The organism is Allobosea sp. CS1GBMeth4 (genome assembly GCF_900185715.1).
Lineage (GTDB): Bacteria > Pseudomonadota > Alphaproteobacteria > Rhizobiales > Beijerinckiaceae > Allobosea.
Map to the genome: position 1 here is coordinate 110,232 of NZ_FYAS01000013.1, position 53,684 is coordinate 163,915.

Annotated in this window: 57 protein-coding genes (2 of these 57 cut by a window edge); 33 read left to right on the forward strand and 24 right to left on the reverse strand. The window is 69.1% G+C overall.

Annotated elements, in window-relative coordinates; genetic code table 11:
• Both CS1GBM4_RS06965 and CS1GBM4_RS06970 read left to right on the forward strand, forming a co-directional pair.
• Positions 1 to 1,216, forward strand: the 3' portion of a protein-coding gene (locus CS1GBM4_RS06965) for an ABC transporter permease subunit (RefSeq protein WP_186417974.1). The gene continues 344 nt to the left of window position 1, outside the view; only the last 1,216 of its 1,560 coding nucleotides appear in the window; the start codon falls outside the window, past its left edge; it ends in the stop codon at positions 1,214 to 1,216.
• Positions 1,209 to 1,907, forward strand: coding sequence for an ATP-binding cassette domain-containing protein (locus tag CS1GBM4_RS06970; RefSeq protein WP_186417975.1), 699 nt, complete (start codon positions 1,209 to 1,211; stop codon positions 1,905 to 1,907). The genes CS1GBM4_RS06965 and CS1GBM4_RS06970 overlap by 8 nt, the downstream gene beginning before the upstream one ends.
• Before the next feature lie 13 nt (positions 1,908 to 1,920).
• Here CS1GBM4_RS06970 and CS1GBM4_RS06975 read toward each other — a convergent pair whose 3' ends face one another.
• Positions 1,921 to 3,102 carry a lytic murein transglycosylase gene (locus CS1GBM4_RS06975; protein ID WP_186417976.1) on the reverse strand — a complete coding sequence of 394 codons (1,182 nt, stop codon included), beginning with the start codon at positions 3,100 to 3,102 and terminating at the stop codon, positions 1,921 to 1,923.
• Positions 3,103 to 3,236: 134 nt separating this feature from the next.
• Here CS1GBM4_RS06975 and CS1GBM4_RS06980 point away from each other — a divergent pair, with 134 nt between their 5' ends.
• Genes CS1GBM4_RS06980 through CS1GBM4_RS06995 form a run of 4 tightly spaced genes read left to right on the forward strand, consistent with a single transcriptional unit; the run spans position 3,237 to position 4,993 of the window.
• Positions 3,237 to 3,497, forward strand: coding sequence for a SemiSWEET transporter (locus CS1GBM4_RS06980; protein ID WP_186417977.1), 261 nt, complete (start codon positions 3,237 to 3,239; stop codon positions 3,495 to 3,497).
• A 40-nt stretch (positions 3,498 to 3,537) separates the two neighbouring features.
• Positions 3,538 to 3,894 (forward strand): DMT family protein, encoded by a 357-nt coding sequence (locus CS1GBM4_RS06985; RefSeq protein ID WP_186417978.1) that lies wholly within the window; start codon positions 3,538 to 3,540, stop codon positions 3,892 to 3,894.
• 3 nt (positions 3,895 to 3,897) lie between these two features.
• Positions 3,898 to 4,659 (forward strand): class I SAM-dependent methyltransferase, encoded by a 762-nt coding sequence (locus tag CS1GBM4_RS06990; protein ID WP_186417979.1) that lies wholly within the window; start codon positions 3,898 to 3,900, stop codon positions 4,657 to 4,659.
• A 31-nt stretch (positions 4,660 to 4,690) separates the two neighbouring features.
• The gene (locus CS1GBM4_RS06995) at positions 4,691 to 4,993 is read left to right on the forward strand and encodes a hypothetical protein (protein ID WP_186417980.1); all 303 of its coding nucleotides are present in this window, start codon (positions 4,691 to 4,693) and stop codon (positions 4,991 to 4,993) included.
• 3 nt (positions 4,994 to 4,996) lie between these two features.
• Here the strand turns inward: CS1GBM4_RS06995 and CS1GBM4_RS07000 are convergent, their stop codons facing one another.
• From CS1GBM4_RS07000 to CS1GBM4_RS07010, 3 genes are all read right to left on the reverse strand, one after another.
• Complete coding sequence (locus tag CS1GBM4_RS07000) at positions 4,997 to 6,112, reverse strand: PQQ-dependent sugar dehydrogenase (RefSeq protein ID WP_186417981.1); 1,116 nt, start codon at positions 6,110 to 6,112, stop codon at positions 4,997 to 4,999.
• 219 nt (positions 6,113 to 6,331) lie between these two features.
• Positions 6,332 to 7,636, reverse strand: a complete 1,305-nt coding sequence (locus CS1GBM4_RS07005) for an SAF domain-containing protein (protein ID WP_186417982.1) — start codon at positions 7,634 to 7,636, stop codon at positions 6,332 to 6,334.
• A gap of 132 nt (positions 7,637 to 7,768) precedes the next feature.
• Positions 7,769 to 8,743: a tripartite tricarboxylate transporter substrate binding protein gene (locus tag CS1GBM4_RS07010; protein ID WP_186417983.1), complete on the reverse strand. Its 975-nt coding sequence runs from the start codon at positions 8,741 to 8,743 to the stop codon at positions 7,769 to 7,771.
• A 199-nt stretch (positions 8,744 to 8,942) separates the two neighbouring features.
• Between CS1GBM4_RS07010 and CS1GBM4_RS07015 the strand changes: the two genes are divergently transcribed.
• The 5 genes from CS1GBM4_RS07015 (at position 8,943) to CS1GBM4_RS07035 (ending at position 12,451) form a co-directional block, all read left to right on the forward strand.
• Positions 8,943 to 9,923 carry a hypothetical protein gene (locus CS1GBM4_RS07015; RefSeq protein ID WP_186417984.1) on the forward strand — a complete coding sequence of 327 codons (981 nt, stop codon included), beginning with the start codon at positions 8,943 to 8,945 and terminating at the stop codon, positions 9,921 to 9,923.
• Positions 9,924 to 10,175: 252 nt separating this feature from the next.
• Entirely contained in the window at positions 10,176 to 10,400 is a 225-nt protein-coding gene (locus CS1GBM4_RS07020) for a hypothetical protein (RefSeq protein WP_186417985.1), read from the forward strand.
• A 4-nt stretch (positions 10,401 to 10,404) separates the two neighbouring features.
• Positions 10,405 to 10,638, forward strand: a complete 234-nt coding sequence (locus tag CS1GBM4_RS07025; protein WP_186417986.1) for a hypothetical protein — start codon at positions 10,405 to 10,407, stop codon at positions 10,636 to 10,638.
• Positions 10,639 to 10,771: 133 nt separating this feature from the next.
• Positions 10,772 to 11,974, forward strand: a complete 1,203-nt coding sequence (locus CS1GBM4_RS07030) for a pyridoxal phosphate-dependent aminotransferase (protein WP_186417987.1) — start codon at positions 10,772 to 10,774, stop codon at positions 11,972 to 11,974.
• A 54-nt stretch (positions 11,975 to 12,028) separates the two neighbouring features.
• Positions 12,029 to 12,451 carry a rhodanese-like domain-containing protein gene (locus tag CS1GBM4_RS07035; RefSeq protein WP_186417988.1) on the forward strand — a complete coding sequence of 141 codons (423 nt, stop codon included), beginning with the start codon at positions 12,029 to 12,031 and terminating at the stop codon, positions 12,449 to 12,451.
• A gap of 100 nt (positions 12,452 to 12,551) precedes the next feature.
• Here the strand turns inward: CS1GBM4_RS07035 and trmD are convergent, their stop codons facing one another.
• From trmD to ffh, 5 genes are all read right to left on the reverse strand, one after another.
• Positions 12,552 to 13,280 carry a tRNA (guanosine(37)-N1)-methyltransferase TrmD gene (gene trmD, locus CS1GBM4_RS07040; RefSeq protein ID WP_186418053.1) on the reverse strand — a complete coding sequence of 243 codons (729 nt, stop codon included), beginning with the start codon at positions 13,278 to 13,280 and terminating at the stop codon, positions 12,552 to 12,554.
• A gap of 168 nt (positions 13,281 to 13,448) precedes the next feature.
• Positions 13,449 to 14,126 (reverse strand): HAD-IA family hydrolase, encoded by a 678-nt coding sequence (locus CS1GBM4_RS07045; RefSeq protein ID WP_210201548.1) that lies wholly within the window; start codon positions 14,124 to 14,126, stop codon positions 13,449 to 13,451.
• A complete protein-coding gene (gene rimM / locus CS1GBM4_RS07050) occupies positions 14,110 to 14,631 on the reverse strand; it encodes a ribosome maturation factor RimM (protein ID WP_186417989.1) in 522 nt (173 codons plus the stop codon). Before rimM ends, CS1GBM4_RS07045 begins: the two co-directional genes overlap by 17 nt.
• A gap of 171 nt (positions 14,632 to 14,802) precedes the next feature.
• Positions 14,803 to 15,165: a 30S ribosomal protein S16 gene (gene rpsP / locus CS1GBM4_RS07055; RefSeq protein ID WP_186417990.1), complete on the reverse strand. Its 363-nt coding sequence runs from the start codon at positions 15,163 to 15,165 to the stop codon at positions 14,803 to 14,805.
• A gap of 173 nt (positions 15,166 to 15,338) precedes the next feature.
• Positions 15,339 to 16,934: a signal recognition particle protein gene (gene ffh, locus CS1GBM4_RS07060; protein ID WP_186417991.1), complete on the reverse strand. Its 1,596-nt coding sequence runs from the start codon at positions 16,932 to 16,934 to the stop codon at positions 15,339 to 15,341.
• 326 nt (positions 16,935 to 17,260) lie between these two features.
• Here ffh and CS1GBM4_RS07065 point away from each other — a divergent pair, with 326 nt between their 5' ends.
• The 7 genes from CS1GBM4_RS07065 to CS1GBM4_RS07095 all read left to right on the forward strand — a co-directional run bounded on the left by CS1GBM4_RS07065 (position 17,261) and on the right by CS1GBM4_RS07095 (position 21,357).
• Positions 17,261 to 17,674 (forward strand): hypothetical protein, encoded by a 414-nt coding sequence (locus CS1GBM4_RS07065; RefSeq protein WP_186417992.1) that lies wholly within the window; start codon positions 17,261 to 17,263, stop codon positions 17,672 to 17,674.
• 106 nt (positions 17,675 to 17,780) lie between these two features.
• Positions 17,781 to 18,365: a CAP domain-containing protein gene (locus CS1GBM4_RS07070; RefSeq protein ID WP_186417993.1), complete on the forward strand. Its 585-nt coding sequence runs from the start codon at positions 17,781 to 17,783 to the stop codon at positions 18,363 to 18,365.
• A gap of 53 nt (positions 18,366 to 18,418) precedes the next feature.
• Complete coding sequence (locus CS1GBM4_RS07075; RefSeq protein ID WP_186417994.1) at positions 18,419 to 18,622, forward strand: type II toxin-antitoxin system PrlF family antitoxin; 204 nt, start codon at positions 18,419 to 18,421, stop codon at positions 18,620 to 18,622.
• A gap of 105 nt (positions 18,623 to 18,727) precedes the next feature.
• On the forward strand, positions 18,728 to 18,952 hold the full coding sequence (locus tag CS1GBM4_RS07080; protein ID WP_244607105.1) for a type II toxin-antitoxin system PemK/MazF family toxin: 225 nt from the start codon (positions 18,728 to 18,730) through the stop codon (positions 18,950 to 18,952).
• 58 nt (positions 18,953 to 19,010) lie between these two features.
• Positions 19,011 to 19,637 (forward strand): LysE family translocator, encoded by a 627-nt coding sequence (locus CS1GBM4_RS07085; RefSeq protein WP_186417995.1) that lies wholly within the window; start codon positions 19,011 to 19,013, stop codon positions 19,635 to 19,637.
• Positions 19,638 to 19,645: 8 nt separating this feature from the next.
• Positions 19,646 to 20,245, forward strand: coding sequence for a class I SAM-dependent methyltransferase (locus CS1GBM4_RS07090; RefSeq protein WP_186417996.1), 600 nt, complete (start codon positions 19,646 to 19,648; stop codon positions 20,243 to 20,245).
• A 53-nt stretch (positions 20,246 to 20,298) separates the two neighbouring features.
• Complete coding sequence (locus CS1GBM4_RS07095) at positions 20,299 to 21,357, forward strand: MBL fold metallo-hydrolase (RefSeq protein ID WP_186417997.1); 1,059 nt, start codon at positions 20,299 to 20,301, stop codon at positions 21,355 to 21,357.
• A gap of 12 nt (positions 21,358 to 21,369) precedes the next feature.
• Here CS1GBM4_RS07095 and CS1GBM4_RS07100 read toward each other — a convergent pair whose 3' ends face one another.
• On the reverse strand, positions 21,370 to 22,248 hold the full coding sequence (locus tag CS1GBM4_RS07100; protein ID WP_186417998.1) for a GyrI-like domain-containing protein: 879 nt from the start codon (positions 22,246 to 22,248) through the stop codon (positions 21,370 to 21,372).
• Positions 22,249 to 22,389: 141 nt separating this feature from the next.
• On the opposite strand from CS1GBM4_RS07100, the gene dapF reads away from it, so the two are divergent.
• The 3 genes from dapF to CS1GBM4_RS07115 all read left to right on the forward strand — a co-directional run bounded on the left by dapF (position 22,390) and on the right by CS1GBM4_RS07115 (position 25,196).
• Positions 22,390 to 23,274 (forward strand): diaminopimelate epimerase, encoded by an 885-nt coding sequence (gene dapF / locus CS1GBM4_RS07105; RefSeq protein ID WP_186417999.1) that lies wholly within the window; start codon positions 22,390 to 22,392, stop codon positions 23,272 to 23,274.
• A gap of 1 nt (position 23,275) precedes the next feature.
• Positions 23,276 to 24,553 carry a tRNA (N(6)-L-threonylcarbamoyladenosine(37)-C(2))-methylthiotransferase MtaB gene (gene mtaB / locus CS1GBM4_RS07110; protein WP_186418000.1) on the forward strand — a complete coding sequence of 426 codons (1,278 nt, stop codon included), beginning with the start codon at positions 23,276 to 23,278 and terminating at the stop codon, positions 24,551 to 24,553.
• Positions 24,554 to 24,626: 73 nt separating this feature from the next.
• The gene (locus CS1GBM4_RS07115; protein ID WP_186418001.1) at positions 24,627 to 25,196 is read left to right on the forward strand and encodes a hypothetical protein; all 570 of its coding nucleotides are present in this window, start codon (positions 24,627 to 24,629) and stop codon (positions 25,194 to 25,196) included.
• 9 nt (positions 25,197 to 25,205) lie between these two features.
• On the opposite strand, the gene CS1GBM4_RS07120 is transcribed toward CS1GBM4_RS07115, so the two are convergent.
• The 4 genes from CS1GBM4_RS07120 to CS1GBM4_RS07135 form a co-directional block, all read right to left on the reverse strand.
• A complete protein-coding gene (locus CS1GBM4_RS07120) occupies positions 25,206 to 26,921 on the reverse strand; it encodes an AMP-binding protein (RefSeq protein ID WP_244607097.1) in 1,716 nt (571 codons plus the stop codon).
• Positions 26,922 to 27,135: 214 nt separating this feature from the next.
• Entirely contained in the window at positions 27,136 to 29,214 is a 2,079-nt protein-coding gene (locus CS1GBM4_RS07125) for an elongation factor G (RefSeq protein WP_186418003.1), read from the reverse strand.
• Between the two features lie 252 nt (positions 29,215 to 29,466).
• On the reverse strand, positions 29,467 to 30,255 hold the full coding sequence (locus CS1GBM4_RS07130; protein ID WP_186418004.1) for an SDR family oxidoreductase: 789 nt from the start codon (positions 30,253 to 30,255) through the stop codon (positions 29,467 to 29,469).
• Between the two features lie 64 nt (positions 30,256 to 30,319).
• On the reverse strand, positions 30,320 to 31,063 hold the full coding sequence (locus tag CS1GBM4_RS07135) for a sulfite exporter TauE/SafE family protein (protein WP_186418005.1): 744 nt from the start codon (positions 31,061 to 31,063) through the stop codon (positions 30,320 to 30,322).
• 175 nt (positions 31,064 to 31,238) lie between these two features.
• Here CS1GBM4_RS07135 and rplS point away from each other — a divergent pair, with 175 nt between their 5' ends.
• The gene (gene rplS / locus CS1GBM4_RS07140) at positions 31,239 to 31,625 is read left to right on the forward strand and encodes a 50S ribosomal protein L19 (protein WP_186418006.1); all 387 of its coding nucleotides are present in this window, start codon (positions 31,239 to 31,241) and stop codon (positions 31,623 to 31,625) included.
• 56 nt (positions 31,626 to 31,681) lie between these two features.
• Here rplS and CS1GBM4_RS07145 read toward each other — a convergent pair whose 3' ends face one another.
• Positions 31,682 to 32,893 carry an aminotransferase class V-fold PLP-dependent enzyme gene (locus CS1GBM4_RS07145; protein ID WP_244607098.1) on the reverse strand — a complete coding sequence of 404 codons (1,212 nt, stop codon included), beginning with the start codon at positions 32,891 to 32,893 and terminating at the stop codon, positions 31,682 to 31,684.
• Positions 32,894 to 33,002: 109 nt separating this feature from the next.
• Between CS1GBM4_RS07145 and kynA the strand changes: the two genes are divergently transcribed.
• Entirely contained in the window at positions 33,003 to 33,851 is an 849-nt protein-coding gene (kynA, locus tag CS1GBM4_RS07150) for a tryptophan 2,3-dioxygenase (RefSeq protein WP_210201549.1), read from the forward strand.
• A gap of 53 nt (positions 33,852 to 33,904) precedes the next feature.
• On the opposite strand, the gene CS1GBM4_RS07155 is transcribed toward kynA, so the two are convergent.
• On the reverse strand, positions 33,905 to 34,303 hold the full coding sequence (locus CS1GBM4_RS07155; protein WP_186418008.1) for a hypothetical protein: 399 nt from the start codon (positions 34,301 to 34,303) through the stop codon (positions 33,905 to 33,907).
• Positions 34,304 to 34,454: 151 nt separating this feature from the next.
• On the opposite strand from CS1GBM4_RS07155, the gene CS1GBM4_RS07160 reads away from it, so the two are divergent.
• The 5 genes from CS1GBM4_RS07160 (at position 34,455) to leuD (ending at position 37,522) form a co-directional block, all read left to right on the forward strand.
• Entirely contained in the window at positions 34,455 to 34,631 is a 177-nt protein-coding gene (locus tag CS1GBM4_RS07160) for a hypothetical protein (protein ID WP_186418062.1), read from the forward strand.
• Between the two features lie 94 nt (positions 34,632 to 34,725).
• Complete coding sequence (gene leuC, locus CS1GBM4_RS07165) at positions 34,726 to 36,144, forward strand: 3-isopropylmalate dehydratase large subunit (protein WP_186418009.1); 1,419 nt, start codon at positions 34,726 to 34,728, stop codon at positions 36,142 to 36,144.
• Positions 36,145 to 36,170: 26 nt separating this feature from the next.
• Positions 36,171 to 36,416 carry a hypothetical protein gene (locus CS1GBM4_RS07170; RefSeq protein WP_186418010.1) on the forward strand — a complete coding sequence of 82 codons (246 nt, stop codon included), beginning with the start codon at positions 36,171 to 36,173 and terminating at the stop codon, positions 36,414 to 36,416.
• Positions 36,416 to 36,874 (forward strand): metallopeptidase family protein, encoded by a 459-nt coding sequence (locus tag CS1GBM4_RS07175; RefSeq protein ID WP_186418011.1) that lies wholly within the window; start codon positions 36,416 to 36,418, stop codon positions 36,872 to 36,874. The genes CS1GBM4_RS07170 and CS1GBM4_RS07175 overlap by 1 nt, the downstream gene beginning before the upstream one ends.
• Before the next feature lie 45 nt (positions 36,875 to 36,919).
• Positions 36,920 to 37,522 (forward strand): 3-isopropylmalate dehydratase small subunit, encoded by a 603-nt coding sequence (gene leuD, locus CS1GBM4_RS07180; RefSeq protein ID WP_186418012.1) that lies wholly within the window; start codon positions 36,920 to 36,922, stop codon positions 37,520 to 37,522.
• 149 nt (positions 37,523 to 37,671) lie between these two features.
• Here leuD and CS1GBM4_RS07185 read toward each other — a convergent pair whose 3' ends face one another.
• From CS1GBM4_RS07185 to CS1GBM4_RS07210, 6 genes are all read right to left on the reverse strand, one after another.
• Entirely contained in the window at positions 37,672 to 38,916 is a 1,245-nt protein-coding gene (locus CS1GBM4_RS07185; protein ID WP_244607099.1) for a DUF1501 domain-containing protein, read from the reverse strand.
• A gap of 2 nt (positions 38,917 to 38,918) precedes the next feature.
• A complete protein-coding gene (locus CS1GBM4_RS07190) occupies positions 38,919 to 40,367 on the reverse strand; it encodes a DUF1800 family protein (protein WP_186418013.1) in 1,449 nt (482 codons plus the stop codon).
• Positions 40,368 to 40,438: 71 nt separating this feature from the next.
• Positions 40,439 to 41,623 (reverse strand): MalY/PatB family protein, encoded by a 1,185-nt coding sequence (locus tag CS1GBM4_RS07195; RefSeq protein WP_186418014.1) that lies wholly within the window; start codon positions 41,621 to 41,623, stop codon positions 40,439 to 40,441.
• A gap of 116 nt (positions 41,624 to 41,739) precedes the next feature.
• A complete protein-coding gene (locus CS1GBM4_RS07200; RefSeq protein WP_186418015.1) occupies positions 41,740 to 42,831 on the reverse strand; it encodes an AAA family ATPase in 1,092 nt (363 codons plus the stop codon).
• Between the two features lie 66 nt (positions 42,832 to 42,897).
• Complete coding sequence (locus CS1GBM4_RS07205) at positions 42,898 to 44,574, reverse strand: methyl-accepting chemotaxis protein (RefSeq protein ID WP_186418016.1); 1,677 nt, start codon at positions 44,572 to 44,574, stop codon at positions 42,898 to 42,900.
• Between the two features lie 128 nt (positions 44,575 to 44,702).
• Positions 44,703 to 45,284 carry a GNAT family N-acetyltransferase gene (locus tag CS1GBM4_RS07210; protein ID WP_244607100.1) on the reverse strand — a complete coding sequence of 194 codons (582 nt, stop codon included), beginning with the start codon at positions 45,282 to 45,284 and terminating at the stop codon, positions 44,703 to 44,705.
• Between the two features lie 95 nt (positions 45,285 to 45,379).
• Here CS1GBM4_RS07210 and CS1GBM4_RS07215 point away from each other — a divergent pair, with 95 nt between their 5' ends.
• On the forward strand, positions 45,380 to 46,000 hold the full coding sequence (locus CS1GBM4_RS07215) for a LysE family translocator (protein WP_186418017.1): 621 nt from the start codon (positions 45,380 to 45,382) through the stop codon (positions 45,998 to 46,000).
• A 17-nt stretch (positions 46,001 to 46,017) separates the two neighbouring features.
• On the opposite strand, the gene CS1GBM4_RS07220 is transcribed toward CS1GBM4_RS07215, so the two are convergent.
• Positions 46,018 to 46,713 (reverse strand): SDR family oxidoreductase, encoded by a 696-nt coding sequence (locus tag CS1GBM4_RS07220; RefSeq protein WP_186418018.1) that lies wholly within the window; start codon positions 46,711 to 46,713, stop codon positions 46,018 to 46,020.
• A gap of 34 nt (positions 46,714 to 46,747) precedes the next feature.
• A complete protein-coding gene (locus CS1GBM4_RS07225; RefSeq protein ID WP_186418019.1) occupies positions 46,748 to 50,347 on the reverse strand; it encodes a hydantoinase B/oxoprolinase family protein in 3,600 nt (1,199 codons plus the stop codon).
• A gap of 233 nt (positions 50,348 to 50,580) precedes the next feature.
• Here CS1GBM4_RS07225 and CS1GBM4_RS07230 point away from each other — a divergent pair, with 233 nt between their 5' ends.
• The 4 genes from CS1GBM4_RS07230 to CS1GBM4_RS07245 all read left to right on the forward strand — a co-directional run.
• A complete protein-coding gene (locus CS1GBM4_RS07230; protein WP_186418020.1) occupies positions 50,581 to 51,129 on the forward strand; it encodes a TRAP transporter small permease in 549 nt (182 codons plus the stop codon).
• A complete protein-coding gene (locus CS1GBM4_RS07235; protein ID WP_186418021.1) occupies positions 51,129 to 52,433 on the forward strand; it encodes a TRAP transporter large permease subunit in 1,305 nt (434 codons plus the stop codon). Before CS1GBM4_RS07230 ends, CS1GBM4_RS07235 begins: the two co-directional genes overlap by 1 nt.
• Positions 52,434 to 52,467: 34 nt before the next feature.
• Complete coding sequence (locus CS1GBM4_RS07240) at positions 52,468 to 53,454, forward strand: TRAP transporter substrate-binding protein (protein WP_186418022.1); 987 nt, start codon at positions 52,468 to 52,470, stop codon at positions 53,452 to 53,454.
• A gap of 202 nt (positions 53,455 to 53,656) precedes the next feature.
• Positions 53,657 to 53,684, forward strand: the beginning of a protein-coding gene (locus CS1GBM4_RS07245) for a winged helix DNA-binding protein (RefSeq protein WP_186418023.1). It continues 491 nt past the right edge of the window; the window shows 28 of its 519 coding nt (coding positions 1–28); it begins with the start codon at positions 53,657 to 53,659; the stop codon falls past the right edge of the window.

The following is a 53,684-nucleotide window of genomic DNA, read 5'->3' on the forward strand; positions in this document are numbered from 1 at the left end:
TCTGCTCGGCACATTGTCGGGCAGCCTCGGCCTCCAGGCGCCCTCGATCTACGGTCTGCACGGCATCGTCCTCGCCCACCTCGTCATGAACGCGCCGCTGGTGGCGCGCGCCCTGCTCCATGCCTTCGAGCGCGAGCCCGGTGAACGCCTGCGCCTCGCGGCGGCGCTCGGTTTCTCGGCGGTGGACTGCTTCCGGCATCTCGACTGGCCGCTGATCCGGCGCGAAGCGCCCGCTCTCGCTGTGCTGGTCTTCCTGCTCTGCTTCACCAGCTTCGCCATCGTGCTCGCCCTCGGCGGCGGGCCGGCCAATGCCACGCTCGAGGTCGCGATCTACGAGGCCGTCCGCTTCGAGGCCGATTTCACCCGCGCCGCCGCGCTGGCAGCCCTGCAACTCGCGCTCTGCCTCGGCCTGGCGGCCGGGCTGGCGGCGCTGACCCCGCCGATCCGCGACGAGGCGGCCGCGGACCGCCAGGCGTCCCGGCCCGACGCCGGCGCGCTGCGGGGTCCTGACGGCTTCGTCCTCCTGCTGTCGATCGCCCTGATCGCCCCGCCGCTGCTGAGCGTCGCGAGCGGGCTTGCAGCGCTGCCGCTGCTCGCCTCGGCGGAGGTTGCCAGGGCTGCCGCGACGAGCGCCGTGATCGCCGCCGGCGCCGGCCTCGCCGCCTGCCTGCTCGCCCTGCTGCTCGCCAGCGCCGCGCGCAGCAGCCCGCGGGGCACGCGCCTGCCGGACCTCGCCGCCTTCGCCATGCTCGGCCTGCCGCCCTTCGCCTTCGTCGCCGGCCTCTATGCCCTGCTGCGCGGGCTGGCGGATCCGGCCCTGCTCGGCCTCGGCCTGGTGCCGCTGGTCAACGCCCTGATGGCGCTGCCCTTTGCCTATCGCCTGCTGTGGCCGGTTTTAGCCACCGGCGCCGCGCGCTACGGCCGGCTCGCCGACAGTCTCGGCCTGCAGGGCTGGAACCGGCTCGTCCTGGTCGAATGGCCGGCGCTGCGCGGCGCGCTCGGTGCCGCCTTCGCCTTCGCCGCCGCGCTCTCGCTCGGCGATTTCGGCGTTGTCGCCCTGTTTGGCGGCGGCGACCTTACGACCCTGCCCTATCTGCTGGCGAACCGCCTCGGCGCCTACCGGACCGACGAAGCCGGCGCGCTCGCTCTGCTGCTCGTCCTGTCGGCCGGCTGCCTCGCCTGGCTGGCGCAACGCTGGAGCCGGCGCCATGCTTGAGATCGAGCGCCTCGCGCTGCACTATCCGGACTTCACGGCGCAATACGACCTTACGGTCCCGGCCGGGGCGCTCTGCGCCGTGATCGGCCCCTCCGGCGGCGGCAAGACCACGCTGCTGCACGCCATTGCCGGCTTCGAGCGACCGAGTGCCGGCCGCCTGCGCTTCGCCGGCCAGGATCTGCTGCCGCTGCCGCCGGCGGCGCGTCCGGCCTCGATCCTGTTCCAGGATCACAATCTCTTCCCGCACCTGACGGCGGCGCAGAACGTCGCGCTCGGCCTCAAGCCGTCATTGCGGCTCGATGCGGGCGAGAGAGATCGGGTGGCAGCGGCGCTGGCAGAGGTCGGCCTCGCCGATCTCGCGGCGCGCTTTCCGGCGGAGCTCTCCGGCGGCCAGCGCCAGCGCGTCGCAATCGCCCGCGCCCTGTTGCGCGGCAAGCCGCTGATGCTGCTCGACGAGCCCTTCGGAGCGCTCGATCCCGGGCTGCGGCGGGACATGATCGGCCGCGTCGACGCACTGCGGCGCGCTCATGGCCTGACAGTGCTGATGACGCTGCACACGCCGGAGGACGCGGCCGACACAGCCGACCTCTTCGCCTTCGTCGCCGAGGGCCGCGTCCAGAGTTGCGGGCACTGGACGAGGCTCATCGCCGAGGATGGGCCCGAGCCGGTGCGGCGTTTCCTCGGGCTCTGACGGGGTCCCCCGCTCAGACGCGCCCGCTTTTCAGCGCGCGCAGCACCTTCTCGCCGGGGCGGCCGGTCTGCGGCATACCGATCCGCGCCTCGACCTCCTTGATCGCCGCCCGTGTCAGCGCGCCGACGGCGCCGTCCGGCTCGCCGACATTGTAGCCGCGCTGGATCAGCAGGCGCTGCAATTCGCGGCGCTGCTCGCGCGAGAGCGGCAGGTCGTCGGTCGGCCACTGCCCCTGCACGCCCGGCCGGCCGCGCAGACGGTCGGACAGGAGCGAAATCGCCAGAGCGTAGGAATCCGCGCCGTTGTAGCTGTAGGCCGCGTCATAGTTCTTGAAGACCAGGAAGGCCGGTCCGCTGCGGCCGGCCGGCATCAGGAGGCCGGCATTGCCGGAGCCGGTCAGCGCCGAGCCGTCGAACTTGACGATGCCGCGCGCGGCCCAGGACGAGACCGGCTGCTTCGGATTGCGGCCGCTCGGGCCGGAATAGCCGTCGGGCACGCGCACCTCATAGCCCCAGCCGGCGCCGGTGACCCAGCCGGCCTTGTCCATGAAGTTCGCCGTCGAATGCAGCGCATCGGGGATCGAGTCGACGAGGTCGCGGCGGCCGTCGCCATCGCCGTCGACCGCAAGGCGCAAATAGGTCGAGGGGATGAACTGGGTGTGGCCGAAGGCGCCGGCCCAGGAGCCGAAAAGCCGCTCAGGGCGGACATCGCCACGCTGGATGATCTGCAGCGTCGCGATCAGCTCGCCCTTGAAGAAGGCGTTGCGGCGCGGCGCCAGGCAGGCCCCGGTCGAGAGCGCCTGCACCAGCGGCATCTTGCCTCGCGCCTTGCCGAAATCGCTCTCGACGCCCCATACCGCGGCGATGGTGTGGCGGTCGACGCCGAAGCGCTGCTCGGCGGCGGCGAGCGTCGAGGCATGCTGGCGCATCATCGAGCGACCTTCGGCGACCTTCTCGTCGTCGACCAGCGTGCCGAGATAGTCCCAGATCGGCGTCTTGAACTCCGGCTGGTTGTTCATCGCCTCGATCACCTTCATGTCGGGCGTGACGCCCGCCATGGCGCGGTCGAAGGTGGCGCCGGAGACGCCCTTGGCGGCCGCGGCCGAGCGCAGCCCCGCGACGCAGGAGTCGAAGTCGGCACGCGCGCTGGTCGCGGCGGCGAGAACGAGGGGCAGGGCCAGGATCAATGTGCGCATAAGTCCACCGAATCGCAGGATTGATGCAAAACTAGGGCGAGGTGCTTAAGGGAGGTTAACCACGAAGCCGGGCGCGCCCGGCGCCGAAACCCGCTATGTCTGCGCTCCTCCGAACGATTCGCCGCCAGGCCCCAATGCCCACCGCCGCCACCGAAGCGCTCGGCTTCTGCGCCGCCCTGCTCACCACCTTGTGCTGGCTGCCGCAGGCCTGGCACACGATCCGCACGCGCGACACCAGCGGCATTTCGCTGTGGACGCAGGCGCTGTTCGCCACTGGCATCGTGCTCTGGCTGGTCTATGGCGTGCTGATCGCATCCTGGCCGCTGATCGGCGCCAATTCGGTGACGCTGGCGCTGGTCCTGGTCATCCTGACGATGAAGCTGCGCTACGGCTGAGCCATCCATCCTTCCGAACCACCCCTGCCGGGAACCCGCCATGCCCGCCCTCAGCACCGCCCATCTCTTGCCGATCGGCATGCTGATCGGCTCGAACGTGTTCATGACCTTCGCCTGGTACGGCCACCTCTCCTACAAGAGCTCGGCGATCTGGATGGCGATCATGGCGAGCTGGATGATCGCGCTGCCGGAGTATTCGCTCGCCGTTCCGGCGAACCGCATCGGCTCGGGGGTCTATTCGGCCGCCGAGCTGAAGACCATGCAGGAGGTGATCACGCTGTGCGTCTTCGCCGGCTTTTCCGTCTTCTGGCTCAAGGAGCAGCTGACCTGGAGCCATGCCGTCGGCTTTTCGCTGATCGCCGCCGGCGCCTTCTTCATCTTCCACGCCAAGGCCTGAGCGATGGCGCCGGTCCCGCATTCCGGCCACCCCGCCGTCGAGACCTATCTCGCCGAGGGCTATGAGCGCGTCGTCGGCATGTCCTCGCGCTTCGCGGCGGCGATCTGCGCCCGGCTGCTGCGGTTGCAGACGGAAGAAGGCGTCGCCGGGCCGATCGCCGAGATCGGCGCCTTCGAGGGCCGCTTCTTCATCGCCCTGGCCCATGCGCTCGAGCCCGGCGAGATCGCACTCGGCATCGACATCTTCGAATGGCCGAACCCCGAGGTGAAGGACCGTTTCGAGGCCAACTGCCTGAAGCACGGCATCGCCCCCGAGCGCCGCCGCACCATCAAGGCCGATGCCGGAGCGATGGGGCCGGCCGAGCTGATCGGCCATGCCCGCGGCGAGAGGCTGCGCTTCATCCACATCGACGGCGAGCATTCGCGCGCGGCGCTGAGCAAGGACCTCGCGCTCGCCACCGCCTGCCTGGCCGAGGGCGGGCTGATCGTGCTCGACGACATGCTGCACCCCGGCTACCCGACACTGATGGTCGCGGTTCAGGACTATCTCGCCGCCAATCCCGGCATGGTCCCCCTCTGCGTGATCGACCGGGAGACGATCGTCGGGGCGACCAAGTTCGTGCTGTGCCGGCGCGATTGGTTCGAGCGCTATCAGGGCGCGATGCTGACCATCTTCGCGGAGCAGATCTGGCCGCTCGGAGCCGATTTCGAGCCACATTGGTGCCTTGTTCTGTCGCTCGACACCCGGCTCGCCGCGATCACCTGATTCGATCCGGCCTGCCCGAAGGATACCCGCCTTGCTCAAGCCGACGACGCTCGCCCTCTGCCTCGCCGCCCTCTCCGGCGCGGCCCTTGCCGGCCCGACCTGCGCGCCGGGCGACGCGCGGGCCCGCATCCTCGCCTCGGCCTCGCCGGACGATCCCCATCGCGATTGGCGGAGCGGAAACCGGGTCGGCTATGGCTGGTCGCTGCAGGTCGAACGCAGCGTGCGCGACGCGGCCGGCACGGAATACTATGTCGGCGACCTCTACGACACACGCGGGCAGCTCGCGACCCGCAAGGTCTATGTCGTCGAGCGCGAATGGGATTGCGGGCCGTGAGCCTCAGCGCGCCGGCCGGAGCCGCAGGATCTTGCCGCTGGAATCGTCGGTGAGAAGGTAAAGAAAGCCGTCCGGCCCCTGCCGGACGTCGCGGATGCGCTCGCCGAGATTGCTGAGCAGGCGCTCCTCGCCGGTGACCTTCTCGCCATCGGTCGAGAGCCGGGCCAGCAGCTGGCCGGCGAGCGCGCCGACGAAGAGGGAGTTCTTCCAGGCCGGCCATGCCGCGCCGGTGTAGAAGGCGGCGCCGGAGGGTGCGATCGACGGGTCCCAGTAGAACAGCGGCTGCTCCATGCCGGGCTTGCTCGTGCCCTCGCCGATCTTCACGCCGGAATAGTCGATGCCATAGGTGATGACCGGCCAGCCATAGTTGCGGCCCGCCTTGGGCGCGTTGATCTCGTCGCCCCCCCGCGCGCCGTGCTCGGCTGTCCAGAGCTGGCCGGTCTGCGGGTGGAGAGCCGCTCCCTGGACATTGCGATGGCCGATCGACCAGATCTCAGGCTGCCAGCCGGGCTTTCTCGGATTGCCGTCGGCCGCGCCACCCTCCGGCCGGATGCGGAGGACCTTACCGATATGGTTCTCCGGGTTCTGCGCCTGGTCGCGCTGGCTATAGCGGTCGCCGACCGTGACGAAGAGCGCGCCGGCGCGGTCGAAGACCAGCCGCGAGCCGAAATGCATGTTGCTCGCGATCGTCGGCATCTGCCGGAAGATCACGCTCAGCCCCTCCAGCGCGTTGCCGTGGGCGCTCAGCCGGGCCCGGGCGACACTGGTGCCGTTGCCGTTGGCGCGCGGCTCGGCGAAGGAGAGGTAGAGATAGCGGTTCTGCGCGAAATTCGGGTCGAGCACGACGTCGAGCAGGCCGCCCTGCCCGCGCGCCACGACATTGGGCACGCCCGAGATCGGCGCCGAGAGTTTGCCGTCGCTGCCGACCAGCCGCAGCCGGCCTGGCCGCTCCGTCACCAACATGCGCCCGTCCGGCAGGAAGGCGAGGCCCCAGGGATGCTCCAGCCCGCTCGCCACCGTCTCGATCGCGAGCTCGCCGGCGCTCGACGGGTAGCGCTGCTGGGCCGCTGCAGGGACGGCGAGCCCGAGCGCGAGAGCTGCAGCGAGAACGAAACGCATCGGCATCTCCTGATGGTGATCGGCGCCGGCGGGCCCCTTCGAGACTTTGCGCAGCCCCGCCTCGGTCATTCCGGGGCAGGCCGAAGGCCTGAGCCCGGAACCCATGAACAGTGTCGGCAAGGAGCGACGCGCGACAAGTTGAGCCCGATCGGGCAAGGCGAAGCCCCGGAAAGACAGAGGAGGTCCCGTGCAAACCCCGCTTCAGGGAGAATGCACGATTCAGGCTCCGGTTGCTTCGAGCTCACGCCGAAGTGAGACGACCTGCGACGTCCCATCGAGCGTGACGTCGGCATTGGTGACCACGGCGCCGGCTGCGACGTCGCGCGTCAATCTCACGCCATGGGCGAGCCCGATCGGCAGCGCCTTCGCCGCGCGGCTGGCGGCCGCCGGCATCAGCTTGCCATAGACGGTGTAGCCGCCCTCGCCGTCGAGCATCTCGCCGGCCCGTAGGTCGCGCTTGGCGGTGGCGACCGCATCGCCGCGCCAGAAACGGGTCGCGCCCGTGGGCTCGCCGCGCAGCGCCGCGTTCAGCACCGAGATCGAGAGCTCGAGCCCGATCAGGTGGAAGGGCTTGTACATCGCCGCATAGAGACCGGTCGAATCGGTCGGCAGGCCGTATTGCCTGAAGCAGGCCGCGGCATAGGGATTCGGCGCCTTCAGCACGACATAGACGCCCCAGCGCAGATCGCGGAAGACCGGCCGGCCGTCCCGCTCCAGCGAGGAGACGACCTCGACCATGCCGTCGCGCTCGAGCTGCCCGCCGGCCGCCCTCGGCCGCAGCACATGAGCGAGGTCGTCGACGCCGCAGGGCGGAAAGGCGAGGCCATCCTCCGGAACGTCGAGCCCGCAGGCATTGGCGATCGCCGCCATCTCGATCGCCGATTTGGTGCCGTCGAGGAAGGAGTTGAACATTTGCGGGTTCATGCCCGCGGCCTTCGCCGCCTCCGGCGCAAGCCCGTAATGGCTCCAGACCTCGTCCGGCGTGACGCGGTGATAGGCCGGCAGGTATTTGGTGCCCTTGCCGGCGGCCGCGACGGTGAAGCCGGCGGCGCGCGCCCAGTCGACCATCTCGGCGACGAGCGCCGGCTGGTCGCCATAGGCCATCGAATAGACCACCCCCGCCGCCCTGGCCTTCGCGGCGAGGACGGGGCCGACCAGGACGTCGGCCTCGACATTGACCATCACGACATGGCGCCCGGCCGCGATCGCGGCGAGGGCGTGGCGAGCGCCGGCGGCGGGATGCCCGGTCGCCTCGATCACCACCTCGACGCCGTCCAGCTCCGCCGCCGCGACGCCGCTGTCGACGAAGCGGGTGGCGGCGATGCGGGCCTCGTCCCAGCCGACGGTGCGGCAGGCCTGGCGCGCCCGCTCGGGATCGAGATCGGCGATCGCCGCGACCTCCAGCCCCTCGATGTGCGGAACCTGCGACAGGAACATCGAGCCGAACTTGCCCGCCCCGACCAAGGCGCAGCGGACGGGGCGGCCGGCCTCGGCGCGCGCGGCGAGCTTGGGCATCAGGTTCATGGGCGGGTCTCCGCATACAGGGTCGTCATGGTCGGTCTCGCGCCGACCATCTCGGGACGAGGAGGCGTCCCGACGTGTCCGAGCTTCTCGGATCTCCGCTTCGCTCCGTCCGATAATGACGGCGGCCGCGGATCACTCCGGCTTGACGCCGGCCTCCTTGATGATCTTCTCCCAGGTCGCAATCTCCTGCTGATGGTAGGGCCGGAAGGCGGCGGGGTCGCGGACCTTGAGGGTGAAGCCGAGCTTGAGGATCTGCTCGGTGACGGCAGGCTTGGCGATCGAGGCCATCACCGCCTTCGACAACGTCTCCAGCACCGGCGCGGGGGTCGCGGCCGGGGCGAAGAAGGCGGCCCAGCTGTCGGCGTCGGCATTCGAGACCCCCTGCTCGCGGAGCGTCGGAATGTCCTTGGCGCGCGGGTTGCGCTCCGGGCTCGCCAGCGCGATCGCGCGAAGGGTGCCGGCATTGATCTGCTCCAGCACCGAGGGCAGCGTCGAGTTGGCGATGTCGATGCGCCCGCCGATGATCTCCTGCACCAGCGGCGCCGCGCCCCTGAACGGCACATGCGTCATCCTGATGCCGGTGCGCTGCATGAACAGCTCCATGGCGAGGTGTGAACCCGAGCCGACGCCGGTCGAGCCGTAATTGAGCTTGCCCGGATCGGCCTTGGCGAGCGCGATCAGCTCCTTGATGCTCTTGGCCGGCAGGTCGTTGCGCACGACGAAGGCGTGCTCGAAGGCGCCGACGCCGCAGACCGGGGCAAAATCCTTGACCGCGTCGTAGCCGGGCTCCTTCAGCAGGAACATGTTGTTCCCATGCGTCTGGTTGTTGCCGAAGACGAAGGTGTGGCCGTCCGGCTCGGCCTTGGCGACCGCGCGGGTGCCGACCGCGCCCGAGGCGCCGGCCCGGTTGTCGACCACGACGTTCTGGCCGATCGAGGTCGAGAGATCCTGGGCGACGAAGCGCGCGATCGCGTCGGTCGGCCCGCCCGCCGGATAGGGCACGACCAGGGTGATCGGCTTCGACGGATAGCCCTGCGCCCGGACGATGGCCGGAGCGAAGACGGCGCCGGCGACGAGGCCGAGCGTGGAACGACGGGTCAGCGACATGAATTTCCTCCCGGCAGCCCGCTTGGGAGACGGGCTTTCGCGGCAGGATTAGGGGCAACGCCCGATTTCGTCCAGCCGCCTGGAGCTTTCCAGGCGCTCAGCCTGGCGATATTGCATCGCTGCTGCTAGGCTGGCGCGGACAGCCGTGCCGCGAGCGAATTTTCTCGCTCCAATCTGCTCCAAGAGCGCAGGTGCCCAAATGGCGATCCGGCCCTTCATCCTCGAGCCGAATTACGACTCGTTTTTCGACCGCGCACGGGTCGGACAACCTGCGCAGCTTCGCATCAGGCTGAAAGTGACGCTTATACCCCTCGATCCCTCCACGGCGTGGGCCAGAAGCTCCCATGCAGCCAAACGTCCGGGATCGCCCCGGGGGCCGCTCCCCCCGTCTCACCTGGCCGCGAGCGAGGCCGACTTCAAACGCGGCAGTGTCGTCGACGCCGGCGGCCAACCCGTCCCCTGCCGCAGCTGGCTCGTCGGCGAATGGCGGGAGTTCACCCGGCGCTTCAAGAGCATCGTCGAGACGGTCTGGAACAACCAGATGGTGTTCCTCCCCACCGAAAACGGAGACAGCTTGAGCGACGCCGACTTCCGGCAACTGATCGGCGATCCGAGAGTGCCGGCACATGTCGCCGGTGTGCTCGAAATCGATCTGCAGCCCCCCGGTGCGGATAGCCACGCCATCATCGAGGTCGCGCATCTGGCCAATCCGGGCGCGACCTTCCGGGACCGGATGACCCGCATCACGGATGAGAGCATCCAGTACGGAGAGCACAATTTCACGGCCGGCAGGGCGCGCGGAATCGGCGGGAAAACCGGGCAGTTCGCTGCCGCGCACGAGGTCGGCCACTGGCTCCGCAATCCCGGATCGAAAGTGTTCGACCACATCGACCGGTCCTATGCACGCGCGCTTCCCAGAGCCCAGCGAGACAACGCGCAATATGGCCGAACGCTCGGACGATATTATTCGATCATGGGCGGCGGGACCGTCGTGACGGAGCATGATGCCACGCCGTGGCTTTCGCGCCTGCGCCGGCAAACACCGATGCAACTCGGGTGGATGTATGTGCACAGGATCAACTTCCGCCGCGGCCCGGACGACGTGTCGGCTCGTCAGAAGATGCTGCTGCTGGCTGCCGGATTCATGCCCAAGCTTCTGCAGCCGGGGCAAATTCCCTAGCCGGGTCAGGCGGAGAAGCCCGCCCGCTTCAGGCGCTGCACCGAGACGTCGAGCGCCTGCAGGAAGGCAATGCCCTATTCCGCACCAGCCAGCAGCGCCGCGCCCGCGCCGTCTATGACAGCGTCGCCAGCCGTCGCCCGGTCGTCGGGATCCTCTGTGCCGAGATGGTCGCGCTCGCCGTGTTCGCGCTGGCTACCGGCGCCTTCATCGGCCTGCGCGCCTGGCTCGCCCTGCCGAACTGAGGCCGCCGCCATGGGACAGTTCAAGCCGCTGCCGCTCGCCGGCGAGAGTCATCTCTTCCTGGTCGGCCAGTCCAGCCGCGGCTTCTGGGTCGCGCGGGATCTCGAGGGAAGCGAAGGCATCTTCCGCAACCAGAAGGAGGCGGTCCGCTTCGCCCTCTCCGAGGGCGGCCATCCCAATGCCGTGCTGATCTCGCCGAACGGGGTCGAGCCGAGCTATGGCCTGGGCATCCGTTGACAGGATGCCTGCAGCCGACAAGGCCGGCCGCGACATCGACCGGGCGCTGCTCGCCATCTTCCTGGAGGCCGCCGGCGCGCTGATCGACCAGTTCGCCGGTGCCGGCATCACCGACCCGGCCGACATCGCCCGCCGCCTCAACCGCCGCGGCTTTCCCTGCTTCGGGCGGCCGCGCTGGAGCGCCGGCGCCGTCGCGACTGTGCTGCGCCGCCGGGAGCGTCTGCGCGAGGCTGCCTGATCGCCAGCCTCGCTGTCATTCCTGTCGTTTCTGGCGGACATCAAGCACTGTCGCTTGCAGTGGCCGCGCGGGGGCCCTAAACCACGCCCCGCGCCCGCGCGGGGCGCCTTTGCCCTCCCGGAGACCTGGACCCATGGCTTTCCTTGCCGACGCCCTGAAGCGCGTGAAGCCGTCTGCGACCATCACCATCACGCAGAAGGCGCGCGACCTGAAAGCGCAGGGCAAGGACGTGATCTCGCTCTCCGTGGGCGAACCCGATTTCGACACGCCGGACCATATCAAGGAGGCGGCGATCGCCGCCATCCGCCGCGGCGAGACCAAGTACACGCCGGTGCCCGGCATCCCGCAGCTGCGCGAGGCGATCACCCGCAAGCTCAAGCGCGAGAACGGGCTCGACTACAAGCCGAGCCAGACCATCGTCTCCACCGGCGGCAAGCACGTCATCTACAACGCGCTGCTCGCCACGCTGAACCCGGGCGACGAGGTGATCTGCGTCGCGCCCTACTGGGTCAGCTATCCCGAGATGGTCGCGCTCTGCGGCGGGACGCCGACCTTCTGCGAGGCCAAGCTCGAGAACAACTTCAAGCTCCAGCCGGCCGATCTCGAGGCCGCGATCACGCCGAAGACGAAGTGGCTGATCCTGAACTCGCCCTCGAACCCGTCGGGCGCCGCCTATACCCATGCCGAGATGAAGGCGCTGACCGACGTGCTGCTGCGCCATCCGCATGTCTGGGTGCTGACCGACGACATGTACGAGCACCTGGTCTATGGCGACTTCAAGTTCGTCACCCCGGCCCAGGTCGAGCCCGCGCTCTACGAGCGCACGCTGACGATGAACGGCGTCTCCAAGGCCTATGCGATGACCGGCTGGCGCATCGGCTATGCGGCGGGACCGCAGCAGCTGATCAACGCCATGGACCTGGTCCAGGGCCAGCAGACCTCGGGCACCTCGGCGATCTCGCAATGGGCCGCGGTCGAGGCGCTGGACGGCCCGCAGGACCATCTGCCGGTGTTCAAGAAGGCGTTCGAGCGCCGGCGCGACCTCGTCGTCTCGATGCTGAACCAGACCCGCGGGCTGAAGTGCCCGACGCCGGAAGGCGCCTTCTACGTCTATCCCGACTGCTCGGAGCTGATCGGCAAAAAGCTGCCGAACGGCAAGGTGATCGAGACCGACGAGGACCTGGTGCTCGGCCTGCTCGAAGCCGAAGCCGTCGCCGCCGTGCACGGCTCCTCCTTCGGCCTCGGCCCGAACTTCCGCATCTCCTACGCCACCTCGGACGAGAAGCTGGAAGAGGCCTGCCGCCGCATCCAGCGCTTCTGCGCCGAATTGCGCTGAGACGCATCGACTTGTGAATTGCCGCAAGCGCGCCAACAGGCTAGCGCTTGCGGCATGGATCGCCGCTCCTTCCTGCTGAGCCTTGCCACGCTTGCCCTCGTCGGGCCAGCACTGGCGCAGTCCGCCTTGCCCTCGCTCCCCGTCCGCGAGGCGCATGAGGCGGCCAAGGCCGGCAAGCTCGTCCTCGTCGATATCCGTACGCCGGAGGAATGGACCGACACCGGCGTGCCGGACGGCGCGATCAAGCTCGACATGACCGGCAGCGGCTTCGAGGTCAGGCTCGCGGCGCTGAAGCTCGACCATCCCGGCAAGCCGATCGCGCTGATCTGCCGGACCGGCAATCGAACGTCGACCTTGCAGAAGACGCTGACTGCGCGCGGCTGGAAGGACCTGATCGACGTTCGCGGCGGCCTGCTCGGCAATCCCAGGGACAAGGGCTGGCTCGGCGAGAGCCTGCCGGTGACGAGCTATCCCTAGCCCCGCAACCAGTGCATGCAGTCGTCATGGGCGAAGCGTAGCGTGGAATCGGGCCTCATGCCTGAGCCTCTCCGATTCCAGCTCAGGCATGGGGCCCGGATCAGCGCCGCTGTCGTGGCTCGTTCGGGACGACCTGCTTTTCTTGATCGTCGCCTAGCAAATCCGGCCTTCTCTCGCGCGTGAGCCTCTCAGCCTGCTCGCGCCGCCATCTCGCGATGCGGGCATGGTCGCCGGAGAGCAGCGCCTCGGGCAGGCCCCTGCCCTCCCATTCGCGCGGGCGGGTGTAGTGCGGGTATTCGAGCAGCCCGTTCTCGAAGCTCTCCTCGGCGCCGGAGGCTTCCTTGCCCATCACGCCGGGGATCAGGCGCACGCAGGCGTCGAGCAGCACCAGCGCCGCCATTTCGCCGCCGGAGAGGATGTAGTCTCCGATCGAGACCTCGGTGAGGCCCCGCCCCTCGATCACCCGCTCGTCGACGCCCTCGAAGCGGCCGCAGACGATGACCACGCCTGCGCCGGCGACGAAATCGCGGACCATGAGCTGGCTGAGCGGCCGCCCGCGCGGCGACATCAAGAGGCGCGGGCGGGTATCATCGGCCGGAACCGCCGCATCGATCGCCGCCGCCAGCACGTCGCAGCGCAGCACCATCCCGGCGCCGCCGCCGGCCGGGCTGTCGTCGACCTTGAGATGGCGGCCGATGCCATGCTCGCGGATCTGATGCGTCTCCAGCGACCAGAGCCCGCCGCGCAGGCCCTCGCCCGCCAGCGAATGGCCGAGCGGACCGGGAAACATCTCGGGATAGAGGGTGAGGACGCTGGCGCGGAAGGTCATGGCCTGCTCGGTCACTCTCGATCTGATCCGGGTCATCCCGGGCAAGCGCAGCGCAGGCCCGGATCCACGTCTGAAGCTGCATGGATGAGCGTTCTGGCATGGATCCCGGATCAGCGCAGCTACGCTGCGTGTCCGGGATGACGGGCGCCTGGTTTGAATGCAGAGATTTCAGGCGAAGGCGAGCGCCGGATGCCCGTCCAGCCTCGCATAGTCGCCGACGCTGGCGACGACGTTGTCGAAGGCGGCGAAGGCCTCGGCCGGCAGCATGGTCAGCACCGCGACGGCGCGCATGCCGGCCCGGCGGGCCGCCTCGACGCCGTTCGGCGCGTCCTCGAAGACGATGCAGTCGGCCGGGGCGACGCCCATGCGCTCGGCCGCCGCCAGGAACATGTCGGGATGCGGCTTGCCGCGAAAGCCCTGGCTCGGCGAGACGATGGTGGCAAAGCGCTCGCGCAAGGAGAGCGTGTCGAGGATCAGCGCGATGTTCGGCGGGGCCGCGGCGGTACCGACCGCCATCGGCACGCCATGCTGATGCGCCCGGTCGAGCAGGTCGATCAGACCGCCCACCGGCGCGACGAGCGGGCCGTAGGTCTCGCGGTAGAGGCCTTCCTTCTCCTCGGCGAGCCGGTCGAGCTCGGCCGCGTCGGCGCCGGGGAAATGCGGGCCGATGATGTCGGAGATCGCCATGCCGGCGGTGCGTGCCGAGAAGGTCGCGCGCTCGAAGGGCAGGCCGTATTTGCGGTACCAGACCTCCCAAGCGTCGTCATGGTAGCGCATATTGTCGACGATGGTGCCGTCCATGTCGAAGATCAGCGCCCTGGCCGGCGTCTCAGGCAGCATCGTCATCCTCGAACAATCCGGCCGGAGGCAGGGCCTCGATACGCTTGGCCGCGATGTCGATGCGCGGCGCGAAGGCCTTGGTGAAGGGCATCAGCACCGAGCGGCCATCCGGCGTCTCGATGTCGATGAGGTCGCCGGCGCCGTAATTGGCGACGGCGGTGACGGTGCCGAGCACGGCTCCGTCAGGGCCGATGACCGAGCAGCCGACGAGATCAGCCTGCAGGAACTCGTCCTCGTCCTCGGGCGCCGGCAGGCGCGAGCGCTCGATATGGAGCTTGACGCCGTTGAGCAGCTCGGCCGCCTCGCGGCTGGTCACGCCCTTGAGCCGGGCGACGACAACTTCCTTGGCGGGCCTGATCTCGGCGATCTCGAAACGCCGGCCCTTCTCGTCGACGAGCGGGCCGTATTCGGCGAGCGCCAGCGGATCGGCGGTGAAGGTCTTGATCCGGACCTCGCCGCGGACGCCATGCGGCGCGCCGACGATGCCGAGCAGGACGAGGTCGTCGCTCATGTCAGTTCACGTCATTCCGGGGCATCGCGCAGCGATGAGCCCGGAATCCAGAAGCACTGACGCTAATGAGCGCGAAGCGATGCGACCGCCCCATTCCATAACCGCAACGGTTCTGGGTTCCGGGCTCTGGCCTGCGGCCAGCCCCGGAAAGACAATCGCCCCGCATCAGGCTCACTCGGCCGCGGCTTCGGCCGGGGCGGCGGCCTTCTCGGCCTTCTTCTCGGCACGCTCCTTGGCCTTCTCGCCGGGAACTGCCTTGTTCGGGTTGTTGCGGGCCGGGCGCTTCAGCAGGCCGGCGGCGTCGAGGAAGCGCAGGACGCGGTCGGTCGGCTGGGCGCCCTTGGCGAGCCAGGCCTTAGCCTTCTCGAGGTCGAGCACGACGCGCTCCGGCGAGTCCTTGGCCTTCATCGGGTCATAGGCGCCGATCTTCTCGATGAAGCGGCCATCGCGCGGCGAGCGGGCGTCGGCGACGACGATGCGGTAGTACGGGCGCTTCTTGGCGCCACCACGGGTCAGGCGGATCTTCAGGGACATGGTCTTCTTCCTTCAGTCTTGCTTCACTTGATCGGCCTCAACGACCGGGTTTCACCGTCATGCTCGGGCTTGTCCCGGGCATCCACGTCTTGAACGCCGCCCTCGAGCGGTGAAGACGTGGATGGTCGACACGAGGTCGCCCATGACGTCCCGCCCGAGCGCGGAGGAACAATTCACTTCTTCTTCCCCCCGAACGGGTTGCCGCCGAGCCCGGGCAGGCCGCCGCCCAGTCCCGGAAGCTTGGGCATCATGCCGGCAGGCGGGGTCACGCCCTTGGGCAGACCGGGGAAGCCGCCCGGGGGCAGCGAAGGCAGGCCGCCGCCGAGGCCAGGGACTCCGCCGCCGGCGCCGAGCTGCTTCTGCAGTTCGGCGAGCTGGGCGGGATCCATCTTCGACGGGTCTGGCATGCCGGCCGGCATGCCGCCGCCGAGGCCGAACATGCTGCCGAGCTTACCGAGCATGCCGCCCTTCTGGCGGGACATCTGCTTCATCATGTCCGCCATCTGGCGGTGCATCTTGAGCAGTTTGTTGATCGCCTCGGGCGAGGTGCCGGAGCCGGCGGCGATGCGCTTCTTGCGGCTGTTCTTGAGCAGATCGGGATTGCGGCGCTCGGCCGGCGTCATCGAATTGATGATCGCGATCTGACGGGCGATGACCTTGTCGTCCATCTTGGCGTTGGCGAGCTGGTTCTTCATCTGCGCCATGCCGGGCAGCATGCCCATCAGCCCGCCGAGACCGCCCATCTTCTCCATCTGCTGGAGCTGGGTGCGCAGGTCGCCGAGATCGAAATTGCCCTTGGCGAGGCGCTGCGCCAGCTCCTGCGCCTTGTCGGCGTCGACGGTCGCCGCCGCCTTCTCGACCAGGCCGACGATGTCGCCCATGCCGAGGATGCGGTTCGCGACGCGCGAGGGATGGAAATCCTCGAGCGCGTCGGTCTTCTCGCCGGTGCCGACGAGCTTGATCGGCTTGCCGGTGACGGCGCGCATCGACAGCGCGGCGCCGCCGCGGCCGTCGCCGTCCATGCGGGTCAGCACGATGCCGGTGAGGCCGACGCGGCCGTCGAAGGCCCGCGCGGTGTTGACCGCGTCCTGGCCGGTCAGCGCGTCGGCGACGAGCAGCACCTCGTGCGGATTGGTCGCCGCCTTGACCTCGGCGACCTCGGCCATCAGCGCCTCGTCGAGGGTGACGCGGCCGGCGGTGTCGAGCATGACGACGTCATAGCCGCCGAGCCTGCCGGCCTCGATGGCGCGGCGGGCGATCTGCACGGCACTCTGCCCCGCGACGATCGGCAGCGTCTCGACGCCGACCTGCTTGCCGAGGATGGCGAGCTGCTCCATCGCGGCCGGGCGGCGCGTATCGAGCGAGGCCATCAGGACCTTCTTCCTGTCCCGATCGGTCAGCCGCTTCGCGATCTTGGCCGTCGAGGTGGTCTTGCCCGAGCCCTGCAGACCGACCATGAGGATCGGCACGGGCGGCACGGCATCGAAGCTGATGCCCTCGCCCTCGCCGCCGAGCGTCTCGATCAGCGCGTCGTTGACGATCTTGATGACCTGCTGGCCGGGCGTGACCGATTTCAGCACCTCGGCGCCGACGGCGCGCTCGCGGACCTTGTCGGTGAAGGAGCGGACGACCTCGAGCGCGACATCGGCCTCGAGCAGCGCCCGGCGCACCTCGCGCAGCGCGGCGTTGACGTCGTCCTCGGTCAGCGCGCCCCTGCGGGTCAGACCCGAGAGGATGCCGGAGAGTTTTTCGCTCAGCGTGCCGAACATGCGGTCCTGCTTTGCCTGGCCTCAAGAAGTTGATATCGCTTGGGCCCTCCGCCAAACGGTTTCGCGCCCGAGGGCGCAGACGCGCTGTCGGGCGTTGACCTCCGGGCTCTCGGCGGTTCCAAGCGAACGGCCCGGTCGGCGGATGAGGTTTCGGCGATGTCGGCGAAACGAATGCGCGCGTTAAAGCGGATAAATGCGGCGAAAGTCAAGCTGAAGCGCGCAACAGGCGGCTGCCGCCATGGGAGATTGCACGGGGCGATTGCAAATTCCGCGGCGGCGTGCCTGTTTCGCCTGCCCATCCGGTCAGGCCTTCCCATGGAGATGACATGAAGCTTCCGGTTCTCGCCGCGGCGCTGTTCGCGCTCGGCCTCACCCAGGCGCAGGCCCAGTCCTGCGAAGGCCATTTCTCCGTCGTCGGCACGCCGATGCTGACCGGCCTGACCTACAAGACCTGGGACATCGTGCCGAAGCGCGCCCCGGCCCGCGTGCTGAAGGATCTCGGCGCCGCCGTCTCGGCCGAGGGCTTCGCCGACATGCGCATCGACAACGCCACGAGCTCGGTCCTCGCCATCCAGGAGACGTCCGGCTCCGGCCGTCCGCAGACGCTGCGCATCACCGCCCGCAAGAGCGGCAGCGGCACGCGGGTCGACGCCGTCTTCGTCGTTCAGCAGGGCCAGGTCGCTCCCGAGGGCTACGTCCGCGACGCGCTCTGCCGCGTCATCTCCGGCGCGCAGGGCTGAGCGGAGCGGGCATCGCGGCGCCAGCGCAGGCGCCGCGACAATCCCGCCAGAATCCGCCATTAGGCGGCGACCCGCCGCACCTGGCGGCGGATCGGGATCCGCAGAGATGATGACAAGATCGGGCATTGCCCTGCTCACCGCCCTCCTGCTCGCCGGCTGCGCCGGAACGCAGCGCGAGACCGCGCCGCCGAGCGCCCGCAAGCTGGAGCGCCTCGCCGCCGTGAAGGCGGACCCGGCCGAGGCGGTGCGCATCCTGAACGCCTATCGCGCCGGCAAGGGGCTCGGACCGGTCCGGCTCGATCCGACCCTGACCGCGATGGCCCAGCGCCAGGCCGAGGCGATGGCGGCGGCCGACGACCTCTCGCATGGCGCCGCCGGCAGCTTCACCTCCCGCGTCCATGCGGCCGGCCTCGACGCCGTTCGCGCCGCGGAGAATCTCGGCGCCGGCTACTACTCGACCCAGGAGGCGTTCGAGGGCTGGAAGAAATCGTCCGGCCACGAGGCCAACCTTTCCATGCCGCAGGCGACGCGCATCGGCATCGCCCTCGCCAAGAACCCGCAGACCCGTTACGGCACCTGGTGGACACTGGTGCTGGCCGGCGAGCCGGAGACGCGCAGGGAGATGCCGGCAGGGCCGCTGGTGCCGGTGCGCGGCGGCGGGACGACGTTCCGCTGGGGCACGCCGCTTTAGGTGGACCATTGCAGGAGGGAAGGAAATTCCTAACATTTCCTGCGGGGGCCGTGATGATCACGAGCAAGGCGCAGACGACGATTCCCCAGCCGGTCCGCGCCGCCCTCAAGCTCAGGGAGGGCGACGAGATCGCCTATGTGATCGACGAGGGCCGCGTCGTGATCAGCAAGGCGAGTTCACCGACCGCCGAAGACCCTTTCGCGACCTTCGGCGAATGGGACAGCGAGGCCGATCGGAAGGCTTATGCCGAGCTTTGAGCAGGGCGACATCGTCCGCGTCCCGTTCCCCTATACGATCGTCCGACACGCCAGCACCGACCGGCTCTCGTCGTCTCGGCCGGCGGCATTGGAGACGGCAGGGCTCTGCTCTGGGTGGTGATGATCACCAGTGCCGAGAACCGCGCCTGGCCCGGCGACATACCGGTCGGAACGAAGTACCGCGACGCGGGCCTGCCTGCGCCGTCGACGATCCGGCCCTGCAAGATCGCAACGATCGAGGCCCGCCATGCGCAGGCGGTCGGACGTGTTGGGACAAGTCAGCTCGCCGAGGTCATGGCGACGCTGAAGGGCCATCTGGGCGCAAGATAGCTCTTTACAAACGTCCCCGGCTGGTGATGGCTCTGGTCTTTATCGGAGCCTTCACACCATGACCTTCGAAAGCTGGGCGGCCTTCGCCGCCGCCACCGCCGTCCTTCTCGTCATCCCCGGCCCCACCATCCTGCTGGTGATCTCCTATGCGCTCGGCCAGGGCTGGCGCACCGCCTTCCCGATGGCGGTCGGCGTCGCGCTCGGCGACTTCACGGCGATGACCTTGTCCATGCTCGGCGTCGGGGCGCTGCTCGCGACCTCGGCCACGATCTTCACGGCGCTGAAATGGGCGGGCGCCGCCTATCTCGTCTATCTCGGCGTCAAGCTCTTCCGCGCCGGCGGCAGCCTGAACGCCGAGCCCCGGCGCGACGCGACACCGGCCCTGAGAATGCTCGGCCATGCCTGGCTGGTGACAGCGCTGAACCCGAAGGGCATCACCTTCTTCGTCGCCTTCCTGCCGCAGTTCCTCGATCCCAGGGCGGATTTCTGGACGCAGATGCTGATCTTCGAGGCGACCTTCATCTCGCTCGCCTTCGCCAACGCGCTCGGCTACGCGCTGATCGCCTCGCGCGCCCGGGCCGTCGTCGGCAATCCGCGCGCGATCGGCCTGTTCAACAAGGCGGGCGGCACCTTGCTGATCGGCGCCGGCATCGCCACCGTGGCGATGCGCTCGGGCAGCAATTGAGGCAGCGGATGAGCGGCAGCGACGCGGATACGCTCGGCTTCTACGCGGCAGAAGCCGAGATTTATGCGGGGCGCGCCCGCGAACTCGGCGAGGCCCGGCTGCGGCGCTTCGCCGAGTTGGTCCCGCGCGCCGGCCAGGTGCTCGAGCTCGGCTGCGGCGGCGGGCAGGACAGCGCGGCCCTGCTCGCGCTCGGCCTCGACGTCACAGCGACGGACGGCGCGCCCGAGCTCGCGGCTCAGGCGGAAGGGCGGCTCGGCCGCCCGGTCCAGGTGCTGCTCTTCGAGGATCTGGTGGCGGAAGCGGCCTTCGACGGCGTGTGGGCGAATGCCTGCCTCCTGCACGTCCCGCGCCAGGCCTTGGCCGGGATCCTCGCCCGGGTGCACCGAGCGCTGCGCCCGGGCGGTGTCTTCTATGCCAGCTACAAGGCTGGCGAGGCGGAAGGGCGCGACCGCTTCGGCCGCTACTACAACTACCCGGACGCCGCCTGGCTGCGCTCGGCCTATGGCAGCGGGCTCTGGCACAGCCTCGACATCGCCGAGGACATGGGCGGCGGCTATGACCGGGAGCCGACGCGTTGGCTGCACGCGACCGCGATCAAGTTGTCTTGAAGCGGCAGGCCCGGCCTTGACGCCGCCCGCTCCGCACACAACCTGCCGAGGTCATGACCCGCCGCAAGCTCCTGCGCCTCCTCGGCATCCCCGCTTTGCTCGGCTCCTCGGGGCTGGCCTGGGCGTCCTATGCGCGCACGCGCAATCCCTATTACCAGGGCCCGGTCAGCGACCATTTCGACGGGGTGATCTTCAGCGACGGTCGGCCTGTCACGAAAGGCCTGGCGGACGTGCTGCGCTGGCAGCTCTCGAAGCGCGAGCGCGAGGTCTTCCCGCCCCGGTATCCGGCCCCGCCTCAGGACAAGCCGCCGGCACGCGTCGAAGGCCTGCGTGTCGTCCATCTCGGCCACGCCTCCTTCCTCTATCAGATCGCCGGGCTCAACATCCTGGTCGATCCCGTCTATTCCGAGCGCGCCAGCCCCTTCGCCTTCCTCGGGCCGAAGCGGGTGAACGCGCCGGGGGTCGCCTTCGGCGACCTGCCGACGATCGATGTCGTGCTGGTGACGCACAATCACTACGACCATCTCGACATCGAGACGCTGGCGCTCGTCCATGCCCGGGACAATCCGCGGATGATCATGCCGCTCGGCAACGACGCGATCGTCAAGGCGCGCGACGGCTCGATCCGGGCCGAGGCGCATGACTGGGGGGCGCGGCTGGCGCTGTCGGATAAGGTCGCCGCGACGCTGGTGCCGAGCTATCACTGGTCGGCCCGCGGCGCCTTCGACCGGCGCATGGCGCTGTGGTGCTCCTTCGTGATCGAGACGCCGGCTGGCAAGCTCTTCCATATCGGCGACACCGGCTATCATGACGGCTCGCTCTACGAGCGGCTCGGCCGGGAGCACGGACCGTTCCGTCTGGCGGCGCTGCCGATCGGCGCCTATGAGCCGCGCTGGTTCATGAGCGACAACCACATGAATCCGGAAGAGGCGGTCAAGGTGATGCGCTCACTGCGGGCCGAGCAGGCGCTCGGCCACCACTGGGGCACCTTCCAGCTCACCGACGAGGGGGTCGACAGGCCGGTCGCGGCCCTCGAAGTCGCGCTGGCCGAGGCCGGCGTACCGAAAGAGCGCTTCCGGCCGATGCAGCCGGGGCTGGTCTGGAAGGCGTGAGGCGCCTGCCGCCTATTTCGGCTGGACGTAGACGTTGATCTCGAGGTTCGGGTCGCCCGGGTCCTTGAGGTCGCTGACATATTCCTCGAGGAAGGCGTCCTTCACGACGATGTTCTTGGCCTCGAGATAGGCCGTGATCGTCTCATAGGTCGAATCGATGTCGTCGTAAGGCGCGGTGTGGACGAAGCGCAGCGAGCGGCCGACCGGCGACTGGCCGTTGCGCACGCCGTTGGCGAGGGCCGTCGCCGCGTCCGCCGCCCTGTCGACCGGCAGCATCGCCTCGTATTTGAAGCCGTTGTCGTCCGTCTCGACGAACAGGGTCAGCGGCCTGCCGGCGACCTTGAGGCCGGCCTTCTCCGCCTCGCCGCGCAGCAATGCGATGGCCTCCGACAGCTTCTGGAAGCCCTGGTCCCAGCTGGCCTGCCCCGCGAGCAGCAGCACGGGCTTGGCGGTCAGCTGGATCTCGTCGACATCGGAGGGATCGCCCTGCCTGCCGGCGAGCGTCGCGTTCGGATTGGGTACGCCGGTCTGCTGTTGCTGGACCGGCGGCGCCGGCTGCGGGTTGGGCAGAGACGGCGGCGGCTGCACGGGTTGCGGCTCGATCGGGACCTGTGGCGTCGGCGCAGGCTGGACCGGCTGCGGCACGACCTGCCCCTGAGGAGCCGGCGGCGGCTGCACCGGCTGGGGCTCCGCCTGCGCGGGCGCACCGCCCTGACTACCCTGCGCCGGAGCCTGCTGGGCGGGCTGCGTCGCCTGCGCCTGCGTCGCTCCCGGCGGCGCGGCCAGCGGCGAGCTCTCCACGGCCGAAGGCGGCGCCACGCGCGTTTGCGCCGCGGCCGGACAGGCCAGGGCGAGCGCCAGGAGAAGCGCGCTGAAGCTCGACTGCCGCATGACCGAATATCCCGCGCTGACACGACCGATTCGTGCCGCGCCGCAAGCTACGATGATCCCGCTACGGCAGGAAGATCGGCAAGGGTGGCATTTTTTCGGCGGCTGCCTCATATACCCGCATCATCATGGACGTGTGACGATATGAACGCTCTCGCCAATCGCCGGTTCCTCAAGATGAACGGCCTCGGCAACGAGATCACCGTGCTCGACCTGCGCGGGACGAAGCATGTCGTCACCGCGGCCGAGGCGCGGGCCATCGCGCGCGAGGAGCGGGCCCGCTTCGACCAGCTGATGGTGCTCCACGATCCCAAGGCGCCCGGCACCGACGCCTATGTCCGCATCTACAATACCGACGGCTCGGAAGCGGGCGCCTGCGGCAACGGCACGCGCTGCGTCGCCAGGGCGATGACCGCGGACCCCCAGATGGGACAGGCCGGCCGCGACAGCCTGCTGCTGCAGACCAGGGCCGGGCTCCTGCCGGTGACGCGCCAGTCGGATTCCGTCTTCACCGTCGACATGGGTTCGCCGCGGCTCGCCTGGGACGAGATCCCTCTGGCCGAGCCCTTCGAGGACACCAGCCGCTTCGAACTCCAGATCGGGCCGATCGACGCCCCGATCCTGCACACGCCCGGCGCCGTCAGCATGGGCAATCCGCACGCGGTCTTCTTCGTCGACGATCCCTATCGCTTCAACCTCGAGCAGATCGGGCCGCTGCTGGAGAACCACCCTATCTTCCCGGACCGCGCCAATATCGGCCTCGCCGCCGTCAAGGCGCCGGACCATATCGTTCTGCGGGTCTGGGAGCGCGGCGCCGGCATCACCCGGGCCTGCGGCTCCGGAGCCTGCGCGGCCCTGGTCGCCGCCGTCCGCCGCGAGCTCTGCGACCGGAAGGCCACCGTCAGCCTGCCCGGCGGCGACCTCGTGATCGAATGGCGCGAGAGCGACGGCCATGTGCTGATGACCGGGCCGGCCGCGCTCGACTGGGAAGGCGTTCTGGAGCCTCGTCTCTTCGCCGCCGTCGCCTGAGATGGCTGTCGAGCTTGTCTCCTTCGGCTGCCGGCTCAACCTCGTCGAGAGCGAGACCATCGCGCAGCGGGCGGGCGCGGCGGGTCTCGCCGACGTCGCCGTGGTCAACAGCTGCGCCGTGACCGAGGAGGCGGTGCGCCAGGCCGGCCAGGCGATCCGCCGGCTGGCGCGCGAGCGGCCGGAGCGGCCGATCGTCGTCACCGGCTGCGCCGCCCAGATCGAGCCCGGACGCTTCGCCGCCATGCCGGAGGTGGCGCGGGTGCTCGGCAATGCCGAGAAGCTCGAGGCGGCGAGCTGGCGCGCCATCGCCGGCTCGAACAGCCTGCACGCCGGGGCAACGGCCGAGGACCCGGCCGGCAAGATCGCCGTGGGCGACATCATGCAGGTGCGCGACACCGCCCCCCACGGCACAGGGGCGCTCGGCCGGCATACGCGCAGCTTCCTGCAGGTGCAGAACGGCTGCGACCATCGCTGCACCTTCTGCGTCATCCCGCTCGGGCGCGGCAATGCCCGCTCGGCGCCGGTCGCCGAGGTCGTCGCCCAGGCGCGCCGCCTCGTCGAGGGCGGCGCCGGCGAGATCGTGCTGACCGGCGTCGACCTGACCAGCTACGGCCGGGAGCGCCCGGACGGGCCGACCCTCGGCGCCCTCGTCGCGGCAATCCTGTCGGCGCTGCCCGAGCTGAAGCGGCTGCGCCTGTCCTCGCTCGACGCCGTAGAGGTCGACGGCGATCTGCGCGCCCTGATCGCCGACGAGCCGCGATTGATGCCGCATCTGCATCTGTCGCTGCAATCCGGCGACGATCTCGTGCTGAAGCGGATGAAGCGCCGCCACAGCCGGGCGCAGGCGGTCTCCTTCTGCCGGCAGATGCGCGGCCTGCGGCCCGAGATCGTCTTCGGGGCCGACCTCATCGCCGGTTTCCCGACCGAGGACGAGGCGATGTTCGCCCGCACGCTCGCACTGATCGAGGAATGCGGGCTGAGCTATGTCCACGGCTTTCCGTTCTCGCCGCGGCCCGGCACGCCGGCGGCACGCATGCCGCAGGTCGCCGGCGGCGAGATCAGGGAGCGGGCCGCCAGGCTGCGCCAGGCGGCGGAAGCGGCCCACAGCCGGCATCTCGCCGCCCGAATCGGCCGCCCGCTCCGGGTGCTGACCGAGCGCGGCGACACCGGCCGGGCCGAGGACTTCACCCTGGTTCGCTTCGGCCGCAGCGTCGCGCCCGGGCAGATCCTGCCGGTGACAGCCCATGCTCACCTCGGCAAATCGCTCCTGGCTGCTTGACCGGGCCGCCCATGCCGCCCATAGCCCGCAACGCCTCATCCGTCTCGCCGCCGTCGCATTCCGGAACTAGCCCGTGACCATGACAAGTCCGCTCCGCCTGTCCGCTGTCCTCGCCGCCCTCATGTTCGCCGGGAGCGCCGCCGCGCAATCCTATGGCGATGCCGCGACCGGGCTCTCGGTCTCGCCGCCCGCCGGCTTCAAGGCGGAAGCCGGCAGGCCGCATCCGCAATTCGAGGTGACGATCGACATCAGCTCGAAGACCGGAACGCCGAAAGCGGTGAACAGCACCGGCCAGCTCTGCACGCTCGGTTTCAAGAGCGAGCCGCAGAACGCGGTGCTGACGCGCGAGGTCATCAACGCGCAGATGGCCAAGCCCGAATGGCAGCAACTCTATCGCACCATGTTCGAGAACGTCGGCACCGTCTCCGACCTGAAACTGTTCGAGCATCAGGGCTTCAGCGGCATCGAGCTGATCGTCTCGCCCAAGGCCGGCCCAAACGCGCAGAACGTGCGCATGTTCGCCTCGGCCATGGAAACGGCGAAGGGCCGGACCGCGCTGATCTGCGTCACCGATCAGGCGAGCCTCGCCGCCGCGCTGCCGCAGTTCAAGGCGCTGCGCGCGACGATCCACGCGCCGGAATAGCGCTGCCGGTCAGCGCTTCTCGACGGCGACCTCCTCGCGCAGGGCCCGGCGCAGGACCTTGCCGACATTGGTCTTGGGCAGCGTCTCGCGAAAGATGATCTGCTTGGGCACCTTGTAGCCGGTCAGGTTCTCCTTGCAGAAGGCGCGCAGCTCATCGGCCGTGGTGGCGCCGTCGCGCTTGACGACGAAGGCCGTCACCGCCTCGCCGGAATGCTCGTCGGGCAGGCCGATGACGGCCGCCTCCAGCACGCCGGGATGCTTGGCGAGCACATCCTCGACCTCGTTCGGATAGACGTTGAAGCCGGAGACGAGGACCATGTCCTTCATCCGGTCGACCACCTTGACCTGCCCGTCGGGGAGGAGGACGCCGATGTCGCCGGTGCGGAAGAAGCCGTCCGCCGTCATCACCTTGGCGGTCTCGTCCGGCCGGTTCCAGTAGCCGGCCATCACCTGCGGTCCGCGGATGCAGATCTCGCCGGGCTCGCCCGCGGGCAGGTCGTTGCCCTCGGCATCGCGGATGGCGAAATCGGTCGAAGGGAGGGGAAAGCCGATGGTGCCCGTGAACTCGGAGATGTCGGTGCGGTTGACCGAGGCGACCGGCGAGGTCTCGGACAGGCCGTAGCCCTCGATGATCGGCCGGCCGGAGACCTCCTTCCAGCGCTTCGCGACGGCGGCCTGCGTCGCCATGCCGCCGGCGATGGCGAAGCGCAGCTCGGAGAAGTCCACGTCCTTGATGTCGGGGTGGCTGGCGAGGGCGTTGTAGAGCGTGTTGACGCCGGAGAAGAGCGTGAACCGGCTCGCCTTCAGGATCTTGATGAAACCGGCGATGTCGCGCGGATTGGCGATCAGCAGCCCCTTGGCGCCGATCCGCAGCATGAACATGCAGCAGCAGGTCAGGGCGAAGATGTGGTAGAGCGGCAGCGCCGTCACCATGACGTGCTGGTAGTCGCTGCGCCCGTGCGGCGGCTCGAGCTCCCAGCCCAGCCAGAGCGCGCATTGCGCCACGTTGGAGGCGACGTTGCGATGCGTCAGCGTCGCCCCTTTGGCGACGCCGGTCGTCCCGCCGGTATATTGCAGGAAGGCGGCGTCCTCCGGCGCGACCGTGACCGGGCTCATCGTGCCGGGCCCGGCCAGGATCGTCCTGAGCGGCACCGAGCCCGGCAGGTCGAACGGCTTGACCACCTTCTTGATCTTGCGGGCGACGAAATTGACGATGGTGCCCTTGAAGCCCATCAGGTCGCCCGCGGTGGCGATGACGACGGCATCCAGCTTGAGATTGGGCCGCGCTTCCTCCACCACATGGGCGAAGTTCTCGATCACCACCAGCACGCGCACGCCGGCGTCGTTGAGCTGGTGCGTCAGCTCGCGTGCGGTGTAGAGCGGGTTCACGTTGACGACGGTGTAGCCTCCGATCAGGGCGCCGAAGATCGTCGCCGGATAGGCGAGGATGTTCGGCATCATCAGCCCGATGCGGTCGCCCTTCCGGAAGCCCCGCGCCTGCAGCCACGCGGCGAAGGCCCGCGCCGCGCGACCGACCTCCGCGAAGCTGATCGACTTGCCGAAGCTCTCGAAGGCCTGCCGGTCGGCATAGGTCTCGCAGGAATGGCGGATCAGGTCCGCGAGCGTACCGACCTTGCTCTCGTCGATGGTGGGCGGCACGGCCGGCGGATAATGCGCCAGCCAGGGCCGGAAATCGGCCGCCTGCGCCGCTGAAACTGCCGTCATCGTCATCCTCCCTCGGCGACCCGCCCTGTTCCCGGGCGTGGGTACGGCACGGCATGCGCCCGGCCACGCCGGCCGCGTTCCGCAGCTTCTGATTGTCTGGCGTTACACTGCGCAAGCCAAGCGGCGGGCGCAAGCGCCCGCCGCGATAAAGTTTACATATAAACCTTCTCGTCGCAACCGGTCGGATGCGCGCGAACGAGCGGCGCAACGGACTCTAGCGCGCCTGCGCCATCGCCTGCGCCGCGACCACCGCGTCGGCCGGCTTGCCCGCGAGCTCGGCGAGATGGTCGAAGCGGGCGCTGAAGGAGCCGACGCCCGCCGTCGCCGAACGCAACTCGACGATCAGGCCGCCCATTTCCGCCTCGGGTATCAGCGCGTTGATCTGGTCCCAGCCGCGCCAGCCGGGGCGTGCATCATAGCCGAGGATCTGGCCGCGCCGGGCCGAGACGATGGCGGAGGCCCGCGACATCGCATCGGAGGGGATCACGATCTCGACCGCCAGGATCGGCTCCAGCAGCACCGGCTTGGCCTGCGGACAGGCCTCGCCCATCGCGATCCGCGCGGCCTGGCGGAACGCCATGTCGGAGGAATCGACGGTGTGATAGGAGCCGTCGGTCAGCGTCACCTCGATGTCGACGAGCGGAAAGCCGAGCGGGCCGCGCTGGCAGTAGTCGCGCACGCCGGCCTCGACCGAGGAGATGTACTGCTTCGGCACCACGCCGCCGGTGATGCGGTCGACGAAGCGGATGCCCTCCCCCCGCGGCAGCGGGGCGATCTCGAGCACGACGTCGCCGAACTGGCCGTGGCCGCCGCTCTGCTTGCGGTGCCGGCCGCGGGCGCCCGCCCTGGCGCGCAAGGTCTCGCGATAACCGATCTGGGTCGCATGGCTGTCGACCGTGACGCCATAGCGCCCGGCGAGCCGTTCGAGCGCGACGCGCAGATGCATCTCGCCCTGGCCGGAGAGGCGCATCTCGCCGAATTCGGGGCGATGCTCGAGCGCCAGCGCCGGGTCTTCCTCGACCAGCTTGGCGAGGCCGGCGGTCAGCCTGACGTCGTCCTTGCGGTCCTTGACGCCGACCGCGAGCGCATGGACCGGCTCCGGCGGCGCCACCGCGCTGATCACGTCGGGCCGGGCCTTGCCGACGGCGATCGCGTCGCCCGTCCGGACGCCTTCCAGCCGGGAGAAGGCTGCGATCTCGCCCTCCTCGGCGGCCGGCCGCCGCTGCTGCTCGGCCCCCTTGAGCTCGAGCACGCCGCCGATGCGGGCCTCGACGCCGGCGGAGGAGGTCAGCACGTCGCCCTCCGCCATGCGCCCGCGCAAGACGCGCACCAGGGAGAGCTTGCCCCCCTGCCCGGACTGCCAGGTCTTGAGCACGAGGGCGAGCGGCGCACCGCCGTCGACGACGCCGATGCGCCCGCGCGTCGTCGCCAGCGCAGGCGCCTCGTGCCGGAGCGCCTTGAGCAGGCGGGTGACGCCGTTGCCGCGCTCGGCCGCGCCGATCAGGACAGGCACCACATGGCGCTCCTTGAGCTCGCGGGCGAGATCGTCGAAGACGAGATCGCGCGGCGGCTCGATGTCGCCGAGCAGGCCTTCCATCAGCTCGTCGTCGTAATCGGCGAGCTTTTCCAGCATGGAGAAGCGGGCGTCGCGCTCGCGCTCGACCTCTTCGGGGGCGAGCGGCACGATCTCGCTCGGCGCATGCTCGCGATAGATGAAGGCCCGCTCCAAAGCGAGGTCGATGAAGCCGACGGCGATGCCGTTGCGCCAGATCGGAATCTGCCGGAGCAGCAGCGGGGTCCGGGACGCGCGCTGCAGCAGCGCGAGCGTCTCGCGCACGCGCCGGGAGGCGGCGTCGATCTTGTTCAGGAAGAGGAAGCGCGGAATGTCCGCCTCCTCGAGCTCGCGCAGCACGAGCTCCAGCGCCGGAGCCTTGCGGTCGTCGGCCTCGCAGACCACGACCGCGGCATCGACCGCCGGCAGGACGTGACGCATCTCGTGCAGGAATTCGACGGAGCCGGGGCAGTCGATGAAGGTGAAGCGCTCGCCCATGAAGTCGACGCTGGCGACGTTGGGCTCGGTGCTCATCTGGTGGGAACGGGCTTCGGGCGAGGCGTCGCCGACGCTGTTCCTCGTCTTGACGGAGCCGGCGCGCGAGACCGCGCCGCAGCGCTCCAATATGCTCTCGAACAGGCTGGTCTTGCCGCTCTGAAAGGGACCGACGATCGCGATGCATCGCGGCCCCCTGCCTCTGTCTCCGGATGAGCGTCCTCCATTGCCGGGCGTCGCAGCCATGTCGTCCTCCTTCGGTTCAGGCCGCACGGCCGCCGGCCTCAGGCCTCGGGTCGGGAGCGGCGATTGACCGGCGGGAACGGGGATGAGCGCCCACGCCGGCGAGGCGGCGGTCGCTCGGGCCCGACTGGGTCGGGCGGCCGTCGAAGAGGGATGTCGAGGGTCAGGTTCGCGCCGTTCCGGAGCCGGCGCAAGCGGAATGTTGCCGCGCCTGTTCGGTGTCGGCCCGCCGGCGCGCGCCCGGCGCGCCCCGCCTCAGCGATTGCGCCTCTGCCCGCGCAGCGTCGGCAGGCCGATGCCGACCGCATCGAAGCCGCCGTCGACGGCGAGCACCTGGCCGGTGACGTAGCTCGACCGCTCGCTGCACAGGAAGAAGATCGCCTCCGCCAGTTCCTCCTCCAGCCCATAGCGGGCGAGCGGGATGGCATCGTGATAGTCGGCGCGGATCTCGGGGCTGTGGACGGCCCTGGCCATCGCGGTCTCGACCGGGCCGGGGGCGACGGCGTTGACCCGTATGCCGAGGCCGGCGAGCTCGACCGCCTGCTGCCGGGTGAGATGGGCCAGCGCCGCCTTGCTGGTGCCGTAGGCGACGCGCAGCGTCGAGGCGCGCAGGCCCGATATGGAGGTGATGTTGACGATGGCGCCGCCGCCGGTGTCGGCCATCACCGGCGCCGCGGCCTGGGTGGTCAGGAACGGCCCGTCGAGATTGACCGCGAGCACGCGCTGCCATTCGGCGTAGCTCGTCTCGAGAAGCGGCTTGAACACGGCGGTGCCGGCGTTGTTGACCAGGGCGTCGAGCCGGCCGAAGCGCTCGACCACCGCATCGATCGCCTCCGCGACCTGCCCGGGCACGGCGACGTCGCAGCCGATCGACATCGTCGCCGTCGGCGCGTCGAGATCGGCCATCGCCACCGCGAGCTCAGGCTCGTCGATATCGAGCAGCGCGACGCGCCAGTTGTCGGCGAGGAAGCGTTTCGCCGTCGCGAGTCCGATCCCGCGCGCGGCCCCGGTGACGAGGGCGGTCCTGATCGAACTCTCGGGCATGGTGCGTCTCCACGATCTCGCTGCTGCCGCCTGCATACAACCCGGCGCCGCCGGCCGGAAGCGCTCAGCGGAACGCCGCGACCAGCAGGAACGAGCCGGAGAGCAGCATCATCCCGTCGAGCAGGAGCTCGAAGGTGCGCGCCTCCATGCGCAGCACCAGCGCCTTTCCGACGAAGGCGCCTAGCATCAGGGAGGCGCCGACGATGAGTCCTTTCGCGACGATCGCGGGCGGCATCGCTCCGAAGGTCCGGAAGGTCGCGACCTTGGTCAGATAGACGAACAGCGAGGTGGCCGCCTCGGTCGAGAGCAGCGCGCCCTTGGTCAATCCGAAGGCGGCGAAGGCGGGAATGCTGAGCGGCCCGGTCGACAGCACCAGCCCGGTCAGGAAGCCGATCGCCGCGCCGGCGCCGGCCAGCTGCCAGAGGCCGAGCCGGATCCGGCGGGCCGCGAGCCAGCGCCGGCCGGGGATCATCAGCAGGAAGAACAGGCCGAGACCGATGTCGATCGCCGCCGCCGGCAATTGCAGCAAGGTCCGGGCGCCGAGCATCGCCGCAGGCACGCCGGGCAGCGCATAGGCGAGGAAGGCGCGCCAGTCGACCTCGCGCCACCAGGCGAGGACCCGCGCCAGATTCGCCATCACGGCGGCCACAGCCATGATCGGCACCGCCTGCTTCGGCCCGAACGACCAGACCAGCACCGGCAGGAGAATGATCGAGGAGCCCGTCCCGACCACGCCGCCGACGACGCCGGCGAACAGCCCGACGAGGAGGGTGAACAGCGATGCATAGGACAGGATCTCGGCCGGCATGCCGCTCCTCCGTCGCCCTGCCGGCGGAATCGTGCAAGCCGACCGGGCTCGCACCGGGCCGAGCGCCGGAGCGTCTCGACAAATCCGCCGCGCTCCTGTAAGGCCACGGCCTCAACTGAAAACAGCGAGCCGTAACGCCCGCGCCCAACGCGCGAACACGGCCATGGAGAAAGCCATGAACATCATCGAGCAGCTCGACAAGGAGCAGATCGCCAAGCTCGCCCAGAGCAAGGAGATCCCGCACTTCCAGCCCGGCGACACCGTGCAGGTCAACGTCAAGGTCAAGGAAGGCGAGCGCAGCCGCGTCCAGGCCTATGAAGGCGTCGTGATCGCCCGCAATGGCGGCGGCCTCAACGAGAGCTTCACCGTCCGCAAGATTTCCTATGGCGAGGGCGTCGAGCGCGTCTTCCCGCTCTACTCGCCGAACCTCGACTCGATCAAGGTCGTGCGCAAGGGCAAGGTCCGTCGCGCCAAGCTGTATTACCTGCGCGATCGCCGCGGCAAGTCGGCCCGCATCGCCGAGCGCGTCGACGCCAAGGGCGGCAAGGACGAGGCCAAGTAAGAGCCCTCCTCCCGCACCGGATTTTGAAACGCGGCCTTCGGGCCGCGTTTTTCGTTTCAGGCAATGGCTGCAAGCCGTTCCAGCAGCAGCCGCACGTCGCTTTCAGTCTGGTAGAGCCCGAAGCCTACGCGCAGGCGGTCGCCGCGCAGGTCGACGGTGATCGCGGCCTGCTTCAGCTTCTCGTGCCAGAGCGCCGCATCGGCATGGCGGAAGGTCAGGAAGTTGCCGCGCGCCGGATCGCCCAGCGGGACGACCAGATTGTCCAGAGCGAGCATGCCGCAGGGCCGCTGCGCCAGGCCGTCGGCGAAGATCGCCTGCAAGGCGAGAGCATGGGCGTGGATCGCCGACGCATCGAGCCCCTTGGCGTCGAGCCAATCGAACATCGCGCCCATGCGGTAGAGGCCGGACGGGTCGAAGGTCGCGCCCATGAAGCGCCAGCCGTTCTCGGCATAGCCGATCTCGCCCTGAGCGCCCGAGAGCGCGCCGAAGGAGGCGTACCAGCCGGTATCGCGCGGACGCATGGCGAAGCCGGGCGGACAATGCATGAAGCAGGCGCCCTCGCCCGACATGGCGTATTTGTAGCCGCCGGCGATGTAGAAGGCCTTGTCCGCTATGGCCGAAAGATCGGTCGGCCGCGCCAGGAAGCCGTGATAGCCGTCGATGACGACGAGGCGGCCGGGCGCCGAGACGCCGTCGACCAGCGCTTCCAGATCGGTCAGCGCATAGCCGGAATTGAAGTGGACCTGGCTGACGAAGACCAGGTCGGGGCCGGGACCGCGCCGCGCCGCCGCGACCAGCCGCTCCGCCAGCCCGGCGAAGGGCTCGGCCGGCACGACGGTGAGCTCGATCAGCCCCTCCTCGGCGAGGCGCTCGGCCTGGCGCCGGAAGGAATGGAACTCGCCATCGCTGGTCAGGATGCGCGGCGTGCGCTCGCGCGGCAGACAGGAGATCAGCCGGTTGACGAATTCATGGGTGTTGTTGGCCGGGACGAGCCCGTCGATTCCCGCTAGGTTGAGATGCCGCGCGACGCCCTGCGCCACCTTGCGCCAGACCGGACCGAGCACCTCCTGCCATTTGCCGTCGACGAGGCGGGCGGCATCGTCCCAGGCGCGCAGATGCGCCGCGCGCGTCGCGTCCGGCCAGAAATGATGGCTATGGGCGGCAAAATGCAGCCTGGCCGGCCAGCTCTGGCGGAAATGCGAGAACTCGCCGGAAAGATCGAGGGGCGGATGGGCGGGCGTCGCGGGCACATCGGTCATCTGGTCCATCGCCATCCTCACGCGCTTTCGCAGCCTTGCCGATCCGGCCGAATACTTTAAATTTAAAATATCTGGCGCCTTGGCTCGGTCAAGGCGCATGCCAGCGAGGGCGGCGCGAATGACCAGCGGGACAGGCGACCACCGGAGCCGGATCGAACCCGGCATCGAGACCGATTTCAAGGAGCGGATGGATTACGGCTCCTATCTGCGCCTCGACCTCCTGCTCGCGGCGCAGAAGCCGCTGAGCGACGCGCCCGACGAGTTGCTGTTCATCACCATCCACCAGGTCCAGGAGCTCTGGCTGAAGCTCGCCGCGCATGAGCTCGACGGCGCCATCGCCGCGATCAGGGCCGACGAGTTGCAGCCGGCCTTCAAGTCGCTGGCCCGGGTCTCGCGCATCCAGGCGCAGCTGATCAGCGCCTGGGACGTGCTCTCGACCATGACGCCGGCCGACTATCTCGCCTTCCGCCCGGCGCTCGGCCAGTCCTCGGGCTTTCAATCGCACCAGTACCGCGCGCTCGAATTCCGCCTCGGCGCCAAGGACCCGCGCATGCTGGCGATGCACCGGCATCATCCCGAGCACCACGCCCATCTGCAGGCGCTGCTGGAGGCGCCGAGCCTCTACGACGAAGCGCTGCGGCTGCTCGCCCGCCGCGGCCTGCCGATCCCGGCCGACTGCACGGAGCGCGACTGGAGCCGTCCGCATGTCGCGAACGAGGCGGTGAAGGCCGCCTGGCTGACGATCTATCGCGACACGCAGCACCATTTCGACCTCTACGAGCTCGCCGAGGAGCTGGTCGACGTCGAGGACCAGTTCCAGCAATGGCGCTTCCGCCACATGAAGACGGTCGAACGCATCATCGGCTTCAAGCAGGGGACCGGCGGCTCCAGCGGCGTGACGTTCCTGCGGACGGCGCTGGAACGCTCGTTCTTCCCGGAGCTGTGGCAGCTGCGCAGCGAATTGTGACGCCGCCGTCTTTCCGGGCTCAGGCCTGCGGCCTGCCCCGGAAAGACGGCGACCTACTCGTTGTTGCCGAACGTCATGTCCCGCCGGGCCGTCAGGATGCTGATCGAATAGCCGGCGATCACGTCGACCAGCGCCATCAGGGTGATGATCACGAAGGTGCCGGTGCCGAAGCCGGGGATGAACAGGAAGATCAGCCCGCAGGCGATGAACACCACCATGGACAGGCCATGGTTGAGGATAGAGCTCGACTTGGCGCTGGTCGCGTTCATGATCTCGAAGAACAGGACGATGGTCGCGATCGCGAGCAGGAGCTCGCTGACCGTGAGCACGAAGGCGGTGCCCGACGGCAGGCCGATGCTGAGAAGCTCGCGCGAGAGCGGGATGCCCAGCGCCGCGACGGTGACGCCGTAGGCGATGACCGCCAGCAGCATGAAGGGAAAGAAGCGCGCCATCGCATCACCATCGCGTCCGCCGGCGCTGCCGCTCTTTCATGGCAGGCCGGGAGCAGCTAGATAACAGCCCTGCGCGGAACGCGCTACGCGGCTTCGGCCGCGGCAGCCGTATCGCGTTGCCGGTGCAGTTTGGAACTGGTAGAAGCACGCCATGACGATGAGACGGCAGCATGGGGGCGAAGTCCGGCGCGTGATGCGCCGCACGCTGAACCCGCGCCGTTTTCCGACCACCCAGGGCTTCGCCGCGCTGCACGACCATGCCCGCCTGCCCTGGCGCTTCTTCGGCCGCTTCACGGCCTCGCTCGCAGCCGGCCTTACCTGCGCCTGAGACCGGCCCGGCGGCCGGCGACAGGCCGTTGCGACGCGCATGCCGGCCCTCCGGGCCGCACCCTGACTTCCACACCGAAGGCGATTTTCAAGCCATGACTGCGACCAAGGCTCCCACCACCCTCTACGACAAGATCTTCGAGGACCACGTCGTCGACCGCCAGGAAGACGGCACCTGCCTGCTCTATATCGACCGCCATCTCGTCCATGAGGTCACCAGCCCGCAGGCCTTCGAGGGCCTGCGCATGACCGGCCGCAAGGTCCACGCCCCGCACAAGACGCTGGCCGTCGTCGACCACAACATCCAGACCACCGACCGCTCCAAGGGCATCCAGGAAGAAGAGAGCCGGATCCAGGTCGAGGCGCTGGCGCAGAACGCCCGGGATTTCGGCGTCGAGTATTTCAACGAGCTCGATATCCGCCAGGGCATCGTCCACATCGTCGGCCCCGAGCAGGGCTTCACCCTGCCAGGCACCACCATCGTCTGCGGCGACAGCCACACCTCGACCCACGGCGCTTTTGGAGCTCTCGCCCACGGCATCGGCACCTCGGAGGTCGAGCATGTGCTCGCCACCCAGACCCTGATCCAGAAGAAGGCCAGGAACATGCTGGTCCAGGTCGACGGCACGCCTGCTCCGGGCGTCGGCGCCAAGGACATCACGCTGGCGATCATCGGCGAGATCGGCACCGCCGGCGGCACCGGCTCGGTGATCGAATATGCGGGCGAGGCCATTCGCGGCCTGTCGATGGAAGGCCGGATGACGGTCTGCAACATGTCGATCGAGGGTGGTGCCCGCGCCGGCATGGTCGCGCCGGACGAGAAGGCCTACGCCTATCTGAAGGACCGCCCGAAGGCGCCGAAGGGCGCCGCCTGGGACGAGGCGCTGCGCTATTGGGAGACGCTGCGCTCCGACGAGGGCGCCCATTTCGACCGCATCGTCAGGCTCGACGCCGGCAACCTGCCGCCGATCGTCTCCTGGGGCACGAGCCCCGAGGACGTGATCTCGGTGACCGGCGCGGTCCCCGATCCCGAGCAGATCGAGGACGAGGTCAAGCGCGCCTCGAAGAAGCGGGCGCTCGAGTATATGGGCCTGACCGCCGGCACGAAGATGACGGAGATCCCGCTCGACGTGATCTGGATCGGCTCCTGCACCAATGGCCGCATCGAGGATCTGCGCACCGTCGCCAGGATCGTCGAGGGCAAGAAGATCCATGAGAGCCTGGACTACGCCATGATCGTGCCGGGCTCGGGCCTGGTGAAGCAGCAGGCGGAGGCCGAGGGGCTCGACAAGATCTTTCTCGCCGCCGGCTTCGAATGGCGCGAGCCGGGCTGCTCGATGTGCCTCGGCATGAACCCGGACCAGCTCAAGCCGGGCCAGCGCGCCGCCTCGACCTCGAACCGCAATTTCGAGGGCCGCCAGGGTTATCGCGGCCGCACCCACCTCGTCTCGCCGGCGATGGCGGCGGCGGCGGCCCTGACCGGCCGCTTCGTCGACGTGCGCACGCTGGGCTGAAGCGGCCGGGTTCGCGGGAGGACGTCATGAGCACCGATCCCCGCGACGCCGCCCGCGCCAAGGAGGCCAGGGAGGCGCTCGATCGCGTCAAGCGCGACTCCGAGAGCTTCCTCGGTTCCTCGATGGGCCGTGCGGCCGACCATTTCTCCGGCAGGGACGCGCCGGAAGGCGACAGAATAGAGCTCTGGGGCCGGCGCATCGGCCGCTTCCTCTCGCTGATCGCCTTCATCGGCCTGTCCTGGTGGCTCGGGCATCAATTGAAGATCTGGTGATGGGCTCCGTTCCGTCGATCAAGACAGCCGCTTCGGCGCAAAATCCGCAGGGTCTCGACTGGGACGGCGTGCGCGCGCCCTCGCTCGCCGAGTTCGAGGAGCTGGCGCAGGCGGCCTATGACCGCCTGCCCGAGGATTTCCGCAAGCTCTGCGCCGACCTCGTCATCAACGTCACCGAGTTCCCCGAGGACGAGGTGCTGAAGGAGCTCGAGGCCGAGAGTCCCTTCGACCTGCTCGGTCTGTTCTCGGGTGTCGGCCTGCCGCAGCAGGGCTACGCCCCGCAGACCGGGCAGATGCCCAACACCATCCATCTCTACCGGCGGCCGATCCTCGATTACTGGGCCGAGCACGACGAGAGCCTCGGCGCCATCGTCACCCATGTGCTCGTCCACGAGATCGGCCACCATTTCGGCTTCGACGACGACGACATGGACGCGATCGAGCGCGCGGCGGGCTGACCCGCCGGCGCGAAGCCGCTTCAACCCTTCTCAGGAGTACCCGCCATGCAGCCCTTCACCAGCCTGACCTCGACCCCCGCTCCGCTGAAGGTGATCAATGTCGACACCGACATGATCATCCCGAAGCAGTATCTGAAGACGATCAAGCGCACCGGCCTCGGCACCGCGCTGTTCTCGGAGATGCGCTACAGGGAGGACGGCTCGGAGAACCCGGACTTCGTCCTCAACCAGCCGGCCTATCGCAAGTCGCAGATCTTGGTCGCCGGCGACAATTTCGGCTGCGGCTCGTCGCGCGAGCACGCGCCGTGGGCGCTGCTCGATTTCGGCATCCGCTGCGTGATCTCCACGAGCTTCGCCGACATCTTCTACAACAACTGCTTCAAGAACGGCATCCTGCCGATCATCGTCAGCCAGGAAGAGCTGGAGAAGCTGTTCGACGACGCCGACCGCGGCTCGAACGCGACGCTGACGGTCGACCTCGAGAACCAGACGATCAAGGGCCCGGATGGCGGCGAGATCCGCTTCGAGATCGATCCGTTCCGCAAGCACTGCCTGCTCAACGGCCTCGACGACATCGGCCTGACGCTCGAAAAGGCGCCGAAGATCGAGGCCTATGAGGAGAAGCTGAAGGCGCGCGCCTGGGCGTGAGCGAGGGGCGTCATCCCGGCCGCAGCGAAGCGGAGAGCCGGGAATCTCCTGAAAGAGATGCTCGGGTCTGCGCTTCGCTGCGCCCGAGCATGACGCCAAGGCTTAGAGCCGGATCCGATCAGATTGATGCAATCTGATCGGATCCGGCTCTAAACCACCAGCCCCTGCATCGGCCTGAGATCGCCGGTCCCCGGGAACACTTTCTCGGCCAGCACCGGGCCGGACAACCCGAACAGGTCGGCGACGACGCCCTTGGCGACGGCGCGGATGTCGGTGGTCGGCCGGAGATCGCGCTGCTCGTGCAATTGCTCGGGCCTGAGGCCGGGCCAGTCGGCGATCATGCGCCTGCCGCGGACGGCGCCGCCGACCAGGAAGGCGACCGTGCCGGTGCCGTGATCGGTGCCGACCGTGCCGTTGACGCGGGCGGTGCGGCCGAACTCGGTGACCACCATCACCGCCGTGTCCTTCCAGACGGGCTTGAGCCCGCTTTCGAAGCTCGCGAGCGCGCCGTCCAGTCCGCCGAGCAGCGTCGCGAGGCGCCCCTTGGCGCCTCCCTCGTTGGCGTGCGTGTCCCAGCCCTCAAAGGCGAGCGCAGCGATGCGCGGGCCGTCCTCGGCGCCGACCAGCCTGGCCGCGCCCTCGGCGATGCGCTTCATGCCCTCGGCGCTGTCGGGCCCGCCACCGCCGCGCGGCTGCTCGGCACCCTGGCGACTTGCGATCGCTTCGGTCTCGATCGCCCGCTTCAGCACCAGCGCCAGAGCGGGATCGCGCTCGCCATAGAGATCGCCGAGGCGCTGGACCAGATCGGCGCCGGCCCGCGCCATGCGCGGCGGCGCCCAGCCGAGCACCGGCGCCTCGCCCCGCACCACCAGGGGCGGCACCACGCCGACGCCGAGCGCGCCATGGCGCGACACAGCCTCGCCGGGAGGCAGGCTGGCGATCAGCCGGTTGAGCCAGCCTGACTCGGTCTTGCCCGGCCCGCCCTGGCCGCTTTCGAGCACGTCCTGCCCGTCGAAATGCGAGCGCTCGCGATAGCCGGTGGCACTGGCGTGGACGATCGCCGCCTGCCCGCTCGCATAGAGCCGGGCCAGGTTCGGCATCGCCGGATGCAGATAGAAGAAGCCGTCGAGCGGCAGCGCCGCCTCGGGCCCGTCCTTGCCCAAGGCGATGCCTTCGCGAAGCGCGGCATAGTCGGGATCGCCGAGCGGCGGCACCGCCGAGAGCCCGTCGAGCGCGCCGCGCAGCACCACGAGCAGGAAGCGGGAATCGCGCGCGCCCGCCGCCGCGTGGGCGAATTTCGGCATATAGGACCAGGCGAAGAGCGCGCTCGCCGCACCGAGCACGGCGCGGCGCGAAGGCGTCATCCGTTCGCAGTCGTCGTCATCGGCGGCCATGCTCACCTCCGCTGGAATTCGGGCGACATCAGCAGCAGCGCGAGCGCCTGCGGCTTGCTTTCGGCCCGCGCCACCGCCTGCCGGGTCTGGGCCGAGGCGAGCGGGCCGAGCACTTCCTCGACCAAAGCGCGCGGATCGGCGACCGAGCCGGCCGCCTGCCGGCCGAGCTGGGCCGCGACGTCGATGCGGGTCTTGATCCCCTCCGGCGTCGCCCAGGCGGCATTGCTGTCGGGATAGCCGTCAGGGCCCGAGGGCTGCCAGAGCGGCTGGCCCATCACGCCGAGCGGGCCGGCGATCTGGCCGAAATCCGGCTTGCGGTCGAGCGCGCGGAAGGCGGCGACGAGGAACTCCTGCGGCGTGCGCAGCTTGGTGGCCGGGGCGCTCCAGGCGAGCTCGGACGTCACCAACGTTCGCGACAGAGCGGCGAGGTCGCCGCCGGTATCGCGGAAGACACGGGCGAGCTCGGCGACCAGCGCCTGCGGTGGCTCGTCGGCAACGAAATGGCGGGCGAGCTTGCGGGCGATGAAGCTCGCTGTGCTCGGATGGCGGGCGAGATCGGCCAGCGCCGCCATGCCCTTCTCCCTGCCCTCCTGCCGGTAGACCTTGCCGAGCAGCCTCTGGCCGCCGGGCTCGTGCAGCCCGGGATTGAAGGCGAAGGAGCCCGGGAAGCCGAGGCGGGCATCGCGCCCGACGACGGTCCATCCGGTGATGATCCGCGCCAGCGAGGTGACGTCCGCCTGCGCATAGCCGCCGGAGACGCCGAGCGTATGCAGCTCCATGATCTCGCGGGCGAGGTTCTCGTTGAGGCCGCGGCCGCGGCGTTTGCCGGCGCGCGAATCCGGCCCGATCGAGAGCTGGTTGTCGAGGAAGTTCAGCATCGCCGGGTGGCTCTCGACCGCGATCAGCAGGTCCTCGAAGCGGCCGAAGATGTGCGGGCGGATCGCCTCGCGCTCGAAGGCGCCGGCCATGGCGCGCACGAAATTGCCCTTGGCGACCGAGACGCAGAAATGGTTCGACCAGAACTGCACCAGCCGCTCGGCGAAACCGGCCTCGGCCTCGAGCGCGCTCTGCACGCGGGCGACCGCTTCCTCGCGATAGACCTTCTGCGGAAAGGGCGGCTCGGGTGGCTGCGGCGCCGGCAGCCGGCCCTGCGGCTGGCCCGGCGCAGGCGGCGCGGCGGCGACCTGCACACCCTGGCTCATGCCCGGCTGGCCGGCGATGCGCTTTGCTTCGCGCGCCGCCCGCTCCTCGTCCTCGAAAGCGTAGAGCGCCCGGCCGATCGGCGCCGCGCCGGAAAAGCTGACGCGCGGCTGGGCTGCGCCGTCGTCGCGTATGTCGGCCAGGAGACGCTCGCGTGCGGCCGCGAGCGTGCCGCCCTGCCCCGGCTTCAGGCCGAGCCCGAAGCGCTGCAGCGCCAGGATCTGCTGCCCTGCCCCGGATCGATCAGCCATGCTCCGCCTCCACTGCGCGGCCACCGCGGCAGGCTGGCGCGCAACTATGGCGAAACGCCGGCCGGCCGTGGCTACTGCAGGTCGGCGAAAGCTGCCTTCAGGCGCTCGGCCGCCTCGGCCACGACGGCGCGCTGCGTGGCGAGGTTGAAGCGCAGGAAGCTGTCGCCGCCCGCGCCGAAGCTCGTGCCGTGGTTCACCGCGATCTTCGCCTGCTTCTCGACGCGCGCGATGAAATCCTTCGGCGCCATGCCGGTGCCGGCGAAGTCGACCCAGGCGAGATAGGTCGCCTCCAGCGGCATCGAGCGCAGGCCCGGAATGCCATTGACCGCCGCATCGAAGAGCCGGCGGTTGCCGTCGAGATAGGCGAGCAGGGCATCGACCCAGGCCGCCCCCTCCTTGCTGTAGGCGGCCGTCGCCATCGCCATGCCGAAGGAGTTGGGGGAGATGCCGAGTGCGTTCATCCGGGCGCGGAACGGCGCCCGCAGCGCCTCGTCGGGAATGATGACGTTGCCGACATGGGCGCCGGCGATGTTGAAGGTCTTGGTCGTCGCCGTCATCATCACCAGACGGTCGAGGATATCCGGCGCGGCGACGGCCATGACGGTATGCTTGTGCCCGGGCATGACCAGGTCATGGTGAATCTCGTCCGAGACCAGGATCAGGTCGTGGCGAACGCAGAAATCGGCGATCTGCCTGAGCTCCTCGCGGCTCCAGACCCGGCCGCCGGGATTGTGCGGCGAGCACAGGATCAGCATCCGCTCCCTGCCGGTCATCTGCGCATCCCAGCCGGGAATGTCGAGGACATAGCGGCCATCCTCCTGCGCCAGCCGGCATTCGACGACCTCGCGACCGGCAGCCCTGATGACGCGGGCAAAGGCGTGATAGACGGGCGTCATCAGAACGATCCCGTCGCCCGGCCGGCTATAGGCCTCGACGCAGAGCGCGGTACCGTTGACCAGCCCGTGCGTGGTGAAGATCGCCTGCGGCTCGACCGTCCAGCCATGGCGCTCCTGCATCCACCAGCGGATCGCGTCGCTGTTGCTGCGCTCGTCGCCGAAATAGCCGTAGACGCCATGGGCGGCCATCGCCTCGACCGCCGCCTGGACGCAAGGAGGCGGGCGGAAATCCATGTCTGCCACCCACATGGCGATGCCGTCGGAGGCGGGCACGCCGTAGACGGCCTCCATCTTGTCCCATTTCGCGCAGTTGCTGCCGCGGCGGTCGATCCGCAAGTCAAAGGTCGAGGCTGCGATCATCATGGGTTCCCGGTGCGTCGCCGGTCGGGCCGGCACCATCGCATACCAAGAAAATTCTTCTCCGCCAGCAGCGCCCCGTGCAATTCCAATCTACGCTGACGGTCTGGCGCGGCTCGCTACATCACCACCGTGATCGTCTCCGCCGCCCGCGTCAGGCCGGTATAGAGCCAGCGCGCCCGGTGCTCGCGGAAGGCGAAGGCCTCGTCGAAGAGCACGATATCGTCCCATTGCGAGCCCTGCGCCTTATGCACGGTGAGGGCGTAGCCAAAGGTGAACTCGTCGGTGTGGCGGCGCAGCTCCCACGGCACCTCGTCCTCGGTGCCGTCGAAGAAGTTCGGCAGCACCGAGACCTTCACCGGCTTGCCGCCGGTGTCGTCCTCCGGCGTCACCCGCATGGTGACGAGCCCCTTCTTCGAGGTCTTCAGCTCCTGCACGATCCAGGCGCCGCCATTGAGCAGGCCCTTGCTCTTGTCGTTGCGCAGGCAGACGAGCTTCTCGCCGACGGCCGGCACATTGGCGGCATGGCCCATCAGCTGGCGCATGCGGGCGTTGTAGAGCCGGCGCGTGCGGTTGAGGCCGACCAGCACCTGATCGGCCGACAGCACGATCTCCGGCGTGATCTCGGCGCGCCTGATGATCCGGCTCGCGCCATAATCGCCGACCTCGAGCCGGCCGCCCTCGCGCACGATCATCGACATGCGCACGATCGGGTTGTCGGCCGCCTGGCGATGGACCTCGGTCAGCATCACGTCGGGCTCGGCCTCGGTGAAGAAGCCGCCGCCCTTGACCGGCGGCAGCTGTGCGGGATCGCCCAGCACCAGCACCGGCGTGCCGAAGGAGAGCAGGTCGCGTCCGAGTTCCTCGTCGACCATCGAGCATTCGTCGATGATGATCAGCTTGGCCTTGGCGGCGGCGCTCTCGCGGTTGAGCACGAAGGTCGGGCTCTCCTCGTCGACGCCGCGCGAGCGGTAGATCAGCGAGTGGATGGTCTGCGCGCCCTCGCAGCCCTTGTTGCGCAGGACGAGCGCCGCCTTGCCGGTGAAGGCGGCGAAGACGACCGGACCGTCGACGCCCTCGGCGATGTGGCGGGCGAGCGTCGTCTTGCCCGTGCCGGCATAGCCGAACAGGCGGAAGAGCTGCGGCGAGCCGGCCTGCAGCCATCGGGCCACGGCGGCGAGAGCCGCGTCCTGCTGCGGCGACCAGCTCATGGGGAGATGCACATGCTTTCGGGCATGGCGCACATGGCCGCGAGTCGGTGGACCATGGCAAGCGGGTCAGGCGGCGCGCAGGCGCCGGGCGAACTCGTCGGCCTCGGCCTGGAGCGCCGAGATCCGATCGTCGAGCTGGCGGGCGCCGCTCGCGCCCTGCTCGGCATGCGACGCCGTCTGGACACCGGCGCCGGCGATCGCCGTCACCGCGGCCGCCGCCTGCCCGGTGACAGCCGAGATGCGGGCGATGGTCTCGCCGAGACCTTGCATCAGGCCGGCATGCGAGGCGACCATGGTCGAGATCTCGGTGCTCGCCTGCTCGACGGCTCCGGCGCGGCTGGCGATGCTGATGATCGCCTGCGCGGCCTGGGAGAGCGCGACGTCCACGGCCGCGATCCGGGTCGCGATCTGCGCCGTGGCATCGGCGGTCTGGGTCGCCAGCGCCTTCACCTCGCTGGCGACGACGGCGAAGCCGCGGCCATGCGCGCCGGCCCGCGCGGCCTCGATCGTGGCGTTGAGCGCCAGCAGGTTGGTCTGCCGGGCGATCGCCTCGATCAGCTGAACGACATCGCGGATCTTGCCGGCGTTCTCGGTCAGCCTGCCGACCAGGCCGACCGTGCCGGCGGCGTCGCGGGTCGCGAGTGTCGCGGTTTCCGAGACCCGCGCGACCTCGCGATTGATCTGCTCGACCACCTCCTCGAGCCGGACGGCGGCATCGGCGATGCGCTCCGCCTCCGCGCCGGCGCCGGCCACCGCCTCCGCGGCGGCGCTGCCGCTGTGCGAGATCTGGCCGGCCCGGGCGGCCGAGGCGGCGAGCGCGGCGCGTAGCCCCTCGCTCAGCCGGCCGATATCGGCGAGCAGGCGCCCGATCCGCGCTTCGAACTCCTGGGCGATCCTGTGCAGTTCCTCCGTCCGGTGCTGCCGGTGCTGCTGCGCCAGGTCGGCCTCGGCGTCGCGGGTGACGAGCGTGGCGCGGACCTCGCTCAGGGTGCGCACCGTGCGTGCGAGCTGTCCGATCTCGTCGTGGCGGTTGCGGTGAGGCACTTCGACCACGCGGTCCGAGGAGGTCACCGCGTTGATGGTATCCATCAGGTCGCGCAGCGGCCTCGTCAGCTGGGTCCGCAACAGCATGATCGCCAGCAGCCCGCCCGCGAGCGGCAAGGCGAGAGCGATGAGGGCGCTGCGCAGACTCACCGTCCCCGCCAGGGTCTCGGCGCCCGCGGCGGCAAGGCCGGCGCGCCGGTCGAGCTCGTCGCGCAGCCGGCCGGTAATCCCCATGATCTGGCGGACATTGTCCTTCGCGGCGTCGGCCGAGGCTTCGACGAGCGCCGCCTTGGCCGAGATCTGGCGACCGATCGTGACGATGTCGCGCTGGAACGAGACGAAGGTGCGGATGCTGGGGTCGAGGGTGGGATTGGCCTGCTTCAACTCCTCCGTCAGCGACGACATCAGGCTGGCCCGCGCCGCGTCGACCAGGTCGATGGCCGCGTCGATCTGGTCGAGCGCCTGCTCGATCTCGCGAGCGGCGGCATTCTCGTCGAAGCGGCTGAGCAGGGCGGCCTGCGCCACCCGGCTCGAGAGGAGCGAGGCGCGATTGGCGAGCTGCAGGCCGGCGAAGGCTTCTCGGTCGATCCGGTGGACCGAATCGAGGCCGCTGACGGCGCTCGTCAGCCCGAGCGCGGCAGCGATCCCGAAGATCGCGAACAACATGGTGATCTTGGCCGTCAGCCCGAACCGTCGCATCGCATCCACCGCCTCGTGAGCGCGCGGAGCTTTCGCAAGCGCGAAGCAAACAGACGCTTAACGGAGCCAGCTAACTATCTAAAATAATTGAAATTTCCGACTTGACAGGCGATCTTCCGGACCCGCAGTCAGACGATGAGGCGCATCAGCGGCCGGCCGGGCTTCTGCCGTGCGACCTCGACGAAGCCGGCGCGCCTGAACACGCTTTCCGGACCGACATAGAGCCCGTCGGCGCTGCGCCTGCCGGAATTGTCCATGGCGGCGGCCTCGACCAGGCGTGCGCCGCTCGCCCGTGCGAAGGCCAGCCCGCCGGCCAGCAGCGCCGCCGTGACGCCCGTGCCCCGAAATCCCTTGCGGACGAAGAAGCAGGAGGCCGCCCAGTTGCGCTCGTCCTCGGCCGGCGCATCCGGCAGCGGGGTCGAGGCCCGGCGGGGATTGTTCCACTCGGGCACATGCGCCCGGGGGCCGATCTGCAGCCAGCCGACGGCGACAGAGTCCTTGAAGGCGAGCACGCCGGGCGGAGGCCCCCTCCTCACCCGCTCCTCGAACAGCCGCCGCGCGCCCTCGCCGAGCAGCGGCTTGCGCAGCTTCGGCGGCATGCGGAAGTGATTGCACCAGCAGCCATAGCAAGGCCCCTGCGGACCAAAGAGCTCCTCGAGCGCCGGCCAATGCTCCGGCGTCAACGGGACGACCTCGATCTTCGCGCTCACCGATCCCACCTCGCTCCCTCGACAGATGCCGGCAAACAGGAGAGGAATGAGGCGCCGCCCGCAAGGCGGCCGCCCAGCCGCCCGGAGGCCGCCCCATGTCGCTCGAGCTGTTCGCCGCCTATCTCGTCGCCTGCCTGGTCATCATCATCGTACCCGGCCCGACGGTGACGCTGATCATCGCCAACAGCCTGAGGCATGGTAGCCGGGCCGGGCTTCTCAACGTGGCAGGAACGCAGGCGGGGCTCGCGATCATGATCGCCATCGTCGGCATCGGCCTCAGCTCGGTGATCGCCGCGATGGGCCACTGGTTCGACTGGATCAGACTCGCCGGCGCGGCTTATCTCGTCTGGCTCGGCTGGAAGATGTATCGCAGCGCCGGGCCGGCGGCCGAAGGGAGCGCCGCCGCGGCCCGCCCGCCGCGCGGCGGCTTCTTCCTGCAGGGCCTGCTGGTGGCGCTGAGCAACCCCAAGACGCTGGTCTTCTTCGGGGCCTTCTTCCCGCAATTCCTCGATCCCGCCCGCGACCATGCCACCCAGATCGCGATCATGGGCGCGACCGCCATGCTGTTCGCCGCGGTCAGCGACAGCGCCTACGCACTCCTGGCCGGACGGGCCGGGCGCTTCCTGTCGCAGAAGCGCATCAGGCTGATGTCGAAATTCAGCGGCGGCTTCCTGATCGGCGGCGGGCTGTGGCTCGCTTCGGCCCGCGGCAATTGAGGCCCGGCGCGAGGCGCTCACCAGGGGATCGTCTCGCCTTTCCAGTTGCGGAAGCTGTTGGTCTCGCGCATGCCGGAGGCGTCGATCGTCGCAATCAGCCCGGCGGCGCTTTCGGCTGGAGGAATGTCGGCCCCGCCGCCGCCCATATCTGTGCGCACCCAACCGGGGTGGAAGAGCAGCACCGCGACCTCGCTGTCGCGGACGGCATTGCCGAAGGCCACCATCGCCATGTTCACCGCCGCTTTCGAGGAACGATAGGCGATCGCGCCGGACGGGTTGCTGCCGATCGAACCCATGCGGCTCGAGATCGTCACGATCTTGCGGCCGGAGCCGGCCTCGATGTTGGGAAGGAAGGCCTGCGCCACGCGAAGCGGGGCGTAGACGTTGACCTCGAAGACCTCGCGCCAGGCGTCGAAATCCATGTCGAGCGCCGACTGCCGATCCCGCGGGCCGTAGATGCCGGCATTGTTGACGAGCACGTCGATCGGGCGGCCATCCAGCGCCTGCTTGGCGGCGGCGACGCTTCGCTCCGAGGTGACGTCGAGCTCGAGCGGGGCCAGAGCCCCGACATACTGGGACGCCAGCTCCGCCAGCGCCCCGCCCCAGGGATCGCGAGCCGCGGCGACGACATGGTCGCCCCGCCGCAGCAATTCCATCGTCAGGGCCAGTCCGATGCCGCGATTGGCACCGGTGATCATCCAGGTCTGGGGCATGGTCGGTCTCCGTCTCGGAGACTCCACCTAAGCCTCAGCCCCTGCGCTTTCCATAGCCGCCGGCGGTCGGCGTGATCACAGTGACCGCCTCGCCTGCCTGGAGCAGCGTCTGGTCTGACGGCTTGAGCTCCTCGACCGCGCCCGACAACCGCCGGACCAAGGTCCGGCCGAGCTCGCCGGGCTCGCCGCCCTTCATGCCGAAGGGACGAACCTTGCGGTGCGAAGCGAGGATGGCGCAGTCCATCGTCCTGAGGAAGCGGATGGTGCGGCTGGTGCCGTCGCCGGCATTCCACTCGCCCTTGCCGCCCGAGCCGGCGCGGATGTGGAAATCCTCCAGAACGACCGGGAAGCGCGTCTCCAGGATCTCCGGATCGGTCAGGCGCGAATTGGTCATGTGGACGTGCACGCCCGAGGTGCCGTTGAAGCCGGGCCCGGCCGGCGAGCCCGAGCAGATCGTCTCGTAATACTGGTACTGGTCGTTGCCGAAGGTCAGGTTGTTCATGGTGCCTTGCGAGCAGGACATCGCCTCGAGCGCGCCGAACAGCGTGTTGGTCACCGCCTGCGAGACCTCGACATTGCCGGCGACGACGGCGGCCGGATAGCGCGGGCTGAGCATCGTGCCTTCCGGCACGATCACCTTGATCGGCCGCAGGCAGCCGGCATTCATCGGGATCGCGTCGTCGACCATGACGCGGAAGACGTAGAGCACGGCGGCGCGGGTGACGGGCGCCGGCGCGTTGAAATTGTCCGGCCGCTGCGGCGAGGTGCCGGTGAAGTCGACGGTGGCCTCGCGCTTCTCACGATCGATGGTGATCTTCACCTTGATCGCGCAGCCCTGATCCATCGGATAGGTGAATTCGCTGTCGTGCAGGCGGGTCAGCAGGCGCGCGACGCTCTCGGCCGCATTGTCCTGGACATGGCCCATATAGGCCTGCACCACGTCGAGGCCGAAGGAGCGGATCATCTTGCGCAGCTCCGCCACGCCCTTCTCGTTGGCGGCGATCTGCGCCTTGAGGTCGTTGACGTTCTGGACGACGTTGCGCACCGGATAGCGCGCGCCGGTCAGCAGCTTGACCAGTTCCTCCTCGCAGAAGCGACCCCGATCGACGATCTTGAAGTTGTCGATGTAGACGCCCTCTTCCTCGATGTTGGTCGCGAGCGGCGACATCGAGCCCGGTGCGGTGCCGCCGACATCGGCATGGTGGCCGCGGCTCGCCACCCAGAACAGGATCTGCCTGTCCTCATTGTCGAAGACCGGGGTGCAGACCGTGATGTCCGGGAGGTGCGTGCCGCCATTATAGGGCGCGTTCAGGCAGTAGACGTCGCCGGGACGGATCACCGGATTGTTCGCTATCACCGTCTCGACCGAGCGATCCATCGAGCCGAGATGCACCGGCATGTGCGGCGCGTTGGCGACGAGGGCGCCGGTCTGGTCGAAGACGGCGCAGGAGAAGTCGAGCCGCTCCTTGATGTTCACCGAATAGGCGGTGTTCTGCAGCGTCACGCCCATCTGCTCGGCGATCGACATGAACAGGTTGTTGAAAATCTCGAGCATGACCGGATCGGCCCTGGTGCCGATCGCCGCCTGCTGCACCAGCGCCTTCTCGCGGGTGAGGACGAGATGGTCCTTGGCCGTCAGCTTCGCGCTCCAGCCCTCCTCGACCACCACGGTCTGGTTCGGCTCGATCACGATGGCGGGGCCTGCGATGCCCTGGCCGGGCTTCATCGCCTCGCGCCGGACGATCGCGGCCTCGTGCCACCGCCCCTTGGAGAAGAAGCGGGTGCGCTCGGCGACCGCCGGCTCGCCGGCGTTCTCGGCTACCACGGCCTCCTCGAAGCGGGCACCGCCGCCGACCGCTTCGACCTCGACCGCCTCGACGACCAGCGCCTTGGTCTCGTCCATGAAGCCGAAGCGGGCCTTGTGCGCCGCCTGGAAAGCCTCCTGCATCTCGGCGCGGCTGCCGAAGGGCGTCGCGATCGCGGTGTCGGTGCCAGCATAGCGGATATGGGCGCGCACATGCAGGGCGATGTCGCTCGCGGCGACGCCCTGCCCTGCGACCTCCGCCCTCGCCTCGGCGCCGAGCCTCTCGGCGAGCGCGCCGATCGCCGACCTGGCGTCGGCGTCGAGCGGAGCGTCGAGCGCCGCGGTGCGGGTGGCACGGATCTCGGCGAGGCCCATGCCATAGGCCGAGAGCAGGCCGGAGAACGGGTGGAGCAGCACGGTCTTGATGCCGAGCGCGTCGGCGACGAGGCAGGCGTGCTGGCCGCCGGCGCCGCCGAAGGAGTTCAGCGCATAGCGGGTGATGTCGTAGCCGCGCTGCACCGAGATCTTCTTGATCGCCTCGGCCATGTTGGCGACGGCGATCTGGACGAAGCCGTCGGCGACCTCTTCCGGCGAGCGGCCATCGCCGACCTGGCTCGCGAGCTCCGCGAACTTGCCGCGCACGGTCTCGACATCCAGCGGCTGGTCCTGGCCGGGGCCGAAGATCGCCGGGAAATAGGACGGGATCAGCTTGCCGACCATGACGTTGGCGTCGGTCACCGCGAGCGGGCCGCCGCGCCGATAGGCGGCCGGGCCGGGGTTTGCGCCGGCGGAGTCGGGGCCGACGCGGAAGCGCGAGCCATCGAAGTGGAGGATCGAGCCGCCACCGGCCGCAACCGTATGGATCAGCATCATCGGGGCGCGCATGCGCACGCCGGCGACCTCGGTCTCGAAGGCACGCTCATACTCGCCGTCGAAATGGGCGACGTCGGTCGAGGTGCCGCCCATGTCGAAGCCGATCACCTTGTCGAAGCCGGCGGAGCGGCCGGTCTCGGCGAGGCCGACGACGCCTCCCGCCGGGCCGGACAGGATCGCGTCCTTGCCCTGGAACAATTCGGCCGCGGTGAGACCGCCCGAGGACATCATGAACATCAGCCGCGCGCCGGTGCGGGCGATGTCGAGCTCTTCCGAGACCTGCGCGACATAGCGGGCGAGGATCGGCGAGAGATAGGCGTCGACCACCGTGGTGTCGCCGCGCCCGACGAGCTTGATCAGCGGCGAGACCTCGTGGCTGACCGAGACCTGCGGGAAGCCGATCGCACGCGCGACTTCCGCGGCGAGCCGCTCATGCGCGGGGTAGCGGTAGCCGTGCATGAAGGCGATGGCGACGGCACGGAAGCCGGCATCGTGCTGCGCCTGCAAGGCGGCGCGGATCGCCGCCTCCTCGGCAGCCTTCTCGACAGTGCCGTCGGCGAGGACGCGCTCGTCGATCTCGACCACCGCTTCGTAGAGCTGTTCGGGCTTGATGATCTCCTTGGCGAAGATGTCGGGCCTGGCCTGGTAGCCGATGCGCAGCGCGTCGCGAAAGCCCCTGGTGGTGACGAGCAAGGTGCGATCGCCCTTGCGCTCCAGCAGCGCATTGGTCGCGACCGTCGTGCCCATGCGGACCTCGCCGACCGTATCGGCCGGGATCGGCTCGCCGGCCTTCAGGCCGAGGTGATCGCGGATGCCCTGCACGGCGGCGTCGCGATAGGCGCCCGGATTCTCGGAGAGCAGCTTGCGGGCATGCAATTTGCCTGTGGGGTCACGGCCGATCACGTCGGTGAAGGTGCCGCCACGGTCGATCCAGAAGTCCCAACGGCCGCTCATCATCCGATCCCCCGCATTTTGGCCAGGAAGGCATTTTGACGTTTCATCGATAAATCGTCGATGAAACGTTGACAAGGCCATTTCGCCGATTAGGATCGGCTCAGCGATCGGGACGTGGCTGAGGGGCCAGGCCGATCAAGACGGGAGGCTTTCATGGCAGGACCAGTCCTGGCAACCGCCGCATCGTGCATGGCCGAGCGGCCCGGCGGAGCGATGCCTCGGCGCGAGGCGCGCGCATGATCCGCCGCCTGCTCGACGCGCTCTATCTCTTCGCCGGCTGGCTCTCCGGGATCAGCCTGGTGGCGATCTTCCTGCTGATGATGATCCTGTCCATCGGGCGCGAGATCAATTTCAACATCCCCTCCGGCGACGATTTCGCCTCATGGGCTCTGGTGGCGATGGCCTTTCTCGGACTCGCCCACACCTTCAAGCGCGGCGAGATGATCCGCGTCGGCCTGCTGATCGAGCGGCTGCACGGCAGGCGCCGTCAGGTCGCCGAACTGGCCTCCCTCGCCGTCGCATCCGCCTTCATCGGCTATTTCACCTGGCAGACGGGGCGGCTCGCGCATGATTCCTGGCGCTTCAACGACATGTCGACCGGCGTCGTCTCCATTCCGCTGTGGATCCCGCAGCTCGCCATGGTGCTCGGCCTCGGCATCCTGCTGATCGCGCTGCTCGACGAGTTCGTCATCGTCGCCCGCGGCGGCCGGCCGACCTACCAGCCCGAGCCGCCGAAAACCGTCGAGGAACTGGTCGAGCGCGTCGCGCAGGGCGGAGGCGTCTGATGTCCCTGCCCGAACTTTCGCTCGTCCTGCTGCTCGTCCTCGTCGGCGTCCTGGCGAGCGGCGTCTGGATCGCCGTCGGTCTCGGCCTCGTCGGCCTTCTGGCGATGAACATCGTCACCAGCGTCCCGATCGGGCAGGTGCTGGCGACGACGGTGTGGAGCGCCACGGCCTCCTGGACCCTCGCCGCCCTGCCGCTCTTCATCTGGATGGGCGAGATCCTGTTCAGGACGAGATTGTCCGAGCAGATGTTCCAGGGGCTCTCGCCCTGGCTGCAATGGCTGCCCGGGCGCCTGATCCACACCAACATCGTCGGCTGCGGCATCTTCGCGGCGGTGTCGGGCTCCTCCGCCGCGACGGTCGCGACCATCGGCAAGATCGCCCTCCCGGAGCTGCAGAAGCGCGGCTATGACGAGCGCCTGAGTCTCGGCACGCTCGCCGGCTCCGGCACGCTCGGCCTTCTGATCCCGCCATCGATCCCGATGGTGGTCTATGCGGTGACCGCGAACGTCTCGGTGCTGCAGGTGTTCCTCGGCGGCTTCCTGCCGGGCCTGCTCGTGATGGCGCTCTACATGGGCTATGTCATCGTGTGGTCCTGGCTGAATCCGGACAAGACGCCGCCACGCGACCCGGCGATCCCGTTCCGTGAGAAGCTGCGCCAGTCGGCCAAGCTCGCGCCCTGCCTGCTGCTGATCGCGGCGGTCTTCCTCTCGCTCGTCCTCGGCTTCGCGACGGCGACCGAATGCGCCGCCTTCGGAGTCACAGGCGCGCTCTTCCTCGCCTGGTGGAGCGGCACGCTGACCTGGGCGACGCTGCTCGAAAGCATCATGAGCGCGACCCGGCTCACCTGCATGATCATGCTGATCCTGGCGGGCGCGGCCTTCTGCACGGCGGCGATGGGCTTCACCGGCATCCCGGCTGCGCTGGCCGAATGGGTCAAGGGCCAGCAGCTCTCGCCGCATATGCTCGTCCTCGCCCTGACCGTGATGTACATCATTCTCGGCTGCCTGATCGACGGCATCTCGATGATCGTGCTGACGGCCGTGATCGTGCTGCCCATGGTGAGGGAGGCGGGCTTCGACCTGGTCTGGTTCGGCGTCTACCTCGTCATTCATGTCGAGATGGCGCAGATTACCCCGCCGGTCGGCTTCAACCTGTTCGTGCTGCAGAACATGAGCGGCAAGGACACCTGGACGGTTGCGAAAGCGGCCTTCCCGTTCTTCATTCTGCTCAACGTCGCGGTGCTGATCATCACGACCTTCCCGCAGATCGTGCTGTACTTGCCGAAGCTCGCTTTCCCGGATTGAGTTCAAGACCAAGCAAAAGAGAGAGGGACACCGCATGCTCAACCGCAGAACCGCCATCGCCGCCTTCGCGCTCGGCTGCAGCGCCTTCGCGCTCGCCGCTCCGGCGGCGGCGCAGACCAAATGGAACCTGCCGGCCGCCTACCCGGCCGACAATCCGCACTCGGAGAACCTCGTCCTCTTCGCCAAGGACGTCGAGGCGGCGACCGGCGGCAAGCTGCAGATCACCGTCCATCCCGGCGCGGCCCTGTTCAAGGCGCCGGAGATCAAGCGCGCGGTCGCCAGCGGCCAGGCCCAGATGGGCGAGGTGCTGATCTCGCTGCACGAGAACGAGGACCCGGTCTTCGGCATCGACGTCGTGCCGTTCCTGGCGACCTCGTTCGCCGACTCGATGAAGCTCTACAAGGCTTCGAAAGCAGCGGTCGAGAAGAAGCTCGACAGCCAGGGCGTCAAGCTGCTCTTCATGGTCCCGTGGGCGCCGCAGGGCGTCTACACCAAGAAGGAGCTCAGCACGATCGAAGACATGAAGGGCCTGAAGTGGCGGGCCTATAATGTCGGCACGGCGCGCCTCGGCGAATTGCTCGGCATGCAGTCGGTGACGATCCAGGCGGCGGAGCTGCCGCAGGCGCTGGCGACCGGCGTGGTCAACTCCTTCATGTCGTCCGGCGGCACCGGCTATGATTCGAAGGCCTGGGAGACGCTGACGCATTTCTACGACGTCCAGGCCTGGATTCCGAAGGACGCCACCTTCGTCAACAAGGCCGCCTTCGACGCGCTCGACAAGCCGACGCAGGAGGCGATCCTGAAGGCGGCGGCGACCGCCGAGGCGCGCGGCTGGAAGATGTGGGAAGAGAAGACCAACTGGTATCTCGACCAGCTCAAGGCCAAGGGCATGAAGGTGCAGGCCCCGTCGCCCGCGCTCGCAGCCGGCTTCAAGAAGGCCGGCGAGACGCTGACCGCCGACTGGCTGAAGAAGGCCGGCGCCGACGGCCAGGCGATCGTCGACGCATATAAGAAGATGTGAGGCATTCATCGCCATTACGGCCGCGACGGCCCTTCCCTTCTCCCGGATGGGAGAAGGTGGCGCGGAGCGCCGGATGAGGGCCTGCCGCTTCCGTAGATGGCGCGGCGGCAGCGCTGTCATTCACCCTTGAGAGGGCAGTCCCTCAGCCTACCCCTCTCCCATCCGGGAGAGGGGATCCCGCGCCCTTCCGGCAAGAGACAGCATGCACCCCTCCGACGACCTCGGTCCGA

Bases quoted from the DNA above. Each gene is read 5' to 3' on its own strand.
- CS1GBM4_RS06970 (WP_186417975.1), top strand. From the start codon at position 1,209: ATGCTTGAGATCGAGCGCCTCGCGCTGCACTATCCGGACTTCACGGCG.
- CS1GBM4_RS06975 (WP_186417976.1), bottom strand. From the start codon at position 3,102: ATGCGCACATTGATCCTGGCCCTGCCCCTCGTTCTCGCCGCCGCGACC.
- CS1GBM4_RS06980 (WP_186417977.1), top strand. From the start codon at position 3,237: ATGCCCACCGCCGCCACCGAAGCGCTCGGCTTCTGCGCCGCCCTGCTC.
- CS1GBM4_RS06985 (WP_186417978.1), top strand. From the start codon at position 3,538: ATGCCCGCCCTCAGCACCGCCCATCTCTTGCCGATCGGCATGCTGATC.
- CS1GBM4_RS06990 (WP_186417979.1), top strand. From the start codon at position 3,898: ATGGCGCCGGTCCCGCATTCCGGCCACCCCGCCGTCGAGACCTATCTC.
- CS1GBM4_RS07000 (WP_186417981.1), bottom strand. From the start codon at position 6,112: ATGCGTTTCGTTCTCGCTGCAGCTCTCGCGCTCGGGCTCGCCGTCCCT.
- CS1GBM4_RS07005 (WP_186417982.1), bottom strand. From the start codon at position 7,636: ATGAACCTGATGCCCAAGCTCGCCGCGCGCGCCGAGGCCGGCCGCCCC.
- CS1GBM4_RS07010 (WP_186417983.1), bottom strand. From the start codon at position 8,743: ATGTCGCTGACCCGTCGTTCCACGCTCGGCCTCGTCGCCGGCGCCGTC.
- CS1GBM4_RS07015 (WP_186417984.1), top strand. From the start codon at position 8,943: ATGGCGATCCGGCCCTTCATCCTCGAGCCGAATTACGACTCGTTTTTC.
- CS1GBM4_RS07020 (WP_186417985.1), top strand. From the start codon at position 10,176: ATGGGACAGTTCAAGCCGCTGCCGCTCGCCGGCGAGAGTCATCTCTTC.
- CS1GBM4_RS07025 (WP_186417986.1), top strand. From the start codon at position 10,405: ATGCCTGCAGCCGACAAGGCCGGCCGCGACATCGACCGGGCGCTGCTC.
- CS1GBM4_RS07030 (WP_186417987.1), top strand. From the start codon at position 10,772: ATGGCTTTCCTTGCCGACGCCCTGAAGCGCGTGAAGCCGTCTGCGACC.
- CS1GBM4_RS07035 (WP_186417988.1), top strand. From the start codon at position 12,029: ATGGATCGCCGCTCCTTCCTGCTGAGCCTTGCCACGCTTGCCCTCGTC.
- trmD (WP_186418053.1), bottom strand. From the start codon at position 13,280: ATGACCTTCCGCGCCAGCGTCCTCACCCTCTATCCCGAGATGTTTCCC.
- CS1GBM4_RS07045 (WP_210201548.1), bottom strand. From the start codon at position 14,126: ATGACGATGCTGCCTGAGACGCCGGCCAGGGCGCTGATCTTCGACATG.
- rimM (WP_186417989.1), bottom strand. From the start codon at position 14,631: ATGAGCGACGACCTCGTCCTGCTCGGCATCGTCGGCGCGCCGCATGGC.
- rpsP (WP_186417990.1), bottom strand. From the start codon at position 15,165: ATGTCCCTGAAGATCCGCCTGACCCGTGGTGGCGCCAAGAAGCGCCCG.
- ffh (WP_186417991.1), bottom strand. From the start codon at position 16,934: ATGTTCGGCACGCTGAGCGAAAAACTCTCCGGCATCCTCTCGGGTCTG.
- CS1GBM4_RS07065 (WP_186417992.1), top strand. From the start codon at position 17,261: ATGAAGCTTCCGGTTCTCGCCGCGGCGCTGTTCGCGCTCGGCCTCACC.
- CS1GBM4_RS07070 (WP_186417993.1), top strand. From the start codon at position 17,781: ATGATGACAAGATCGGGCATTGCCCTGCTCACCGCCCTCCTGCTCGCC.
- CS1GBM4_RS07075 (WP_186417994.1), top strand. From the start codon at position 18,419: ATGATCACGAGCAAGGCGCAGACGACGATTCCCCAGCCGGTCCGCGCC.
- CS1GBM4_RS07085 (WP_186417995.1), top strand. From the start codon at position 19,011: ATGACCTTCGAAAGCTGGGCGGCCTTCGCCGCCGCCACCGCCGTCCTT.
- CS1GBM4_RS07090 (WP_186417996.1), top strand. From the start codon at position 19,646: ATGAGCGGCAGCGACGCGGATACGCTCGGCTTCTACGCGGCAGAAGCC.
- CS1GBM4_RS07095 (WP_186417997.1), top strand. From the start codon at position 20,299: ATGACCCGCCGCAAGCTCCTGCGCCTCCTCGGCATCCCCGCTTTGCTC.
- CS1GBM4_RS07100 (WP_186417998.1), bottom strand. From the start codon at position 22,248: ATGCGGCAGTCGAGCTTCAGCGCGCTTCTCCTGGCGCTCGCCCTGGCC.
- dapF (WP_186417999.1), top strand. From the start codon at position 22,390: ATGAACGCTCTCGCCAATCGCCGGTTCCTCAAGATGAACGGCCTCGGC.
- mtaB (WP_186418000.1), top strand. From the start codon at position 23,276: ATGGCTGTCGAGCTTGTCTCCTTCGGCTGCCGGCTCAACCTCGTCGAG.
- CS1GBM4_RS07120 (WP_244607097.1), bottom strand. From the start codon at position 26,921: ATGACGGCAGTTTCAGCGGCGCAGGCGGCCGATTTCCGGCCCTGGCTG.
- CS1GBM4_RS07125 (WP_186418003.1), bottom strand. From the start codon at position 29,214: ATGGCTGCGACGCCCGGCAATGGAGGACGCTCATCCGGAGACAGAGGC.
- CS1GBM4_RS07130 (WP_186418004.1), bottom strand. From the start codon at position 30,255: ATGCCCGAGAGTTCGATCAGGACCGCCCTCGTCACCGGGGCCGCGCGC.
- CS1GBM4_RS07135 (WP_186418005.1), bottom strand. From the start codon at position 31,063: ATGCCGGCCGAGATCCTGTCCTATGCATCGCTGTTCACCCTCCTCGTC.
- rplS (WP_186418006.1), top strand. From the start codon at position 31,239: ATGAACATCATCGAGCAGCTCGACAAGGAGCAGATCGCCAAGCTCGCC.
- CS1GBM4_RS07145 (WP_244607098.1), bottom strand. From the start codon at position 32,893: ATGGACCAGATGACCGATGTGCCCGCGACGCCCGCCCATCCGCCCCTC.
- kynA (WP_210201549.1), top strand. From the start codon at position 33,003: ATGACCAGCGGGACAGGCGACCACCGGAGCCGGATCGAACCCGGCATC.
- CS1GBM4_RS07155 (WP_186418008.1), bottom strand. From the start codon at position 34,303: ATGGCGCGCTTCTTTCCCTTCATGCTGCTGGCGGTCATCGCCTACGGC.
- CS1GBM4_RS07160 (WP_186418062.1), top strand. From the start codon at position 34,455: ATGACGATGAGACGGCAGCATGGGGGCGAAGTCCGGCGCGTGATGCGC.
- leuC (WP_186418009.1), top strand. From the start codon at position 34,726: ATGACTGCGACCAAGGCTCCCACCACCCTCTACGACAAGATCTTCGAG.
- CS1GBM4_RS07170 (WP_186418010.1), top strand. From the start codon at position 36,171: ATGAGCACCGATCCCCGCGACGCCGCCCGCGCCAAGGAGGCCAGGGAG.
- CS1GBM4_RS07175 (WP_186418011.1), top strand. From the start codon at position 36,416: ATGGGCTCCGTTCCGTCGATCAAGACAGCCGCTTCGGCGCAAAATCCG.
- leuD (WP_186418012.1), top strand. From the start codon at position 36,920: ATGCAGCCCTTCACCAGCCTGACCTCGACCCCCGCTCCGCTGAAGGTG.
- CS1GBM4_RS07185 (WP_244607099.1), bottom strand. From the start codon at position 38,916: ATGGCCGCCGATGACGACGACTGCGAACGGATGACGCCTTCGCGCCGC.
- CS1GBM4_RS07190 (WP_186418013.1), bottom strand. From the start codon at position 40,367: ATGGCTGATCGATCCGGGGCAGGGCAGCAGATCCTGGCGCTGCAGCGC.
- CS1GBM4_RS07195 (WP_186418014.1), bottom strand. From the start codon at position 41,623: ATGATCGCAGCCTCGACCTTTGACTTGCGGATCGACCGCCGCGGCAGC.
- CS1GBM4_RS07200 (WP_186418015.1), bottom strand. From the start codon at position 42,831: ATGAGCTGGTCGCCGCAGCAGGACGCGGCTCTCGCCGCCGTGGCCCGA.
- CS1GBM4_RS07205 (WP_186418016.1), bottom strand. From the start codon at position 44,574: ATGCGACGGTTCGGGCTGACGGCCAAGATCACCATGTTGTTCGCGATC.
- CS1GBM4_RS07215 (WP_186418017.1), top strand. From the start codon at position 45,380: ATGTCGCTCGAGCTGTTCGCCGCCTATCTCGTCGCCTGCCTGGTCATC.
- CS1GBM4_RS07220 (WP_186418018.1), bottom strand. From the start codon at position 46,713: ATGCCCCAGACCTGGATGATCACCGGTGCCAATCGCGGCATCGGACTG.
- CS1GBM4_RS07225 (WP_186418019.1), bottom strand. From the start codon at position 50,347: ATGATGAGCGGCCGTTGGGACTTCTGGATCGACCGTGGCGGCACCTTC.
- CS1GBM4_RS07230 (WP_186418020.1), top strand. From the start codon at position 50,581: ATGATCCGCCGCCTGCTCGACGCGCTCTATCTCTTCGCCGGCTGGCTC.
- CS1GBM4_RS07235 (WP_186418021.1), top strand. From the start codon at position 51,129: ATGTCCCTGCCCGAACTTTCGCTCGTCCTGCTGCTCGTCCTCGTCGGC.
- CS1GBM4_RS07240 (WP_186418022.1), top strand. From the start codon at position 52,468: ATGCTCAACCGCAGAACCGCCATCGCCGCCTTCGCGCTCGGCTGCAGC.